Origin of the sequence: Variovorax rhizosphaerae, assembly GCF_037889975.1 — a bacterium.
Lineage (GTDB): Bacteria > Pseudomonadota > Gammaproteobacteria > Burkholderiales > Burkholderiaceae_C > Variovorax > Variovorax rhizosphaerae.
The window spans coordinates 1-57671 of record NZ_JBBKZT010000024.1 but is presented as its reverse complement, the minus strand read 5'-3'; the positions used below and the strand labels follow the sequence as shown (position 1 = coordinate 57671).

Below are 57671 nucleotides of genomic sequence, written 5' to 3'. Positions count from 1 at the left end.
CGCGCCAGCGTCTGGCCCGCGCCGGGCTTCGGCAGACGGTCGAGGCCTGCTTCCACCAAGTGCGAGAGCGCAAGGCCGAGCCCGTGCGCCTCGTGCAGGTTGGCGAGACTTCCGCTCGTGCCGGTGCACGCGATGTGCTTGTCGTGGGGTTGGGGGGAGGCAATGCGCATGGACGGAAAGCCTAGGGCTCGCACCTGCAAGCACCGTCGGCGCACGCGTTCGCACGCTGTAGGAGAAAGAAGCTGAAGCGGCTCCTGCTGTTCATGCCCTGCGGGCCTTCACCTGCTACGGGGACGGCATGGCCTCCTACCAAAAAGACATGTCAACGCTGTCCCCATGACCTCACATCCACCAAAACAACCGGAACAGTTTTCGGCCGCCGTCGGCGCGAATCCTCTTCCTCCATTCACGCGAGACAACTTCATGCGCACCTTGTTTCCGCCTTTCCCGGGCATGCCCGCCATCTCCCCGTTCGCTCAATTCACGCATTGAGCGCCGGCATGATTGGCGTGGTCATCCCGGCTCACAACGAAGAGCATCACATCGGCAATGCCTTGCAAGCCATCGACGCAGCGCGCCGGGATCCTGCCCTGAATGGCGAAGCCGTCGAAGTCATGGTCGTCCTCGACAGTTGCACGGACGGCACCGCGGCGGTGGCCGCACGGCATGGTGCAACCACCTCGATGGTGCTGGCACGCAACGTGGGAACGGCGCGCGCACTGGGCGCCACCGCCATGCTGGCCGCCGGCGCGCGCTGGCTGGCCTTCACCGATGCGGACACCACGGTGTCGCCGACCTGGCTGTCAGCGCAGTTGGCGCTCGACGCGGATGCCGTTTGCGGTTCCATCGGCGTGGCCGACTGGTCGGCCCATGGCGAGCACGCGGCGCTGATCGAAGCGCACTTCCTTGAAACCTACAGCGACCGCGAAGGCCATCGCCACATCCATGGCGCGAACCTGGGCGTGTCGGCAGAGGCCTACCTGCGCGCAGGTGGCTTCCAGGCGCTGGCCTGCAGCGAGGACGTCGACCTCGTGCAGGCCCTGGAGCGCAGCGGCGCACGCATCGCCTGGAGCGCTGCACCGCGCGTGCTGACGAGCGCGCGCAAGGACGCCCGTGCCAAGGGCGGCTTCGGCGATGCCTTGCTGCACGCGGTCGCCGCCCGCCTTGCGGCCCTTCCGGCCGTGAACCCTTCCTGTTGAGCGCGCGCATCCGCGCGCCCTCTTCTTCTGCCACCAATCGGAGCCCACCATGTCACCTTCCAAGCCAGCGCCGCCGTCCGGCCCGCAAACCGCGGCTTCCTCGGCCGCCCGCAACACCGACAGCGCAGCAGCGCAAGCGCCGCCAGGCCAGCCTGCCGACGCGCTGGCCTTGAAAGCCGCGCAGACCCAGGCGCTGGTCGCATCGATGCCCGCCAACGCCAACAAGCCGCTGGAGCATGGCCACGACAACGCACTGAATCCGCCTGTCGGCTTGACCAGCGAGCCCGCCAGCCCCGCGGCCACTGGCAGCACCCTGTCTGAAGAAATCCCCTCCTACAAGACCGGCAGCATGGCCGCACCAGGCATCAACGCCACCATCGAGTCGCTGGACCGCGTGCGCGTCGATTCCAGCGGCCAGCGCCTCACCACCAACCAGGGCGTGCCAATCTCGGACAACCAGAACTCGCTCAAGGCCGGCCTGCGCGGTCCGGCGCTGCTCGAGGACTTCGTGCTGCGCGAAAAGCTCACGCACTTCGACCATGAGCGCATCCCGGAGCGCATCGTGCATGCGCGCGGCTCCGCTGCACACGGCTACTTCGAGTGCTACGACGCCATCCCGCAACTCACCAAGGCGGCACCTTTCAAGGAGGCCGGCAAGATCACCCCGGTGTTCGTGCGCTTCTCCACCGTGGCCGGCGAGCGCGGCTCCAAGGACACGGCGCGCGACGTGCGCGGCTTTGCCGTCAAGTTCTACACCGACGAGGGCAACTGGGACCTGGTCGGCAACAACATCCCGGTGTTCTTCATCCAGGACGCGATGAAGTTCCCCGACCTGGTCCATGCCGTCAAGCCCGAGCCGCACCACGGCATGCCGCAGGCCGGCAGTGCCCACGACACCTTCTGGGATTTCGTCGGCCTCATGCCCGAGTCGACACACATGCTGATGTGGGCGATGTCGGACCGTGCGATCCCACGCAGCTACCGGATGATGCAGGGTTTCGGCGTGCACACCTACCGCCTCGTCAACGCGGCGGGTGAATCGGTGTTCGTGAAGTTCCACTGGAACCCGGTGCTCGGCACGCACTCGCTGGTGTGGGACGAAGCGGTGAAGATCTCCGGCGCCGACCCGGACTTCCACCGCCGCGACCTGTGGGAAGCCATCGAGGCCGGCGCCTTTCCCGAGTGGGAACTCGCGGTGCAGGTCTTCACCGAGGAACAGGCCGAAGCCTTCAGCTTCGACGTGCTCGACGCCACCAAGATCGTGCCGGAAGAACTGGTGCCGCTGAAGCCGATCGGCCGCATGGTGCTCAACCGCAACCCCGACAACTTCTTTGCCGAGACCGAGCAGGTTGCCTTCTGCACCGCGCACGTCGTGCCCGGCATCGATTTCAGCAACGACCCGCTGCTGGCCGGGCGCATCCACTCGTACGTGGACACGCAGATCACGCGCCTGGGCGGGCCGAACTTCCATGAACTGCCGATCAACGCGCCGATCGCGCAAGTGCACAACAACCAGCGCGACGGCATGCACCGGCAGGCCATTCATCGCGGCCGCGTCGCCTACGAGCCCAATTCGCTCGGCGGCGGCTGTCCCTTCCAGGCCGGCGCGCAAGCCGGCTTCGTGACCTTTCCGCAGAAGGTCGAGCAGGACAAGGTGCGCGGCAAGCCCGAGAAGTTTGCCGACCACTACACGCAGGCCACGCTGTTCTTCGAAAGCCAGACGCCGTCGGAGCAGGCGCACATCGCAGCGGCCTTTCGCTTCGAACTCTCCAAGTGCACCGTGCCTGCCGTGCGTGAGCGCATGGTCGCCAGCCTGGTCAACGCCTCACGCGCGCTCGCGAAGCAAGTGGCGGACGGGTTGGGAATGGCGCTGCCCGCCGCATTGCCGAAGGCGCTCGAAACGCCGGTGAAACCGGAGGTCACGCAGTCACCGAACCTGTCGCTGACGGCACGCCCGGGCGACGGGTCCATCGCCACGCGCAAGGTGGCAGTGCTCGTGGCGAACGGCGTCGACGGCGCGGCCATCGCGGCGCTGCAGGCGGCGTTGCTGGCCGCCGGCGCCGTCGGGCGCTTGGTCGGCCCGCGCATCGGCGCGTTCACCACCGCATCGGGCGAGACGATGCAGGCCGATGCATCGATGGAGAACGAACCCGGCTTCCTCTTCGACGGACTCGTGCTGCCGGATGGCGACGCGGGCGTTGCGGTGCTGGCGGCTGACGGCCATACCGGCGAGTTCATCAAGGACCAGTACCGCCACTGCAAGACCATCCTGGCGCTGGGCGCTGGGGGTTCGCTGCTGGCGGACAACAAGGTGCCCGACACCTTGCCTTCGGGCGAGGCAGACCCGGGTCTTGTGTTCGGCGACGGCGAGGATGCTGGGCCTGCCATCGATGCTTTTCTCGCGGCCCTTGGCAAGCATCGGCATCCTGAGCGGGAGACCGATCCGCCGAGCATCTAGAAGCAGCGAGGCGCGCCGCTTGGCCGGTCCTGTTACGACCCGCCAACGCGCGCGTCGAGACCCACTGGTCATGCCACAAGACCATGGGTCACGCGGACGCGAGCCGTACGCGTCGCTTCTCGCGTGTCACGGTGCTACGAGGAATCAACCAATCGTCATCAAGCTGGCATTTCCGCCGGCAGCGGCGGTATTCACGCTCAGTGAGCGCTCGACGACGAGGCTCTCCAACGGGATGTCGCTGACGCCGGGGGCGAATGCCCGCACGCCAACGATCGGGCCGACGCGGATTGCCAACGCCTGGTTCACATCGCGCAGCGAAGAAGCGTCGCCGTGGTGCAGCACGGCATCGAAGCTGACGGTCGGGGCACGCCAGTCCTGCGCGATGGCGATCGATTGCTGCACCTCCTGCGGCAAGGACGCACGCAGTCTCTCGGTGCCTTCCCCAGCCGTCCACACGGCTGTGCTTCCGACCGAAAGCACCGCAGCGAGTTGCACCAGGCGATCCTGTTCGGACTCGGCCAGGCAAAGCACGGCCTCGCGCGGCAGCAGCGTGTAGACATTGCGCTCACCGGTGGGACCCACCAGCGTGCGTGCATGGCCGCTGCGCGACAAGCTTGCGAAGCGCTGGCACTGCCCGGCAAGGTCCACTTGGCCAGCCAGTTGCGCCCATGCCGCCAAGGCGGCGAGCGCCGGGCCCATTTCCAGGGTCGAGGCTTGCGCACTGCCGCTGCCGAGGTCAGCCGTGGCGAGCGCGCGCGCCATCACATCGTCCGGCCGCGAAGAAAGCATGCGATACAGGTACAGCGGCCCGCCGGCCTTCGGGCCGGTGCCGGACAGGCCTTCACCGCCAAAGGGCTGCACGCCCACCACAGCGCCCACCATGTTGCGATTGACGTAGACATTGCCGGCGCGACCGTGCTCCACGACCTGGGCAATCGTCTCGTCGATGCGGGTATGCACACCCAGCGTCAAGCCGTAGCCGGTGCCGTTGATCTGACCGATCAGCGTTCCCAGGTCCCGGCGGCGATAGCGGACAAGATGGAGAACCGGACCGAATACTTCGCGCTGCAGTTCCGACAGGCTGTCCAGTTCGATCAGGGTCGGCACGACGAAGGTTCCGAGCGTCGTGGCCCGGTCGGCTTCCCGAGCCTGGCGGTGCACCTTGCGGCCGCGCTGCTGCATTGCGGCGACGTGTCGCTCGATGCCGGCGCGGGCCTCGGCGTCGATCACGGGCCCTATGTCCACCGCCAACGTGGCGGGGTTGCCGATCCTGCTTTCAGCCATCGCACCCTTGAGCATCTCGATCACACGATCAGCCACATCTTCCTGCACGCAGAGCACGCGCAACGCGGAGCAGCGCTGGCCGGCACTGTCGAAGGCCGACGCCATCACATCGGTGACCACCTGCTCGACCAACGCCGAGGAGTCCACGATCATCGCGTTCTGCCCACCGGTCTCCGCGACCAGCGGGACGGGCTGCCCGTCCGCGCCGAGCCTTGCGGCCAGCGTCTTCTGCAATATGCGTGCGACTTCGGTGGATCCGGTGAACATGACGCCCTGCACGCGCCCATCGCCAACCAGCGCCGCCCCGATCGTTTCACCCCGACCCGGCAGCAACTGCACCGCGGCGTGTGGAATGCCCGCTTGCCATAGCACCCGCACGGCTTCGGCGGCGACCAGCGCAGTCTGCTCGGCCGGCTTTGCCAGCACCGGGTTGCCGGCAGCCAGTGCCGCCGCGACCTGTCCCACGAAGATGGCGAGCGGGAAGTTCCACGGGCTGATGCAGACGACCGGCCCCAGCGGGCGATGGGTTCCGACAGCGAACTCGCTGCGGGCTTGTGCTGCGTAGAAGCGCAGGAAATCCACGGCCTCGCGCACCTCCGCGATGCCGTTGGCGTAGGTCTTGCCGGCTTCGCGCGACAACAGGCCGAGAAGGCGCGGCATGCCCTCCTCCAGCAATTGGGCAGCGCGATCAAGCTGGTCCGCCCGCTCGCTAGGGGCCGTCGCGGCCCACCGGGGCGCCTCACGCTGCGCGCTGTCGAGGGCCGTGTCGACATCCGCCAGCGTGGCCTCCTGGACCTCACCGACGACGTCGCGCAGATCTGCGGGATTGAGAACCGCTGCGGTCACGCGCGCCGAAGACGCTGCCTTCGGCTCGGCGAGCAGGGGCCCGGCAGTCCATGATTCGGCGGCACTCGCCCGGAGCACGTCACGGAGCGCGCGCAAGCTGTCGTCGTTCGACAGGTCGAGCCCCTTCGAGTTGCTTCGGGCCTGCCCGTAGAGTGCTGTCGGCAGGGGAATCAAGGGATGCGGCAGTCCGACACCGCCTTCCGTCGCGGCCATGTGCTCCACGGTGGCGACCGGGTCTTCCACCAGCAGGTCGATGGCGATGGTCGGATCGGCAATCCGGTTCACGAACGAGGTGTTGGCGCCGTTTTCCAGCAGCCGACGCACCAGGTAGGCCAGCAAGGTCTCATGCGTGCCCACTGGCGCGTAGATGCGGCACGGGCGTCCGAGCTTGCCGTTCTCGACCGAGCCGACCACCTGCTCGTACAACGGTTCGCCCATGCCATGGAGGCATTGGAATTCATACTGGCCGGGGACATAGGTGGCCGGGTCGGCCATCTCGTGGATCGCCGCGAGCGTGTGCGCGTTGTGGGTGGCGAACTGCGGGTAGATGGCCTCGGGGGCTGCGAGCAGCTTGCGCGCGCAGGCCAGGTACGACACGTCGGTATAGGCCTTGCGCGTGAACACCGGGTAGCCTTCGAGCCCCTCGACCTGCGCGCGCTTGATCTCGCTGTCCCAGTAGGCGCCCTTGACCAGCCGGATCATCAGGCGGTGATGGCTGCGGCGCGCGAGATCGATGAGGTAGTCGATGACGTAGGGGCAGCGCTTCTGGTAACCCTGGATCACGAAGCCGATGCCGTTCCAGCCGGCCAGCGCCGGCTCGAAGCACAGTTTTTCCAGGAGGTCCAGCGACAGCTCCAGGCGATCGGCTTCTTCGGCATCGATGTTCAGCCCGATGTCGTAGCGCTTGGCGAGGAGCGTGAGTTCGCGCAACACCGGGTACAGCTCGTCCATGACGCGTGCACGCTGCGCGCGTTGGTAGCGCGGATGCAGGGCCGACAGCTTGATGGAGATTCCAGGGCCTTCATACACGCCGCGGCCTGCCGATGCCTTGCCGATCGCATGGATCGCCTGCTCGTACGACGCGCGATATCGGTGAGCGTCCTGAGCCGTCAGCGCGGCTTCACCCAGCATGTCGTAGGAGTAGCGGAAGCCCTCCGCTTCGAGCTTGCGCGCGTGCTCCAGCGCCTGCTTGATGGTCTCTCCGGTGACGAACTGTTCGCCCATCATTCGCATGGCCATGTCGACGCCCTTGCGGATCAGCGGCTCGCCGCCCTTGCCGATCAGGCGCGTGAGCGTGGTCGACAGGCCCGATTCGCTGTGCGTCGCAACCAGCTTGCCCGTCAGCAGCAAGCCCCAGGTGGCGGCATTGACGAAGATCGACGGGCTGCGCCCGGCGTGCGTCTGCCACTGGCCATCGGCGATCTTGTCGCGGATGAGCGCGTTGCGGGTTGCCACATCGGGAATGCGCAACAAGGCTTCGGCCAGGCACATCAAGGCCACGCCTTCCTGCGAGGACAGGGCGTACTCCTGCAGCAGGCCCTGGACCAGCCCGGCCCGCCCCGTCGCGTTCTTGCGGTTGCGAAGCTGGGTCGCGATGCGATGCGCCAGCGCGTGCGCGGCCTCGGCAACCGGCGGTGCCAGGCGTGCGGCCTCCAGCAACGGCGGCACCGCCTCCGGTTCTGCCCGGCGATAGGCCGCGGTGATGCGTGCGCGGAGTTCACTTGCTTCGGCCAGGCCGTCTGCGAATTCAGAAAACGACGGTGTGGGCTGGCTAGAGAGTTGATTGGCGGTCATGACAGTACGTGTTGGAGAATTCGTCAATAATGCCGGCTTCTGGTTCGAATTTTTGTTTGAATTCTTGGGTTTTAGCTGAACAAATCACTAGCGTGTCCGATCGAGCTACCGAACTTGACCGGCTGGACCTGAAGATCCTCAAGCTCCTCCAGGAGGACGGCCGGATCGCGAATCTCAAGCTCGCGGATGCAGTCGGGCTCTCGCCGACGGCAGTGCTTGCCCGTGTGCAACGCCTGACGCGGGACAACTACATCCTGGGCTACGAGGCACGCCTCAATCCACTGAAGCTGGGCGCGGGCATGCTGGTCTTCGTCGAAGTGCTGCTGGACCGGACCACGCCGAACGTGTTCGACGAGTTCAAGGCTGCCGTGCAGGTGCATGCGGCCATCATGGAATGCCACATGGTCGCGGGTGGTTTCGACTACCTGCTCAAGACCCGCAGCGCGGACATGAACGACTACCGGCAGTTCGCCGGCTCCGTGCTGTGGCAGTTGCCGGGCGTGCGCGAGACCCGCACCTACGCCGTGATGGAGGAAGTGAAGAACTCGACCCACCTGCATCTGATCTGAACAGGTCGCGCGGATACGCGTGTCGTGGGTTGGAAGTTCGCAGACAAGACCGCTCGACACTCGCGGGGCTGCCGACAGCGGACGTGCCGGCCGACCAGGGCTTCCGAAAAGCCCGGCAATGTGCACCAATCTGAAAGAATGCGTGCCACCAGGGCCAACTCCAAACCCCGTCTGCACATGCCCGCCACCGCGCCATCGCTGGTCGAGACGCTGACCGAACTCAACCTCGACGACCTGCTCGATTCGATGGGCCTGCTGCGCCTGGGTGGCACGCCTTTGCGCCGCTTGTTCCGGCCTGCGGCGCGGCGCTTCGCCCTGACTGCGCATGAGTTCGACAACCGCGTCGGTGCGCAGGGACTGGCGCAAGGCAGCGCATGGCTCGTGGACCGGATGACGGCGGGCATCGAGACCACGGGCCTGCAACATGTCCCACCGCAAGGCCCGGTCGTCATCCTGGCGAACCACCCCGGCATGACCGATACGGTCGCACTCTTCACCAGCCTCGCGTCGCGACCGGACCTTCGGGTGATTGCCGCCGATCGCCCCTTTCTTCGCGCCTTGCCCAACGTCGCACGACAACTGATCCTGCTGCCCGATGAAGGCGGCGAGCGCATGGCCGTCGTGCGCGCGGCTTCCCGGCATTTGCAAGCGGGTGGCGCCTTGCTGACCTTCCCGGCCGGAGACATCGAGCCCGACCCCGGCGCCTTTGGCTCGCAGCGCGCCTTGGCGTCGTTGCGGAACTGGTCCGGCAGCTACATCCTGTTCGCTCGCCTGGCGCCTGAGACGCGCTTCGTGCCCGCGCTGGTAAGCCATGTGGTGTCTCCCGAGGCACAGCGGCATCCGCTCACCCTGCTGCGCCGCACGGCTCGCGACAAGGAAAAGCTGGCCGTTGCATTGCAAGTGGCACTGCCGCGCTACCGCAACCTTGTGGCCAGGGTCGCGTTCGGCGCTTCCACGGGCGCAAAGCCGGGCGGGGCGCGAGCGGTTGGCGAGTTCATCGCCGGGCAGATGAGCCAACTCATCCTTGCGGACGCGCTGGAGCCTCGCTCGGCCGATACGCCGAGGCCCGTTCACACATCGCCGCGCGATCCAGTCAAGCAATCATGAGTCGCCACGCCTGGGTCTGGTCGTCGCACCTCCTCCCATCGCCCGTGATCTGAATCATGGATCGCATGCCCGCCCGTCGCTCCCACGCTGTCTCCACCGAGGCCCGGTCCTGCTGGGTCACGGCGCCGGGTTGCGCGGAAATCCGCGTCGGCCCCGTGGTCGAGCCAGGGCCCGGCGAGGTCATCGTTCGCGCACTGCACAGCGGCATCAGCCGTGGCACCGAGTTGCTGGTGTACCGAGGACAGGTGCCGCCCAGCGAGTTCGATCGCATGCGGGCGCCGTTCCAGGAAGGCGATTTCCCCGCGCCGGTGAAGTACGGCTATGCCAGCGTCGGCGTGGTCGAACAAGGTCCGGCGGAACTGCTGGACCGCCATGTGTTTTGCCTGCATCCCCACCAGACCCGCTACCGCGTCCCGACCGATGCCGTGCACGTGCTGCCCGAGGGCGTACCGCCGGCGCGTGCGGTGCTGACCGCCAACATGGAAACGGCGGTGAATGCGCTGTGGGATGCGGCGCCGCGCGTCGGCGACCGCATCGCCGTGGTCGGTGGCGGCGTGGTCGGCCTGCTGGTGGCCTGGCTCGCCGCTCGCATGCCGGGGTGCGAGGTCGAATTGATCGACACGCATGCGGGCCGTCGCACGGTGGTCGAGCAACTGGGCGCGCGCTTTGCGAGTCCGGCCGCCGCACGGCCGGATGCAGACATCGTGATCCACGCCAGCGGCAATCCGGACGGCCTCGCGCTGGCGCTGGGGCTCGCCGCCTTTGAAGCCACCGTGCTCGAGATGAGCTGGTATGGATCGCAACCCGTTTCGCTGCGGCTCGGTGAAGCCTTTCATGCGCGGCGCCTGGTGTTGAAGAGCTCGCAGGTGGGCCAAGTGGCAACGGCGCAACGTGCGCGCTGGAGTCATCGGCGCCGGCTCACGCTGGCGTTGCAACTGTTGCGTGAGCCGGTGCTCGATGCGCTCATCACCGACAACGCGCCCTTTGACGAACTGCCGCAGGTCCTGGAGCGACTGGCCCGCGGCGCGCCCGATACGCTGTGCCAGCGCATCGACTATCCCTGAACCTCAACGGAGCAAACCCGCATGTACAGCGTCAACGTCCGCGACCATTTCATGATTGCCCACAGCTTCCGCGGCGAGGTGTTCGGCCCCGCGCAACGGCTGCACGGCGCGACCTACGTGGTCGACCTCGAACTGCGCCGACCCGAGCTCGACGCCGACGGCGTGGTCGTGGACATCGGGCTCGCCACCGAGGCCTTGCGCAAGGTGCTCGGTGAACTCAACTTTCGCAACCTCGACGACGAAGCGGCCTTCACCGGGCGCAACACCACGACCGAATTCATGGCGCGCGTGATCTTCGACCGCGTGGCTTCGCGCATCTCGGCAGGCGACCTCGGCGCGCATGCCAGCGGGCTGACGTCGATGCGGGTCTGCCTGCATGAATCGCACGTGGCCTGGGCCGCCTACGAGCACGCGCTCTGACGGCATGCATTGCAGCTTCCTGATCCCGGGCGACCTGGACACGCACACCGGCGGCTACACCTATGACCGCCACATCATCGAGGAGCTTCGCGCTTCGGGATGGCAGGTGGATGTCCACGCACTCGGCGACGGCTATCCGGCGCCCGATGCCGAGGCGCTGGCCCGTGCAGCGCGCGTGGTCGAGGCATTGCCGGATGGCGCGCTGGTCGTGGTCGATGGCCTGGCCTTCGGCGTACTCGACGAACTGGCGCATCGGCATGCGCAACGGCTGCGATGGGTGGCGCTGGTGCACCACCCGCTCTCGCTGGAGACCGGGCTCGACGCTGACCGGCAGCGCGCGCTATTCGAGAGCGAAAGAAGTGCCTTGGCCGCCGTCCGCGGCGTGATCGTCACCAGCCCCTTCACCGCCCGCGGGCTGGACGCTTTCGGTGTTCCACCTTCCCGCATTGCCACCGTGGTCCCCGGCACCGAACCGGCTCCGCCGGCGCCAGGCAGCGGCGGGGAAGCGCTGTCGCTGCTGTGCGTGGCCACCCTCACGCCGCGCAAGGGCCATGCGGTGCTCGTCGAGGCGCTTGCCGGCCTGCGCGAACAGGCCTGGACGCTCCACTGCGTCGGCAGCGCGACGATGGACGCCGCGTGTGCGACCACGCTGGGCGAAGCGATCGACCAGCACGGATTGCGCGATCGCGTCGTGCTGCATGGCGACAAGGCGGAAGGCGAGTTGGAGAAGTTCTATGCCGCAGCCGATGCCTTCGTCCTCCCTTCCTTCCACGAAGGCTATGGCATGGCGCTGGCCGAGGCGCTGGCGCGGGGCCTGCCGATCATCAGCACACAGGCAGGCGCCATTCCCGACACCGTACCGCGCGCAGCCGGCGAGTTGGTTCCGCCCGGTGACGTGGTCGCGCTGCGCACTGCATTGCGACGACTGATGGAAGACGCGGCATGGCGCACGCAGTTGCGCGCCGGGGCCATGGCCGCACGACAGGCGCTGCCGACCTGGACCCAAAGCGGCGCCCGTTTCGCATCGGCACTGATCGATGCGGCGCAGAGGATGCACACGACATGACCGGCTTCAGCGCCGACTGGCTGGCCTTGCGCGAGCCCTTCGACATGAGCGCCCGCGCAAGCTCCGCCGAAGCCCTGGCACTGCGATCCCTCGCAGGGCGGCTGCGCAACACCGCGGCCCTTCGCGTGATCGACCTGGCCTGCGGCACCGGAGCCAACGTGCGCGTGTTGGCGCCGTTGCTCGGCAGCGCGCAGCAGTGGCTGCTGGTCGACCATGATCCCGCGCTCCTGGCCGCGCTCCCGCAGCACTTCGCCGCGTGGGCGCAAGCGCACGGCCATGCGTGGCAAGCCAAGGCCGAGGGGTGGCGCGTCGAAGGCGCGGACTGGCAAGCCGACATCCTGTTCCGGCGCATCGACCTCGCCACTCGACTGGATGCCCTGCCCTTTCATGCGGCCCATCTCGTGACCGCCTCGGCGCTGCTCGACCTCGTCTCGGCCGATTGGCTCGACACGCTGCTGGGCCATGTCAAGACGGCCCGGTCGGCGCTGCTGCTTGCGCTCACCGTGGTTGGCCTGGTCGAGTGGCATGAAGCCGACGCGGACGATGCCGCCATCCACGCGCTGTTCCGCGCGCACCAACTGGGCGACAAGGGCTTTGGCACTTCGCTGGGCACCGATGCGGTGGACCACCTCGTCGCGCGTCTTGGCGGGTCGGGCTTCAAGGTGATGCAGGCACGCAGCGATTGGCACATCGAGCCATCCCGTCACGCCATGCTGGAAGCCATGATCCAGGGCATGGGCGCAGCGGCGCTGGAACAGGACGCGTCAGCGCAATCGCTCGTGCATGCGTGGACGTCGCGACGCATGGCCGCCATCGACCGAACGTCGCTGCGTGTCGGTCATGTGGACGTGCTGGCCATCCCGTCCGAAGCCGCCGAGGCACGCAAGTCCAGGTCCCACAGCACATCCCCGCCCATCCGGTAGAGCCGGCAGGGCGGCCGCGCGCAGTCGCCCATCGACAGGTCCTGCGGCAGCGACAGTCCCGGTCGCCCATCGCCGATGACCACGGGGGCGATGCTCAGGTGCAGCCGGTCCATGCAGCCTTGCCGCATGAAGTGCGACACGGTCACGCCGCCGCCCTCCACGAACAGGACACGCAAGCCGCGCCCGGCCAGGGCCGCTTGCATCGCGCGCACATCGACGATGCCGTCCGAGCCCGTGAGCCGTGGCACGCCCAGCACCTGGTCTGCGCCCACGCGATCTGCCGCCTCTGCCTCGCGCTCCGCATCGCAGACCAGCAAGGTCGGCGCCGCGTGGTCGGAGAAGACCTTCGACGACGGCGGCACGCGAAGCGATGGGTCGATCACCACGCGCACCGGGTTGTCGCCTTCGACGCGGCGCGTCGTGAGTTGCGGGTTGTCCAGGGCCGCCGTCGCCGCGCCGACGATCACCGCGTCGCTGAGCGCACGCAGGCGATGCAGATGGAGCAGCACCTCGGCGCCGTTGATGTAGTTCGCATCCCCGCCGCGCGTGGCAATGCAGCCATTGAGACTCTGCCCCAGTTGCCCGAGCACCCACGGCGCACTGCCGTGCGTGCGATCGAGCAGGGGCTTGACCAGCGAGAAAAGCTCGCCAGCCTCTGCGCTCCACTCGTCGCCCAGCGTGAATCCTTGCGACGCCTCCCATGTGAGCGCCGGCCCGTCCTGCGGCGCCTTGCCGAGACGACGTTGACGGACGACGTGCAGGCACAGGCGCCACAGCGTCTCGACGTCGAGCGGGGGCAAAGTCTCCGGCTTCATGGGCGGGCGGGGGGGGTCAAAGGCATGGGCAGCTCCAGTCTGTGCGGCCCTCGGCGCTGCCGCTTGTTGCCTATTCTGACGTGATGCCTTGCCGGGTGGCTCGAATGAACACCTGCTCTTGGGGTCTCCTGCGCCAACATGCTCCAAATGCCTACACGGAAGGTATCCCGGCGCAGCCAAGAATCCGGGGCATCGACGAACGACAGCCCCCTTCGCGGGGGCATGCCGTTGCGCCAGCTGGCGATCGCTCGGCAATGACGGGCCCGAAAGCGAGGCGGCGCATCGCGCAACACAGCACACACCCCAGCATGCACCCAACCCATGAATTCAAGTTCTTCCGCGCCGGCGGCGTGGACCAGGTCCTGATCCGCGACGGAACCGATATCGCGAACATCGGCCAACTCGACCAGAAGCTCTGGGTCGCACTCGCCTGCCCGACGCGCGGCGTGGAGTTCGACAGCAGGACGCTCGACTTCATCGACACCGACCAGGACGGCCGCATCCGTCCCCCGGAACTCATCGCGGCATGCGAATGGGCATGCGCGCACTTGCGCGATCCCGACGAGCTCATGGACTGCGTGGACGGCATCACCCTGGACGCCTTCAGCGCGTCGGCACAGGGCGAGTTGCCGCTCAGCGAAGAAGCCCGTCGCGTGCTCGATCATCTGCAAAAGCAGGACGCCAACGTCATCACGCTCGACGACGTCATGCAACGCAGCGACACGCTCGCCGCCATGCGCTTCAACGGCGACGGCATCATCACGCCGGACACCGCGACCGAGGAGCCCGTGCGCCGTACCCTGCAGTGGATCGCCGAGACCCAGGGCAGCGTGAAGGACTGCAACGGCCAGGACGGCATCGACCGGGCGCGCGCTGAAGCCTTCTTTGCCGAAGTCGAGGCCATGCGCCTTTGGCAGGCCGGTGACGACGAAGCGGCCTGCAGCAACGGACACACGCTGCAAGCAGCCGAGGCCGTCGAGGCCGTGCGCGAGAAAGTCGATGACTTCTTCGCGCGATGCCGCGTCGCTGCCTATGACATCCAGTCGGTCGCTGCACTCAATGCCTCGCCCGAGACCTATGAGGCCTTGGGCGCGGAGGAACTCACGCTCGACAACCAGCGCATCGCCGCGCTGCCGCTGGCGACCATCGCGCCGGGGCGCACGCTGCCGCTGCGCACGGGCGTGAACCCCGCGTGGGCGGAGGCACTCGCCAACTTGCAACGCCACGCCGTCGCGCCACTGCTGGGCCAGGCGCACAACGAAATGGACGAGCCTGCGTGGCACGAACTCCTGCGCCGTGTCACTTCCTGCCGCGAATGGCTGGCGGCCAAGCCTGCATCCCCGCTGGCCGAACTGGACAGCGGGACCATCACCGCACTGACCGCCATGCAGGCGCCGGTGCTGGCGCTTATCGATCAGGACGAGGAAGCCGGCCCGCACAACGCACGCCTGCGCGACCTGGAGAAACTGTTGCGCCTCAAGCGCGACCTGCTCGTGCTGCTGGAGAACTTCGTCTCCTTCAAGGCCTTCTACCGCCGCGAGGGCGCCATCTTCCAGGCCGGCACGCTGTACCTCGACAGTCGCAGTTGCGATCTCGTGGTGCGCGTGGACGACATCAAGCAGCATGCGGTGCTCGCTGGCCTGGCCAAGACCTGCCTGGCCTACTGCGAATGCCGGCGCGGCAGCGAGAAGATGAACATCGTCGCGGCCTTCACCGCTGGCGATGTCGACTTCCTCTTCGCCGGCCGCAACGGCGTGTTCTACGACCGCCAGGGACGCGACTGGGACGCGACCATCACACGGCTCATCGAGAACCCGACCAGCGTCGCGCAAGCCTTCTTCTCGCCCTACAAGAAGTTCGTACGGGTGATCGAGGAACAGGTCGCACGGCGCGCCGCCGCCAGCGAAGCCACTGCGCAAGGCACGCTCAGTTCCCTGGCCACCGGGATTGCCAACGTCGACAAGACTGCCGCCGCACCCGGCGCTTCGACCGCGGCGCGCGTACCCGGCCGGGTCGACGTCGGCACGGTGGCGGCGATCGGCGTCGCGATGGGCAGCATCAGCGCCGTGCTGGTGGCCCTGTTCAGCAAGTTCATCGACCTCGGGCAATGGATTCCCATCGCGATGGCTGGCGTGGTCCTCGCCATTTCCGGGCCGAGCATGTTGATCGCCTGGCTCAAGCTGCGCCAGCGCAGCCTGGGGCCGCTGCTGGATGCGAGCGGCTGGGCCATCAACGGCCGGATGAAGGTCAACGTGCGGCTTGGCGCTTCGCTGTCGAAAACCGCGCAGGTTCCGCGACACGCGATTCGCATGCTGCGCGATCCCTTCGCCGAGCGACCAGGGCTGGCCGGTTCGCTCACTGCGCTGGCGCTCGTGTCGGTGGTCGCGGTGGTGGCGGTCTGGAAGCTGGAGTTGCTTCAGTAGCGTGGATGCGCCTGCCCAGGTTGGCGAGGATGCGGAGACGCGTCGTCAGGCGGCGGCAAAGTTTCCACGAAAACAAGAGACATTTCCTGGGGCTGGATATTAGTGGTTACCCTAGTATTGACCCATCCCAACCCCACCAGGAGTTTCCACATGTCCACCCTCTTGCTCTGCCTCGCTTCCGTCGTCGCCATCGCCGTGTCCGGTTACCAGACCTCGAAGGCCATCGACCAACTCAAGCCTTGAACCTAGAAAAAGCAGTTGGATGCGCCCGAGTGCGCCGTGATCGGCGTGCCAGGCAAGGGTGAGCGCTGCGGCTTCGATGGCCCTTGAGGGCCATCGGACAGCGTGAACGGGCTCAGCCTCAGGCTGAGCCGCGCCCTGCAAGGGCGAGAACGCGGCGGGCTCATGCCCGCAAGGCCGAGCAACGCCGCATGGCGCGTCGAGCGCGGTGCAATCGGGTGCATAGCGCTCTCACCCCGGCGGCGAACGCGATCGAAGGCAGAAGTCTCAGGCTCCATGCTGCTTTTCCAAAGGTTGAGCGCGGTCAACTGCTTTTTCTAGGTTCAATCTCACGGGGCTCGACCGCGGGTCACTTGAGCGCGAAAGCCCCCTCCCCGTTCAGTTGCTCCTGCAGGAACTGGACACACACGCGCACCTTGGCCGAATGACTGAGCCGCACCGAACTCGCGGCCCAGATATCGGCGGGCTGATGCCACTCCGGCAAGACCGGTATCAGGCGCCCGGCGCGCAGGTCGTCATGCACGTCCCACCGGCCCTGCAACAAGATCCCGTGGCCGTCCTTGCCCCAACCGCGGACCATCTCCGAATTGTTGGATGACAGGCGCCCGGTGACCTTGACCTTCTCGGTGCCACCGGGGCCGGTCAAGCGCCACACCCCGAAAGCCTGGTTGCGATCCCGCAGCACCAGGCAATCGTGCTGGCTCAATTCGGCGACCTTTTCAGGGGCGCCGCGGCGCTCCAGGTACGCGGGTGCCGCACACAGCACGCGCACGCTCGTGGCGATCCGGGTCGCGACCAGGTGCGGCTCATCCACTTCTCCCACGCGCACGTCCAGGTCGATGTTCTCGCTGATCAGGTCGACGCGGCGATCCACCGCATCGAGCGTGATGTCGAGCGCCGGATAGCGCTTCGCCAGCAGGGACAGCACCGGCGCGATGTGCTTGCGTCCCAGTCGCGCACTGGTCGTCACGCGCAACAGGCCGCGCGGGTCGAGCCGACCGCCGGCGACCGTCTCCCCCATGTGGTCCACGCCCTCGAAGATCTGCTGGGCCGAGGCGTACACGCGCTCGCCGTCATCGGTCACCGTGACGCGCCGCGCGGCGCGATGGAACAGCGTCACGCCGAGGGACTTCTCCAGGATCGCGATGCGCTTGCTCACGAAGGCCGGCGACGTGCCCAGCTCCGTCGCCGTCGCGGCAAAGCTGGCCTTGCGCGCCGCCAGGCAGAACACCCGCAGATCATCCAACTGAAATTTGAGGCTCACGATTCGTGAATCATAGAGCCACGATCCGGCCGTTGTTCATCGATTCGTTCTTCCTTAAATTTGCCTCATCGCCACGGCGACTCCCCCAGAAGATTCGCAATCCATCCGAGACACACAGCCCATGACCGCAGCCCAGTCCCCGCAACCCGCCCCTGCCTCGCGGCCCATTCGCATTGCCGTGGCCGGCGCAGGCTTGATCGGCCGCCGCCACGCGGAACTGGTCCAGCAGAGCGGCGAATGCACGCTCGCGGCCATCGTCGATCCTTCGCCGGCCGCGGCCGCTTTTGCCGATGGCGCGGGCGTGCCGCTCTTCAGGAGCCTGGAAGAGTTGCTGGCACAGGAGGACAAGCCCGATGCCGTGATCCTCGCGACGCCGAACCACCTGCACGTGGCCCATGCGATCGAGTGCATCGACGCCGGCGTGGCGGTCCTGGTCGAGAAGCCCGTAGCGCACACTGTCGAAGAAGCCGAGCGACTGGTGCAGCGTGTCGAACACAGCGGCAGCGACGCACGGGTGCTGGTCGGCCATCATCGCGCCCACAGCCCGATCCTCGCGAAAGCGCGCGAAATCATTCGGCAAGGCCGGCTCGGCAAGATCGTCGCCGTGACCGGCAGCGCCCTCTTCTACAAGCCCGACAACTATTTCGAAGAAGGGGCCTGGCGCACGCAAACGGGCGGCGGTCCGATCCTCATCAACCTGATCCACGAGATCGGCAACCTGCGCTCGCTCTGCGGCGAGATCGTCTCCGTGCAGGCCGCGACCTCCAGCGCCACGCGCGGCTTCGAAGTGGAAGACACAGCGGCGATGCTGCTGCGCTTTGCCAGCGGTGCGCTCGGCACCTTCATCCTGTCCGACGCGGCCGCCAGCGCACGCAGCTGGGAGCAGACTTCGCAGGAGAACAAGGACTACGCCCACGACGCTGACGAGGACTGCTACGGCATCGTCGGCACGCAAGGGTCACTGTCCGTCCCGACGATGCGACTGAAGACTTTTGCGCCGGACCAGAAGCGCTCGTGGTACGAGCCCATGACGGCCTCGGTCGTTGATGGCGAGCGGCTGGATCCGCTCGTCTTGCAACTTCAACATTTCTGCGCGGTGACGCGTGGTGAAGCCGCCCCGCTGGTCGGCGTGCGAGACGGCTTGCAGAACCTGCGTGTGGTCGAGGCGATTGCCGAAGCAGCACGCACAGGCGCAGTCGTCCGGATCCCGACACAAGACTGAACGACACCTCGCACACCGTGCCCTTGCCAGGAGACAAACCATGACCCGACCCATTTCCCTCGCCGCCCTCACCGTTCTCGAACTCACGCCGCCCGAGATGGTGACCTGCGCCTTCGAAGCCGGCTACAGCCACGTCGGCATCCGCCTGCTACCCGCCACGCCGACCGAACCGCAGTACGACATCGTGGGCGACACGCCGATGCTGCGCGAAGTCGAGGCGCGGCTGGCAGACACGGGCATCAAGGTGCTCGACGTGGAGATCTTCCGCATCAAGCCCGATGTGCGCGCCGCCGACTACGAAGCCGCGATCGCCACCGCCGCACGTCTCGGCGCGAGCGAACTGCTGGTGGCGGGCAACGACCCGGACGATGCCCGGCAGATCGAATCCTTCGCGGCCTTCTGCGAGCTGGCCGGCCGCTACGGCCTGGGCGCCGTCCTCGAGTTCATGCCGTGGACCGAAGCGAAGAACCTGACGCAGGCCGCCCGCATCGTCGAACGTTGCGGCAGCAAGAACGCCGGCGTACTGATCGACCCCTTCCACTTCAGCCGGTCGCGCAGCCGCATCGAGGACATCGCCTCGATTCCGCCTTCGCGCCTGCGCTACCTGCAGTTCTGCGACGTGCCGGCCGAGATTCCGCCGACGATGGAAGAGATCCTCCATCAGGCGCGCGCCGAGCGGCTGTTTCCCGGTGACGGCGGCGTGGACTTGGTGGGCCTGCTGCGCGCCCTGCCGCGCGACATTCCGCTGGCCCTCGAGATCCCGACCCACACGCTGGCGCGCACCGTCGGCGCGACCGAGCGCGCACGCCGCGCACGCGCCGCGACCATGCGCGTGCTGGCGCAGCTCGACGCCTGAGCGAACGGCCATGTCCTCCAGCACCCAACAGCCGCGCGGCATCGACTGCGACCTGCTCGTCATCGGCTCTGGCGCTTCCGGCCTTGCAGCTGCGGTGACCGCGGCATTCCACGGCCTGAAAGTCGTGGTCGTGGAAAAGGCGCCCGTGTTCGGCGGCGCCACCGCCTGGTCGGGCGGATGGATGTGGACGCCCGGCAACCCGCTCGCCAAACGCGCCGGCATTCATGAAGACCCGCAGCAGCCACGCACCTACCTGAAGAACGAACTGGGCGACCGCTACGACGCGGCGCGTGTCGATGCCTTCCTCGACAACGCGCCCGAGATGGTCGCGTTCTTCGAACAGAACACCGCGCTTCAGTTCGCCGATGGCAACGCGATTCCCGATGTGCACGGCAAGGTGGCCGGCGCCGGCACCGAAGGCCATCAGGTCATCGCCGCGCCCTACGATGCCCGTGAACTGGGTGCGCTGAACAAGCGCCTGCGCAAGACGATGCGGGAGACGTCGTTCCTCGGCATGCCGATCATGGCGGGCGCGGACCTCGGGGCCTTCCTCAGCATGACGCGCTCGCCGAAGTCCTTCCTCCACGTGACGAAGCGCTTCCTGCGACACCTGCGTGATCTCGCGTTCCATGGGCGTGCCATGCACCTGGTCAACGGCGTTGCGCTGGTCGCGCGGCTCGCAAAATCCGCCGACGACCTGAAGGTGCAGATGATCGAATCTGCACCCGCCAAGCGACTGCTGATGGAGGACGGCGTCGTGCGCGGCGCCGTCGTCACGACGCCCGATGGCGACATCGAGATCCGCGCCGCCAAGGGTGTCGTGCTCGCAGCCGGCGGCTTCCCGAACGACATTGCGCGACGCAAGGCCCTGTTCCCGCGCACACCAACAGGCCAGGAGCACCTCGCGCTGCCGCCCGAAAGCTGCTCGGGCGACGGCATCACACTGGGCGAATCGGCGGGCGGCATGCTCGACACCAGCGTCGCATCGCCGGCCGCCTGGGCACCCGTCTCGCGCGTGCCGCATCCCGACGGCAGCACCGGCCATTTCCCCCACATCATCGAACGCGGCAAGCCGGGGCTGATCGGCGTGCTGTCCAACGGCCAGCGCTTCGTCAACGAGGCGGATGGCTACTACGACTATGTCGCTGCCATGGTGGCGCAGGCGCCGCAGGGCGAGGAAGTGCATTCGTGGCTGGTCTGCGACCACCGCTTCCAGCGGCTCTATGGCCTGGGGTACGCGCGGCCCTTTCCGGTTCCGGTGGGCCGTTTCGTGCGCAATGGCTACCTGAAGCGCGGCGCCACGATCGAAGAACTCGCAACGGCTTGCGGCATCCCGCCCGCCGCGCTGGCCGCAACGGTCCAGCGCTTCAACGAGAACGCCCGCCAGGGCACGGACCCGGACTTCGGACGCGGCTCTACGCCCTACAACCGCAAGATGGGCGACCCCTTGCACAAGGGCCCCAACCCCTGCGTCGCGCCGATCGAGCAAGGCCCCTTCTATGCCGTGAAAGTGCTGCCCGGCAGCTTCGGCACCTTCGCCGGGCTGAAGACCAACGAGCACGCGCAGGTCGTGGGCGCAGAAGGACAACCGATCGTCGGCCTCTATGCAGTGGGCACGGACATGGCGAGCGTCATGGGCGGGTTCTATCCCTCTGGCGGCATCAACCTCGGCCCGGCGATGACCTTCGGCTTCATCGCCGGGCGCCATGCGGCGCGGGGTTGGTGAAGGCGGGGATCGAGCCGGAGTGGGCGTGGCTTGCGTGTGCAGCGTTGCCCCTCGCGGCCGCCCACGGAACCGACTTAGCCTGGCTGGAGCCGCTGGCGCGTCAGGAATGGGCATTCGTTCAGTTTTCCATGACGCTGGCACGTCTCCCGCGACACATGAAAACCGGGACGAGCACAGCGTTACCCCTTCGTGGGTACCCACGGAACCGGCCTTGCCGGACCGCTGGGTGCGCCCCCTTGAGGGGCTGAAGGCCGCGGCCCCAACCTGCCCGCGCAGGCTTGGAGGGCCCACCAGATCAGCCACCTCTGGCGGCCGCCCCGGGCGCCGCAGGCGCATCGGGGTCGGGTTTCATTTCACATGAGTTGCGCCTCGAGCAGGCGCGCCACATGCACCGCTTCGCGCTGTGCACCGTCGGCGATCTGATGGCGGCAACTGGTGCCGTCGGCCACCACGACGGCGTCGGGGTTCTGGCGCACAGCGGGCAACAGGCTGGCCTCGGCCATCTGCATCGAGATCTCGTGATGAGATGCCTCGTAGCCGAAGCTTCCCGCCATGCCGCAGCATGAACTCTCGATCAGCTCCGGCTTGGCACCGGGGATCAACTTGAGTACATCGATGATCGGACTGACCGCACCGAACGCTTTCTGGTGGCAATGGCCATGCAGCAGGATCGGACGGTCGATGGACTTCAGTGCCAACTGGAAGCGGCCGGCCTTCGCCTCACGCGCGATGAATTCCTCGAACAGCAGCGCCTGGGCGGCCACGGTCTTCGCCTTCGCGCCGAAGCCCATGACCAGCGTCTCGTCACGCAGCGTCAGCAGGCACGAGGGCTCGAGCCCGACGATCGCGATGCCCGCATCCGCCAGCGGCACAAGGGCGTCGATCAGTGCGCCGGCCTTGGCCTTGGCCTCCTCCACCATGCCGTTGGCGAGATAGGTGCGGCCGCAGCAGTGATGGCCACCGTCTTTCAGCACCGTGTGCAGCACATAGCCCGCGGCCTTGAGCACGCGCGCGGCGGAAAAGGCGTTCTCGCTTTCGAAGGTGCCGTTGAAGGTGTCGACGAACAGCACGGCCACCTTCCGCCCGTTTCGCGCAGCGGCCAGCGCCTCTTCGCGACTTGCGAACATCGACGCGTCCATCGCACGCCAGAAGGTATCGCTGCGCCACTCCGGCAAGGAACGCTTCGCGGAAAGCCCCAGCAGTTTTTCCCCAAGCCAGCGCGCACCCGGCACCGTGTTGCGCAGGTTCAGCAGCCACGGCACGCGACTGGCCGCATGTGCATAGTCCGGAAGCCGTGCGATCAGCTTGTCCTTGAGCGTGTGCCCGTGCTTCTTCTTGTAGTGGGCCAGGAACTCGATCTTCATCTTCGCCATGTCGACGCCCGTCGGGCAATCTCGCTTGCAGCCCTTGCAGCCGACGCAGAGGTCCATCGTCTGGTGCATGGCCTCGCTCGTGAAGGCGTCCGGGCCAAGCTGCCCGGAGACCGCCAGGCGCAGCGTGTTGGCGCGTCCGCGCGTGACGTGCTGTTCGTCGCGCGTCACGCGGTAACTCGGGCACATCGTGCCCGCGTCGAACTTGCGGCAGTGGCCATTGTTGTTGCACATCTCCACGGCCTTGGCAAAGCCGCCCGTGATGTCGCCGCCGGTGCCGGGTGAGGTCGTCACTTCCGTCACTGGATCAGCCTGCACGTTCCAGTCGGACCAGTCGAGCACGGGCGTGAGCGGGATGCGCTTGTACGGCTTGGGTGCCGTCGCGGGCGAGAAGCGGAACAACGAGGTGTCGTCCATCTTGGGCGGATCGATGATCTTGCCCGGGTTGAAGAGTTTGATGGGGTCGAGCTTCTGCTTGATGGAGCGGAGGGCGTCGTTGAGGGCCGGGCCGAATTGCCATTCGATCCATTCGCCGCGACACAGGCCGTCACCGTGTTCGCCGCTGAACGCGCCCTTGTACTTGCGCACGAGCGCACTCGCTTCCTCGGCAATCGCGCGCATCTTGGCCGCGCCGTCGATGCGCATGTCCAGGATGGGACGCACGTGCAGCGTGCCGACAGACGCGTGCGCGTACCAGGTGCCCCGGCTCCCGTACTTGGCGAAGACTTCCGTGAGACCGTCGGTGTATTCGGCCAGGTGCTCCAGCGGCACGGCGCAGTCCTCGATGAAGCTCACCGGCTTGCCGTCGCCCTTGAGGCTCATCATGATGTTGAGCCCGGCCTTGCGCACGTCCCACAGGTTCTTCTGCGGCGCATCGTCGCGCATCTCGACCACGCTGCCCGGGAGGCCGAGTTCGCCCATCAGGTCCGTCAGGTCCTTCAGTTTGGGCAACAGTGAAGCCTTCTCGCTGCCCGAGAACTCGACCAGCAGGATCGCGGCGGGCCGGCCGATCAGCGCGGTCTCGACGGTGGAGCGGAAGGCCGGGTTGGCAAGACTCAACTCGATCATCGTCCGGTCGACCAGCTCCACCGCGGTGGGGCCGAGCTTCACGATGTGCTGCGCCGAATCCATGGCCGCGTGAAAGCTCGGGAAGTTGACGATGCCCAGCACCTTGGCGCGCGGCAGTTCGGAAAGCTTGAGCGTCAGGCTTCGCGTATAGGCCAGCGTGCCCTCCGCCCCGATCAGCAAGTGCGCGAGGTTGACGCTGCCGTCCGTGGTGTAGGGCTTCTCGCTCTGGTTGTCGAAGATGTCGAGGTTGTAGCCGGCAACGCGCCGCAGCACCTTGGGCCAGTTCGCCTGGAGTTCGCTGCGGTGCTGCACTGCCAGTTGCCGTACGTGCTGCGCGATGTCGCTCGCCCGTGCGCCCAACATCGATACCGGCCCGAAGTCGACGACCTCGCCATCGGACAACCAGGCGCTCGCACCCGCGACGTTGTGCACCATGTTGCCGTAGGCGATGGAGCGCGAGCCGCAGGAGTTGTTGCCCGCCATGCCGCCCAGCGTGGCCTGCGCGCTCGTTGACACATCGACCGGATACCAGAGGCCGTGCGGCTTGAGTTGCGCATTCAGGTGATCGAGCACGATCCCGGGCTCCACCGTGACGGTGCGCTGTTCGAGGTCCAGGTCCAGTACGCGCCGGAAGTGCTTGCTGTTGTCGATGACCAGTGCAGCGCCCGTGGTCTGGCCGCACTGGCTGGTGCCGCCGCCGCGCGCCAGCACCGGCACCTTGAGATCGCGCGCCACGTCGATCGCGGTGGCGATGTCTCGCTCGGTCTTCGGCACCAGCACGCCGACCGGCATGATCTGGTAGATCGACGCATCGGTCGCGTAGCGGCCTCGCGATGCGTCGTCGAAGAGCACCTCGCCCTGCGTCTCGGTCGCGAGGCGCCTCGCCAGCGCCTCGCAGGTTTCGTTCGGGGGCAGGACAGTACCGGCTGGCTGGAGATGGCTTGCAGGCTCGATGCGCATGGATGACCTCAGGGCTTGGCCGCTTTGGACCGTGGATAGATTTCGCCGGCGCGCAGGAGCTCCAGCACGGTGTCGCGCTTGCGATTCAGGTGTTCGACCAGCACCTGGCGCATCGCGACGGGATCGCGCGCGCCGAGGGCTTCGATCATTCGCTCATGCTCAGCCACCGCCGCCGCCCACTTGGCCTCGTTCTGGTTGGTGCGAAAGCGCAGCGACTGGACACGCGCGTTGACCGAGCGGTAGGTGCTCGTCAGCACCGGGTTCCTCGCCGCGTCGTTGATGGCGACGTGGATGCGCGCGTTGATGCGGTAGTAGCCGGAGAGGTCCCGACGCGCAAAGCACGCCAGCATCTCGTAGTGCAGCGCCCGGACTTCCGCGAGTTCCCCGTCGGTCATGCGCTGCACCGCCAGTTCGCCGGACATGCCCTCCAGCGTTGCCAACAGCTCGAAGGTGTTGACCACGTCAGCCTCCGTCAGCTTGACGGCCACCGCGCCACGATTGGGCAGCAGGTCGACCAGCCCTTCCGCCGCCAGCAGCTTGATGGCCTCGCGCAGCGGCGTGCGCGAGACGCGCAATTGGTCGCACAGCTCGCGCTCGTTGAGCTTGGCGCCCGGCGCGATGCGGCCCTCGATGAGCATCGTGCGCAGTCGCGTCGCCACCTGGTCATGCAGCGCCAGACGCGAGATCTCGATTACTTCCGCCATAGGTTTACTTCCTTCATTTGCATTTTGCATGCACTTTTTGCGCCGCACAAGCCTAGGCAATCAGGGATAACCATCATTCACTTTTGCATTTTGAATGCAAAACTGATTGCGAAAGGACGGACACACCATGCTTCAACTCGACTCCCATCCCACCGGCAGGCACTTCCTGCAGATCCCGGGCCCCAGCCCGGTTCCGGACCGCATCCTGCGCGCGATGAGCCTGCCAACCATCGACCATCGCGGCCCCGAATTCGGCGTACTCGGTCGACAGGTGCTGACCGGCATAAAGCAGATCTTCAAGACCGTGCATCCGGTCATCATCTATCCGGCTTCCGGCACCGGCGCCTGGGAGGCCGCCCTGTCGAACACGCTGAGCGCTGGCGACCATGTGCTGATGTTCGAGACCGGGCATTTCGCGTCGCTGTGGCAGAAGATGGCCACGCGCCTGGGCATCTCCACGGAGTTCCTGGCCTATGGCGGCACGGACGCGCATCTGCCCCATGCGCCCGGCTGGCGGCGCGGCGTGCAGGCCGACCTGATCGAAGCCCGCCTGCGCAAGGACACGGAAAAGAAGATCAAGGCCGTGTGCGTGGTGCACAACGAGACCTCGACGGGCGTCACGTCCGACATCGCATCGGTGCGCCGTGCGATCGATGCGGCGGGCCACCCGGCGCTCCTGATGGTCGACAGCATTTCCGGCCTGGCGAGCGCGGATTTCCGCCACGACGAATGGGGTGTGGACGTCACCATCAGCGGGTCGCAGAAAGGGTTGATGCTGCCGCCGGGCATCAGCTTCAACGCCATCTCGCCCCGCGCGCTGGAAGCCATGAAGGTCGCGAAGCTGCCGCGCTCCTTCTGGGCCTGGGACGAGATCGTCGAGATGAACAAGGACGGCTACTGGCCCTACACGCCCAACACCAACCTGCTCTACGGCCTCTCCGAGGCGCTCGACATGATCCTCGGCGAGGGCCTGGACAACGTGTTCGTGCGCCACCAGCGATGGGCCGCCGGCGTGCGCGCCGCCGTCAACGCATGGGGCCTGCCGATCCAGTGCGTTGACCCGGCCGTGTACTCGCCGGTCCTCACCGGCGTCATCACGCCCGAAGGCGTCGACGCGGACGCGATCCGCCGGCTCATCCACCAACGCTTCGACCTGTCGCTGGGCACGGGGCTCGGCAAGCTCAAGGGCCGCATGTTCCGAATGGGCCATCTCGGCGACAGCAACGACCTGACGCTGGTCGCGATGGTCGCCGGTGTCGAGATGGGGCTGAAGCTCTCCGGCGTGAAGCTCGCCGACAGCGGCGTGCAGGCCACGATGGATTACTTCGCCGGCCATCCCGCGCAGGTCGCGCTGCTCCAGAAGGCAGCCTGAGCGTCGACGCGCTCGATCACAACGGAGACAACATGCAACGACGTTCCTTCATCCAGGCCGCGGGAGCCGCTGCGGCAAGCACCCTCGGCATTCCCACGGTCTTCGCGCAGGACTGGCCGTCCGGCCCCGTGCGCATCGTGGTCGGCTTCCCGCCCGGAGGCGGCACGGATGCACTTGCGCGCGTCGTCGCGCAGAAGCTGGCCGTGATGTGGAACCAGACCGTCATCGTCGAGAACAAGGGCGGCGTGGCGGGCGTGCTGGCGGCCGAGTACGTGGCGACGCAGCCGAGCGACGGCAGCACCTTGCTGATGGCCCATATCAACAGCCACGCGCTCGCGCCCAGCCTGCAGCCCAAGCTGCGCTACAACGTGGAGCGCGATTTCGTGCCGATCGTGCTGGTCGGCGTGACGCCCAACCTCCTGATCGCAAGTCCCACGCAGAAAGCCGTGACGGTCAAGGACATCGTCGCCCTGTGCAGCGCCGAGCCCGGCAAGGTGAGCTTCGGTTCGGCGGGCGCGGGTTCTGCGCAGCATCTGGCGCTGGAAATGTTCAAGCTGCAAGCCAAGGTCGATGCGATGCACGTGCCCTACAAGGGCAGCGGGCCGTTGTTGGCCGACCTGATGGGCAGCCAGATCCAGTACAGCTTCGAGACCATGACCGCGGCCACCCCGCACGTGAAGAGCGGCAAGGTCATCGGCGTTGCGCAGACGCGGCTCAAGCGTGCGAAGGGCCATCCCGGCATTCCGACGATGCAGGAGCAGGGGTTCGACGGCTTCGAGGCCACCACCTGGTATGGCCTGGCCGGGCCCGGCAAGCTGCCGGCCGGCATCGCCGACAAGATCAATCGCGACGTCAACACCGTGTTGGCGATGCCGGATGTGCAGGAGCGGCTCGACACCTATGGCGCCGAGGATGGTGGCGGCTCGCGCGAGAAGTTCGCAAAGTTCATTTCGAGCGAGATCGAGAAGTGGGCACGTGTCGTCAAGGACGGCAAGGTGAGGGTGGACGCATGACGGATCTGGCGGCATCGCTTGCAACGGCGTGGCGGGAGGGGCGTGCCCTCGATGCGACGGCCTGGCGCAACGACTTGGGCGACGCGGCGCAGGCCTATGAAGTGCAGGAACATGTCGCGAGGGCGATGGGCTGGTTCGACACGGCCGTGCCCAGACACTGGAAGTCCGGCGGGCCTTCTCGCGAGGTCGTCCTCACGCATGCGCCGCTGCCACCGGACGGTGTGCGCGCCAGCCCCGCGGACTATCGCGACATGCACTTCAATGCGCCGGGCATCGAATCCGAGATCGCCCTGCGTCTTGGCGAAGCCGTGACGCCGGAGCGCGCTGCGGCGCTCACGCCGGAGACTGCAAGGACATTGATCGATGCGATGACCGTCTCGATCGAGATCGTCGACTCGCGATGGAGAGATCCAGCGAGCGCCTCGGCACTGCTGCGGCTTGCTGACCAGCAGTCGCATGGTGCGCTGGTGTTGGGCGACTGGGTGCCCTATGTCGCACGCGACTGGGCCGCCCAGGCTTGCGAAACACGCATCGGTGGCGCGGCGGCCGATGTGCGCGTCGGCACGCACTCGATGGGCGATCCGGCCTGGCTGCTGCCCACCTGGCTGCGTCATGCGACGCGCAACGGTGCGATCGTTCCGGCAGGAACCATCGTCACCACCGGCTCGTGGGTCGGGGTGTTGCCAGTGCGCAAGGGCGATACGGTGGTCGTCGAGTTTCCAGGCATCGGGCGAGCCGAAGCCCAGCTCTGAGGACTGGGCCGGCACGCAACGGCCCTGGAAAAATCGGGCTTGGATTTGCGCGGGCGTTGCAGGGCTGAGTTCGCGTGATCATGGGAGTGAGCGCCTCAAAGGGCGTCGGGCCGCTTCCGCATCCCGGCTGCGGTGCACTGGAACCGTCTGCATGTCCCTCTTCGCGGATGGCAACCGTCCAGGCGTGGACCTCCGCGGGTACGACGCCAAAGGTCAGCCCGACGTTGCCGGTCACCCTGCGATAGTGCGAGACGGGTCGGCACGTGAATCCCCGCCACGATTCACAGCATCTGCCATCAGCGCACGACCTGGTCTTCGGGCACCGCACGGTTGTTCGATTGCTTCTCCAGGGGCACCGAGAAGATGACATTTCGAACGGCAGTGCCGGTCGTCAAGAACTCCTGGGCCAAGCCATCAACCTGAAGGCGACCGTTCAAGGCGTCGGGTATGCCTGAGATTTTTCTGTCGTCGGTCCACACCGCACCTCCTCCATTCGGAGTATGTCCCGTCACGCGGCGGGTGCGATGATCGATTCAAGTCAGTGCCGCAAGGTTTTGCTTGCGCCCCGCAAGACGGATCCAGGAGGGACACCCAATGGACGTACGGTCAAGAGGCTCACGCCATCCAGGCGCTGAAGCCATGAACGCAGCGGCGCGGCCGCGAGACATCATCCTTTTCTGCGATGGAACCAACAACACGCTGACCGGGGGCAAGAACGACACGAACGTTCTCAAGTTGTACCAGCACATGCGCGCCACCCGCAACCCTGACCAGATCCTGTACTACGACCCAGGCGTCGGCTCGCCAGATGGTCTTCCCGGCGTCGGTCTGGATGTCTTGTCGCGCAAGTGGGAACGCATTTCCGGCCTTGCATCCGGCCACGGCGTCTACGAGAACATCCGCGAAGGCTATGCGTTCCTGATGGCCCACTGGCAGCCGGGCGACAGGATCTGGCTCTTCGGCTTTTCACGCGGCGCTTTCACGGCGCGGGCCATCTCTGGCATGGTCAATCTCTTCGGATTGATCGAAGCGCGCCATGTGTCGATCCTGGACACGCTGATGCGCGTGTATTTCTCTCCCCCTCCCCCGAAAGAAGGCGAGCGTATCAAGGGCATGAGGCGTTGGCGCAAGGCACTGGGCCTGAAGCCTGACCGACCGGATCGCGTCACGCGCAACGCCGTCGCCGAACAGATCCAGACCGAGTTCACCAGCGATGCCGGCGCTTGCGCCACGGTGCACTTCGTCGGCGTGTGGGATACGGTCGAGTCCGTCGGATTCCCGCTCCTGGGCTCGGTGACCATCACCAGTACAACCTCGACCAACGGCAAGCGGATTTCGCATGTCAGGCATGCCCTCTCGCTGGACGAGCATCGCATGACATTCATGCCGCGGCTCTATGAGCAGGTCAACACAGGTTATTTCCCGGTCGCCCGAAAGGAAGACGGCACCGAGGGATCCGTCCGGCAAATCTGGTTCAAAGGGGTGCACAGCGACGTCGGCGGCGGCTACGCGACGTGCGAGGCGGGCCTCTCGAACATCACCCTCGCATGGATGGTCGACGAAGCCATTCCATGCGGCCTGCGCTGCGAGCCTTGCGTGGCGCAAGCCGATGTGTTGGCTCATGACATGACCTACGCGGTGCCCTGGTGGGCCCTGGCTGGCCTGTGTGTTCGGGACGTTCCTGAACTGACAAGGAAAATCCGCGAGCCGCAGGTCGAGCATTCTTCCGTTGCGGGTGTGGGCGCGCATGGCGCATCCATCTGGCAGGAGCGTCGCTCCAGGCTGCCTGTGGGGGTCGCAACGCTTGGCGCTGCCTTGGCCGTGGCCTGGCAGGCCTGGCTGCTGGGGAGCCTGTCACGTGTCTGCGAACTCGCGGTGGCCCAGCTTCAGTTTCTCTGGGTCCTGCTTGTTCCGTCCATGCCAGGTTTGGCTGCCCGGTTGGGGGACGCGCGCATTGGATCGGCGATTGCCGTCGACTTGCTCCTCATCGCCTGCTACGCCTATGTTCTTGCCCGTGCGTTCGCGTGGGCGTTTCATCGACTGGCCGGACCGAACCATGTGGACCAGCGCGCGCCATGGTGGCAACTATTGGGCGTGGCGCCTCTCGTCTGCGTGTTGGCGGATCTGTTCGAGAACGCGCTGACCTTGTGGGTCATGGGCTGGTCGGCGCCGGAATTTTCGTTTCCACAGCAGCTTGTGCTGACCGTGCTCGGCCTGGCGTCTGCAAGCAAGTTCGTGGCGGGCGGTTTATCGATCCTGTTCGTCGCTGCAGCGCTTGTTTGGGGGCCTCGCCGTTCGCGCGTCAGGCATCGCAGCGCTGTCGACGCTGCCGCATTTGCGACGACGGTGAAAAGCCCACGATGAGCTGAGGCCGAGGCGCCCTGCCCTGCAACCACGCCGCCCGGCGAAACCGGAAATGCAGGCAAGCGCAGACGCCGGGAATCACGACCAGCGCCACCGGATGGCCGTCGCGCCATTTCCGTTCTGGCATGTGCCTGAAGTTCACTCCCCGGATAGGCACCCAGCGGCAGGGCCTTGAGACCGCGCAGCGCCATCACCTGCACCGCCGGGTAGTGGCCGGCCAGCTTCTTGAGCAGCGCGTCCATGCAGGCAAAGAACGCGCAGGCCAGCAGCATCGCAGCGATGTCCGGCAGGGATCCGGACGGGTGCATCAAGCCCTCTTGGCGTTCAAGGCGGGTTGACGACGCCTTGGAAGCGCCCATGCCGCCGCGCCGGCAATCCACCGCAGCGGCGCGATCAGGAGCGTCAAGCCTCGCAGCGCGGGAAGGATGAGCAGCATCACCACAAGTGAGACGACCCACCAGCCAAGCAAGATCGCTTGCCAGGCCACGAATCCGAGGAACTTTCCGATTGCGCCGAACCCACCGCTGAGGAGGCTGGGGTGTCGCGCGACGAGGTAGGCGGATGCCAACCTGGCGTCGAATGCCGCCACCCGCGCGCCGACCTGCTCGCCCATCAGGACGCCGTGCCCCATCAACGTCGTGCGGCGACTGACGACCGCGGCGTCTTCTACTGCCTTGCCCGCCACCGCGCCCTTGCCAAGAAACGCCACCGCCCTGGTCACACCAAGGACCGGAACAAGGTCGACCCCCGCCCAAGCGAAGTCGGCCAAGAGCATGTCTTCGCCTCTGCGGTATTTGGATTCCAGCTCGGTGACACTACCCGTGAAGAGCTTCTTGAGGCTTTCGAGCACACGGTCCGTCTGCACGCGCTGCAATTGGTTCTTCTCGTCGAAGACGAACTGCCCCAGGAAGTGATAGCCGTCCACGCGGATGGTCTCGATCGCGGCAATGCCTCGAAACCGAGGCCGGTCGACCAGTCTCTGCGCATCTTCTGGCGTCGACGCCTTCTTTCCGAACAGCTTGGTGAGCGTTTCCCAGGTCATCAACAACTTCCACTTGGCCCAAAGCGTTGCGATGTCGTTGACCATGAAGTAGTCGACGACCGGTACGACGCCCTCGCCGTACCCGCGCAGGACTTCCTGGAACGGCCGCTCCGCGCCGAAGGCCTCGAGCACCCTGCGCGCACTGTCTCGATGCTTCAGCAACGCAAGCTCCAGCTTGAGTGTCAATTCGCGATCGCCGGCTGAATCCGCGAAGAGTCGCATCAACGCCGGTGATTCCCGGCTTGCGTCGTAGGGGGCATTGGATGAACTGCGCGCCATCACGATGTCGGCCAAATTCTCTTCATAGCTGCCGGTACCGGTCCACGCGGTGACACCTGCGGCCAAGGCCAGGGCCACGCATCCCAGCGCGCACCAGCGCACGATGCGCGAAGCGGGTTGCGCCTCGCCTGAAACACGGCCACTGCGCGAAACGGTCGGGTTGACGTTCATTGCTTCTTGAGGTTCTTGATGAAGTAGAAGATTCGGACAAAGACTGTCAGGCCTATCGCCGGATTGATCGCATCTTTCAGCGGCGCGTGGTCCACGAACACCAGCAGCATGAGGCAGATCGTGAACTGGACGACAAAGGACCAGCACCAGGATGAGAGTTGCCCGCGCGGAAGGGCGGCCAAGACTGCTTGGGCGACATGCTGGCTCGCTGCCAGCCCGCAAACGATCACGAAGATTTGAAGCATCCAGGCTCCTGGGGTGGGGATGCCTGCCAGCTTAGATTTGCACCGCGACGAAATACGTCGCGCATGCGTGTCCGACGGACCGGTGTCGAATGCCGGCTCAATCCGCATAGCGCTTCGAGGCCGCAGCCAGCAACTTGCCAATCTCGGTGCGCAACTCCGAGGGCGCGAGCACCTCGATGTCACCGCTCTTCGAAAGAATCCACCACCTGAGCTTCCAGCTGTAGGGAAGCGTTGCCCTCAACACGTAGCCTCCCTCGGCGGGCTCGAGCTGCTGATCGGCGTCGAGCCTGGCGTCCGCCATCACGGCGCCAAGTTGCCGCGAGATCCAGGCCCTGAAGCGAATACGTCGCCCGTCTCCGAACTGCAAGCCTCCTTCGTCGATATACGCCTGCAAGGAGAATCCCGAAGGAGACTTCGCTGGCACATGGAGCCGACGCGCCGCGCGGACGCGATGCATGGCATACAGTCGCGGCGCCACATGTCGAAATGCGGTGGCGACCAGGTACGTCGCAGGGCCGCATAGCACCAGCCCCAGCGGGTGGAGTGCCTGGACTTTCGGGGCGTCAGCCTCGGGCCGGAGATAGTCGACTTCCACCTGCTCGCTCGCCAGCAGGGCCTCCTGGACGACACGCAGCGCAGCCGCATCGATGGGGGCCGGAATGACCGTCAAGCCGGTGTTGACGACGGCAACCTTGCCGGGCCAATCGCCGATGGGGTTGCTCGCTTTCTGCACGGCCAGCTTGGCAGCTGCCAGTTCGAAAGCCGGCTTCAGTTGAAGCCTGACCGCGTCCGGAAGGATGGGCTGCAGGTAGCGCTCGAGGAGATGCAAGGACAGCGCATCCGTGATCGACAAGCCGAGCAGTCCGAAAGCGCCACCCTTCATCCAGTGCCAATCGTAGGGTGCCGAGAGGCCATGGGTGATCGGGAACATGCTGGCAAGCGCTTCAAGATCGCGCTCGATCGTCCGTTTGGTGACTTCATACCCAGCACCGACGAGCTGCGCCTTTAGATCGGCCGCACTTTTGCCCGGTGCGCTCGACGGGATGCATTTCAGGAGTTCCCACTGCCGGGCGATGGCGTTGCGAGGCGAATCAGCCGGCATCGAAGAATTTGAGGTATTGCTGTGTCATTCCCCGAGGCTAACAAGGCAGCTACCAGATGACGATTCCTGTCCCGCTTGCTGGGCAAGCCCTTCGCCCCGGTCAAAGCAACTCGTTGAACACATGAAAGAACCCGTCCTTGCAGCGATGCCCAAAGCCACGCCGGGCCCACTGCGCCGCATCGAGTTCGACGGCGTGCTGCATGTCGAGCCGAAACAACTCCTCCAACCGGAGCGCCATCGCGGCATCCTTGATACCCAGCGTGATCTCGTCGTTGGTCTCCAGCGACCGGTCATCGAAGTTGCTCGAGCCAATCGCGCACCACACGCCGTCCACCGTCATCACCTTCTGGTGAAGCAGGCAGTCCTGGTACTCGAAGATGCGGACGCCCCCTTCCAGCAGCAGGTGGAAGTTGTGATGGGCGGCATGCTGGACCATCGGCATGTCCGACGCTTCCGCTGACGGCACCATCACCCGCACGTCCACCCCGCGGCGTGCCGTTGCGCACAGCGCCTTGATCGCCTCGTCGTCCGGCAGGAAATAGGGGTTCTGGATCCAGAGGCGTTGGCGCGCCATGCAGATCACGAGGTGATGCAGGATCTTCACGGCCGGCGGCGAGCCCTCGGCCTTGACGCTCGCCACGTGAACGGCCACGTCGCCGGCGCGCTCCAGTCGCGGAAAGTACGCCTCGCCCAGGAACAGCTCGCCGGAGTCTTCCACCCAGTTCTCGGCGAAGACGGATTGCACGGCGTGCACAGCAGGCCCCTCCAGCCGCACGCCCAGGTCGCGGACGTCGTCGCATTTTTCCGGGGACTGGCACATCCAGCCGTCCACGATGCAATGACCACCGACGAATGCAATCCGACCATCGAGCACGACCAGCTTGCGGTGGTCGCGGTCATTGAAGACACCGATGTTGCGGATATGGCGAGGGTGATGAAAGTAGAAGCGGCAACCGGCTTCCCGCAAGCGGCGCGGCGTCTCGTCGCTCATGGCCTTGCCACCGTCTGCGTCCACCAGCACGCGGACCGCCACCCCCGCCCGGCTGCGCTCGATCAGCGCATCGGCAAGACGGGTGCCGAGCCGGCCTTCCTTCCAGAGGAATGTCTCGAAGTGCACGGAGTGTCGGGCCTCGCCGATGGCTTTGAACATGGCCTCGAAGAAGGCGTTGTCGACCAGCAGCTCGACAGAATTTCCATCGTGGACTGAAGCTTGTGTGAGGCCGGCGATCGAGGGGAGCAGCTCACCGATCGGAGCGTCACATTGGATCTCCAGCTTGGGATCGCGGTGCCGGCGGATCGACCAGATCACGAAGCCGAGGATCACGATCAGGACCAGCAGCACCAGGGCGAGCGCGGTCGGCCACGAGGCGTATTTCAGGACATTGCCAGGCACGGGCGCCCTCCAGAGTTGGGTGGGTAATGTTAGTGGCAGAGTTACATTTTTCGACAATTTCCGTGCAGACCCACCCGGTTTGCAGCGCCCGAACTGAACTCAAGCCGCGGGCACGGCCTGTGCGACGGTCGCAGAGTGCTCCGCGCTGGCGGGCAAACCGGTGTGCACTCGCCGTGCCTTGGCGCCGCCAATCACTCCACCGCCGAAGGCTTCTTCACCCCCCGCTTCGCAGCGGCATGGTAGATGCGCATCAGCGGCGTTGCGGATGCGCCATGGAGCAGGACCGAGGCGGCAACGGCCAGAAGCACCGCATGGGCAATGTCGAGGTTCGAAGCCACGGACTCGCTGTGGTTCGTGGCATAGGCAAGGTAGTAGACCGACCCCACGCCCCGGATGCCGAACCACGCGGCAAGGCGCCGCTGCGAGGTACTCCATCGGCTGCGCCATGTCGTGGCGTAGACCGCCAATGGCCGTGCGACAGCCAACAGGAAAACCGCGAGCAGCACGTTGCGCCAGGTCAGCATGCTGGTCGTCAGCAGGCATCCGATCACCAGCATGGCGGCAAGCTCGACGAACTTCTCCAGTTCCCTGGCAAAGCCGAGCACCCCGCGTGTCATGGCATCGACTGTTTTCACTTGCGTCGCGGTCTTCTCCCTGCTGTCGGTAGCGGATCCCGCGACGATGGCCGCCGACGGCATGGCGCCGAGCACTTGTTCGGCCTCGGCCTTCACGGCGCGCTCGACATTGCGCATGCTCAGTCCCGCGACGAACACGGCCAGGAAGCCATAGACGCCGGCGCGCAACGCGATACCGTAGGTCAGCGCGATGAGCCCGAGCGCAAGAAAGCTCTCCATGTCGAGCGCTTGCTGCTTCGCACTTTGCAGGAACAGGGTCAGGCGTGTGAATGCAGCGCCGCACATCCAGCCCAATGCGAGGCCGCCCGTGACGGCCCACAGCACGTCGACGCCGAACCAGCGCCAGCCACCGGCACCAAGTTCGTGGCTCCCCATGAGCCCCAGCGCCAGGATGACGAACGGGAACGCCGTGCCGTCATTGAGGCCGCCCTCCGCGGTCAGGCCAAAGCGCAGTTCGTCCGTGTCCTTCTCGTGCCTGACCTGGACGTCCGATGCCAGGACAGGATCGGTCGGGGCGAGGATCGCGGCCACCAGCAAGGCACCCGGCAGGGACCACTGCAATGCCATGCCGAAGCCCGTCATCAACACGATGGTGATGAGCATGGTCACCGAGGCCAGCAGCACGGGCAATCGCCAGCTTGCAAACTCCGTCCTGATCTGCAGCCGCAGCCCCACCGCGAACAACGACACCAACACCGCCACCTCGCTGATCGCTTCCACCAGGCCTGCGTCGTGCGTCAGGCTGATCTGCAGCCAGCCCAGGCACGCAGGGCCCACGAGGCATCCAATGGCCATGTAGAGCGCCGCGGCGCTGATCGGCAGTGTCTTCACGAGCGTTCCCGAAAGCGCCATCAGCATGAGCAAGGCGCCGATCAGCAAGGCCCAGGTCGCAAGTGTCATGGGGAAGGTCGAAAAGGGAGCTGGCGGAAGCGGCGCGCCGAGCCCCGCGAACGTGGATGAATGGACGATGCGCCCTGTCGAACCATGTCGATGAGGAAGTCCGCCCGGCGCACGGTGGGCGAATTCCTACCCCGGTGCCCGGCCACGTCGTGGCGCATCGTTGCGCGACTACATACTTGTTTTCCTCTTGAGGACCACGACCTTCTCCGACCCGCCTTGCGTCGCCAGGTTCGCGACGCGCGGCCAGGTAACGATGCCGGTCGCCACGTCCAATGCCACCGCCGTGTGAGACGTGTACGTCCCTTCCTGTGTTTCAGGGCCACGCAGTGCCGCCGCGCGACGCAGCACGTTGACGGGGATGTAGGGATTGACGCGAAGCGCCTGGCGCACCGCGTTGATCAATGGCATGGTCATGCTCTTCGCGGTCATGGTGATGGCATCGGTGCCCACGCAAAGGCTGGCCCCGCCAAACACCCAGGCGGTCCACGGGCCCGGCAACACAGGACAAGCCTGGCGCAGGATCTCCGTCGTGTAGCGACGCACATTCGCGCGTTGCAGGCCCAGTTCTCCAGCGAAGTGCGCAACGACCCCGCGCTGGTGACGTGGCCCATACAACACCAGCCCGACACAACTGCCGAAGCTGCTCGAAGTCAGCACGCCCGCGCCATCGGCCATGACCCAGGTGCAAGTGCCTTCGAAATAGGGAGCATCCAGGCCAACATGTCTTTCGAGCATGGTTATCTTTCAGGATGATGGGCGTCTGAATCTAGGAGCTTTTGGGTCAGGTGACCAGCCCTTGGCCGGGTGCCGCCATTGGACGACGTACCTTCCCGTCGCTATGCTGGCGCAGGCTCGAGGCGTGCCGACTGCGCCCAGGCACACGTCCGAGAAGCCGGCAACACAGGGCTCGGAGGTCATGAACATGAAGGCGGCCGGCTTGCAGCGTCGGCTGATGGCCATCCTGGCCGCCGACGCGGCAGGTTACTCGCGCCTGATGGGCATCGACGAGCGCCGGACGCTCGCTGCGCTGGATGCTGCGCGCGGTTTTTTTCGCGATGCGACCCGTGCCCACGGGGGACGCGTGGTCGATACGGCGGGCGACTCCGTGCTGGCCGTCTTCGGCACGGCTGCCGGCGCGGTGGAAGCCGCGCTTGCGGTGCAGCGTCAAGTCGCTTCCGCATGCGCCGGTTCGAGCGAAGACAGCCGCTTGCTGTTTCGCATCGGCATCCACCTCTGCGACCTGCTTGAAAAGCCCGACGGCACGGTCTACGGCAATGGCGTCAATGTCGCCGCGCGGCTCCAGGCCCTGGCGCTGCCCGGCGAGATCGCGGTGTCCGCGGCGGCGCAGGGAGCGATCGGCCACCGGCTCGACATTCATTTCGAAGACCTGGGCCGGCACGCCGTCAAGAACATCGCCGAGCCGATCCACGCCTTCGCGCTGCGTCCCGGCAGGCCCCGCTTGAGGCTCGCGGACTTCAGCTTCGATCCGGACAGTGGAGCGCTTCGCGGTGCCGATGGCCGCGTGATCCCGATGAGCAGCGATGCGGGCGCAGTGCTGAGATTGCTTGCCGCAAGGCCGGGGCGCCCCGTGACCAAGAAGGAACTGCTCCAAGCGCTCTGGCCGGACCGAAGCGTCGCGGACGATGCCTTGGCGCGTGCGGTCGGCGACGCACGCGATGTGCTCGGCGCCGCGGGCTTCGACGTGCTCAAGACCCTCCCCGGCCAGGGCTACATGCTGTTCGCAGGCGCCGAGAGTGCGCCTGCCGGCCCGATGGCGGCGCCCGCGCGCTTGCCGGCGCCGCCCGCCCATCTGTTCGGCCGTGAGTCCGACCTTGCAGCGGTCGATGCCTTGCTCTCGCAGCATCGCCTGGTCACGGTCGTCGGTGCAGGCGGAGTCGGGAAGACGGCCGTCGCGCTGGCGACCGCGCATGCGCAGCACACCGCCTTTCGCGACGGCGTGGCGTGGGTCGAACTCGCCCCGCTGGATGATGCGGCCAACCTGCCTTCGACCATTGCTACGGCCCTTGGACTGCCTTTCGGCGGCGGCACGGACGCCCTCCCCGGCCTGCTGTCCGCACTCGCGCCGCTGCAATGCGTGATCGTGCTGGACAACGCCGAGCACCTCATCGATGCCGTGGCGCACCTGGCCGTGGCGATCGTGAGAGCGGCCCGGCAAGTGCGCCTCCTCGCCACCAGCCAGGCACCGTTGAAGGTCGAGTCGGAGCGGGTGTATCGGCTTGGTGGCCTGGCACTGCCTTCTCCGGCCGACACCCCGTCCGACACACGACGCGCGCCGGCGATCGCGATGTTCATCGATCACGCCAGGGCAGCGGATGCACGCCTCGAGATTGCCGATGCCGACCTCAGGGCGATCGCAAGCATCTGCGCACGGCTCGACGCCATGCCGCTGGCCATTCGATTGGCCGCCTCGCGCATGACGATGTTCGGACTCAAGGGACTGGAAGCCCGTCTGGCCCAGCGCTTTTCGATGCTCGCGGGCAACCATCGCGAAACGCCGGCGCGCCAGCAGACCTTGCATGCAGCGCTCGACTGGAGCGTCGGGCTCTTGTCAGCGAGCGAGGCACGCATCTTTCGCATGCTTGGCATCTTCGTCGGCGGGTTCACGCTTGAAACGGCCCAGGCGATTTGCGCGGACACGCCGGGCAGCGAGTGGCTGGTGCTCGACACGGTGCAAGCCCTCACCGAACGCTCGCTGCTTCAATGCGACGCAGGCGACCCGCCGCGCTGGCGCTTGCCCGAGAGCGCCCGCGAATATGCGCTTGAAATGCTCGACGCCGCGGGCGAACGCAGCAAGGTCGCGCATGCCCACGCCCTTGCCCTCGCGACTGCATTCGAGCGCGCCGAACCGATGCAGGCCGCGCTGGGCGATGCCGACTGGCTCGCCACGTGGGCGCCCGACCTGGACAACTTGCGCGCGGCCCTCGACTGGTCGACCGCGCACGACGCATCGCTTGCAGTACGACTGGTCGGGTCAGCGCTGGCGCTCTTCAGCATGCTCGCGCTCTCGCAGGAATTGCGGCGTCGTGCGCGGGTCCTCGAAGCAGCGAGCGAGCAGGTTGACCGACGCGCGGCCGGACGCTACTGGTTCGCACGGGCGCACCTGCAGATGAACTTCGGCGATGACGTGATGCATGAATGCGCGGCACGCGCCGAGTCGATCTTCCGCGGGTTGAAGGACGACGCCTGGCTCTACCAGGCGCTGTGCCTGCGCGCGATGGCGTCCTCGGATTCATTGGATGCGGTGGATGCGTTGATCCACGAAATCGATGCCATCGAGCGGCACGACTGGCCTGCGCGCTGGCGGCTGCCCCGGTTCCTGCTCGGATTCAGCGTCGCCATGAAGCGTCGCCACCACGCCGACGCGCTGGCTGCCGCCGAGCGAGGGCTACAACTCGCAAGGTCTTGCGGTGCGATGGCGTGGGCCGGTCATTTCATGAACCAGATCGCGGTTGCGCAGATCGGCTTGGGGCGCTACAGCGACGCCTTGCGCACTTGTGCAGAAGGCCTTTCCGAAGCCGACATCCAGAGTCCCGGCGCGATCGTCGTGCTGACCGGCACGATGGCCAATTGCCTGCTGAAACTCGGCAGGAATGCCGAAGCACGACAGGCACTCATGCGCCTGTTTGAGCTGTGTCGTTCGATCGAATGGCGCAGCTTCGAATTCTTCAGTCACATCTACTACGCGCTGGCCTTCAATGAGCGGCGCTTCGAGGCGGCGGCGCGCCTCCTCGGGTACGCCACCGCCGCGCAGAACCGCAGTTGGCGAGGTTTCGATCTGGCGGCCTACCGCAGCCGACACTGCGCGCAGCTTGCGACGTGGCTGGAGGGGGACGCCATCGAAGTCCTGATCGACCAGGGCACAGGGCTTGCGCCGGAGGAAGTGTGTGCGCTGACGCTGCAGGAGGTTGGCGCCTGCGTGGGTGATGAGTCATAGCCTTTGGAGGTGGACATGGATGCTCTCGAAGCCATTCACGCGCGGCGCTCGATCCGCGCCTACAAGGACTTGCCCCTGCGTCGCGAGTTGATCGAGGAATTGCTGTGGGCGGCAGTCCAGGCCCCGACGCCTCCGGTCAGCGGGCAAGCGCCCTGGAAGCTGTGCGTGCTCGAAGGTGCCGAGCGATTGGCCGGCTACGGGCAGCGGGCCAAGGAGTACGCCCGCACGCACCAACCTGCGGGACAGCACTGGGAGTGGTCGGAGCGACCCGAGTTCGAAGTGTTCTGGGGCGCTCCTGCGCTGGTCCTGATCTGCGCGCAGATGGGCAATCCGGAGACGCCGTACGACTGTTGTCGGGCGGGACAGAACCTGCTCGTGGCGGCGCAGGCGCTGGATGTCGGCTCATGCTGGGTTGGCGCGCCGATTCCCTGGCTGCGGAGCCCGGGCGTGGGCCAGGAGCTTGGCATTCCGGATGGCTATGAACCGGAGGTCGCCATCGTGCTTGGGCATCCGGCGCAGGTTCCTCCCGGGCAGCCGCGGCCGAGGCCGGAGATCACGTGGCTCGCGCCGAGGTCTCTTCCTTGAGGCGGGGCGCCAACGAGGGTGGCGTAGCTTCGCGAAGGGAAAGTCCAGACTGGTTGCGGCTCTTCGATCCTTCTAGTGGAACGGCCGCGGTAGCTGGGCACCGACTTTGCATCTGGCCGATGTACGAGCACTCTTCCGCAAACCATGGTCTGGCGAGCTTTCAGGCACTGGTTGCAACCCTCGCCTTTTCGCGGAGCGCCAACAGCGGCCCGCTCAGTTCCCTCTCGACCTCCTGGATGCTGGTAGCGGTGGTCACACTGGCGTTGAGGATGTAAACCTGACCCGCGGGCAGCAAAAGTGGCGTTGCGACGGCAATCACTTCCGCCTGCCAGGAAGCCACGCAGTAGCCTCTCTGTTCAACGCTGTGCGACGCAGCCTCGATCTCTTTCTTCAGTCGATTCCAGTCCCCCATTCGCCGCGCCCGAAACTGGGCGAACAGGGCGTGTCGTTCGGCTTCCGGCGCAACTGCCAGCCAGGCCCTTCCGAGCGACGTGAGTTCCATGGGCACGCGCTGGCCCGCCACCACGTTCCTGAGTGCGACGCGGCGGTTGTAGCGAACAGATTCGAGGTAGACCATCTCGTCCCGATCCGACACCGCCAGGCCGACGTTGATTCGCATCTTCTCGGCGAGCGCCCGCATCAGCGGGGCGACTGCGTTCAAGACCGGCGAACCCGCGCGCATGGCGTGCGCGAGGCTCAACACAGGTGCTGCAAGCCGGTAAGCCCGCTGGCTGCGGTCGTGCTCGAGCAGTCCTGTTTCGACGAGCGTCTGCGCGAGCCTGCTGACAGTCGCGCGCGACAGGCCCGTCCGCTCGGAAATCTCGCCGTTGCCGAGCAAGTCGGCGCCCGGTCGAAAAGCCCTCAGGATCTCGACCCCCCGTACCAATGATCTGTTGAGCAGTGGCTCTTCGTGATGCTTGCGTCGGGCCTGGTTGTCTGAAGTGGGCGGCATAGGGGAAGGGCTGGAACAGTCGGGACTGCACCGTAGCACTGATTTCCATCAGTTGGAAATAGGGGGATGCGCGCCAAGAACTGTTTGCCTAAGCTCGACCTGTCGATGAGAAGAAGCCGCTGTCGCCATCGAAATCACTTCGCAACTCTTCCCGTAACCCGGAGACAAAATCCATGCAAAGCCTCTTGCCCCTTGCCCGCGCAAGGTTCGCTACCTTTCTGGCCTGTGCCTGCGCAGCCACCTTGCTCATCGCCGCGCCCGCAAGTGCTGCCTTTCCCGACAAGCCCGTCAAGATCGTGGTGCCCTTCGCGCCCGGCGGCGGCACCGATCTCGTGGCGCGCACCATGGGCATCAGCATGTCCCAGGAACTGGGCCAGCCGGTGATCATCGACAACAAGCCAGGCGCAGGAACCATCATCGGAACCGACGCAGTCGCAAAGAGTGCGCCCGACGGCTACACGCTGGTGATGGCGACTGTCGCGCACGTCGTCAACCCGAGCCTCCAGTCCAAGCTGCCTTACAACTACGAGAAGGGCTTTGCGCCGGTGATCCTCGTGGGTGTTTCGCCCAACGTGCTCGTCGTGCGCGCTGACAGCCCCTTCAAATCGGTGGGCGACGTCATTGCCGCCGCCAAGGCCAACCCCGGCAAGGTTTCATTCGCTTCGCAAGGGGCCGGCACTTCCGCGCATCTTGCCGGCGAACTCTTCAAGAACCTGACGAAGACCAACATGACGCACATCCCGTATCGCGGTGCAGGTCCGGCGATCACGGACTTGCTGGGTGGACAGGTGGATGTGATGTTCGCCACGGCAGCGGCAGTCGGCAACTTCATCGAGAACGGAAAGTTGCGCGCTCTTGCCGTGACAACGGCAACGCGCTCCCCGTCGCATGCACTTGCCAAGGTCCCGACGATCGCCGAGAGCGGTGTCCCCGGCTATGTGGCCGACAGTTGGTATGGGCTTTACGCGCCCGCTGGAACGCCCGCCGATGTGATCGCAAAGCTGAACGCCGCAGCGAAGAAGTCCATCCAGACAGACGCTTTCAGGAAGCGCGTGGAGGGCGAAGGCCTCGTGATCAACGGCGGCTCGCCTGAGGACTTCGACAAGTATGCAAAGGGCGAGGAGGCGCGCTGGCGCAAGGTGGTCAAGGAAAACAACATCACGACCGACTGAACGAACAGAACGAACAGGACCCCCATGAACTCCCAACTGATTCAACTCGAAGTTGTCGACGGTATCGCCACGCTGTGGTTGAACCGTCCCGAAAAGCGCAATGCCATGAGCGACGACATGCGCTCCGAATTCATCGCAGCGCTCGAGCATGTGACGTACGACAAGAGCATCCGCGCACTGGTGCTCACCGGTCGCGGCAAGGGCTTCTGCGCAGGCGGCGACGTGGCTGGCATGGAGCGGCGCATGCAGGCGCCGGCCGGAGAGGTCGGCTTCAACGGGTGGAGTCGCCAGCAGCGTGTGCACCACACGCAGTCGCTGCTGCACACCATGCCCAAGCCCACCATTGCCGCCGTCAACGGTGCGGCATCCGGCCTCGGGGCCGACACGGCGCTGGCGTGTGATTTCATCATCGCTTCGGATGCCGCCAGCTTCACCTGGTCGTACATCAACCGCGGAATCATTCCCGACGGTGGCGGCATGTACTTTCTTCCGCGCCGCGTGGGCCTGCCCAAGGCCAAGGAACTGATCTTCAGTGGTCGCAAGGTCGAGGTGGACGAAGCCCTGCGCCTGGGAATCGCCGATCGAAAGTCGGACGCCGACAGCCTCGTCGCGGATGCACAGCGTTGGGCGGCGGAAATGAGCAGGGGCTCTGCCACCGCGCTCGCGCTGGGCAAGACCATCCTCAACCAGAGCTTCGAGCTTTCAGCGCACCAGGTGTTCGCCCAGGGAAGCCAGGCGCAAGGCATCTGCTACACGAGCACCGAGCATCGCGAGTCGGTGATGGCGTTCCTGGCCAAGAGCAACACGAAGAAGGAGTCAGCGCAATGAACAACATGATCGACATCCATGCAGTGACGGAGATGAACGCCATTGCCAGGCTCATCCAACCCCGCAGCGTCGCCGTGATCGGTGCCTCTGCCGATGCTGCCAAGACGGCGGGCCGCCCGATTGCCTACCTGCAGAAGCACGGGTTCACGGGGGACATCTACCCTGTCAATCCGCGTGTCGCCACCATCAACGGATTGAAGTGCTACCCGGACATCGCCTCCCTCCCCGGCAACCCCGATGTGGGCATCGTGCTGCTCGGCGCCGAACGCGCCCATCAAGCGGTACGCGACCTCGCGGCACGTGGGACAGCCGCTGCGATCGTTCTTGCGAGTGGCTACACCGAGACCGGGGAGCAAGGCGCGCGTCGCCAGCAACAGCTCATCGAGGCAGCCGGCGACATGCGCATCCTCGGCCCCAACACGATCGGCCTGGTCAACCTGACCGACAACATCGTGCTGTCGGCCAGCGGTGCGCTGGAGATGGACCACTTTCCAGTGGGCGGCATCGGCGTGGTGTCGCAGAGCGGCGGCATCCTGGGCTCGCTGCTCTCGCGTGCTGCGGCGCGCGGTATCGGGCTGTCCAAGCTGATCTCGACCAGCAATGAGGTCGACCTGGAGTTGTCCGATTTCATCGACCACCTGGTCGATGACGAAGCGACCAAAGTGATCGCGCTCTACATCGAAACTGTCCGCAACCCTGAGAAGTTCCGTGCGGCTGCGCTGAAGGCAGCACATGCGGGCAAGCCGGTGGTTGCTTTCAAGATCGGGCGGTCCGAAGCAGGCGCGAAGGCGGCCGTGTCGCACACGGGTGCCATGGCCGGCGCCGACAGCATGTACGACGCCTTGTTCCGGCAGGTGGGAGTGATTCGCGCGCAGAGCTTTGGCGACCTGCTCGACATCCCCGTGGCGCTGGCCACGGGCCGCAAGCTTCGCGGCACGCGCGTGGCCATCCTCACGTCCACCGGCGGCGCCGGCACCCTGGTGTCGGACGACCTGGGCATGCAAGGATTCGAGACGCCCGCGCCCGATGCCGCAACGGCTGAAGCACTGCGCGCACTGCAGACGGGCGACCACGCCGTGCTGGACCGCAACCCCATCGACGTGACCCTGGCCGGCCTGCAGCCAGACCTGTTGCGAGGTGCCATCAATGTTCTGCTCAAGAGCCCGAGCTATGACGCGCTCGCGATCATCGTGGGTTCGTCCAGCCTGGCCATGCCAGAACTGATGGCCAGCGCGATCGAAGACTGCCTGCCCAACTCCGACAAGCCGGTGATCGCCTACGTGAGCCCGCACGCCCCCCAAGTCGGTGCGCTGCTGACGCAGCACGGGGTGCCCGCCTTCGCCGACGCGGAAAGCTGTACAGCGGCGTTGAACGCGATGCTTCGGGTCGGCCGCTGGCAAGCACCCGCAACCACCAGCGCGGCGCAAGAGGTCGTGACCATCGATGACCTGCCCACCGGTTCGCTGGACGAAGCCCAGGCCAAGCAACTGTTCACCCGCTTCGGCGTGCCCTGCGCGCGCGAGGTGGAAGTGACGACATCGGCACAAGCGGAAGCTGCAGCGCGCGAACTGGGCGGCCGCGTCGTCCTGAAGATCCTCTCGGCCGAGATCACGCACAAGAGCGACGTGGGCGGGGTCGCCGTCAATCTCACTGCTGAAACCGTGGGTGCACGCCTGCAGGCAATGGCCTCCGAAGTCGAGACCAAGGCCGGCGTGCGACCAGATCGCTTCCTCGTGCAGGAAATGGTGGGCGGTGGAACGGAGCTGATCCTCGGTGTTCACCATGACGTGCTGGGCACGGCGATCCTGCTGGGCATGGGCGGCGTGACCGCCGAGCTCTTCAAGGACACCACGATGCGTCTGCTGCCTTCGCAAGGGGGCTTGAGCCGCGAAGAAGCGCTCGGCATGGCGAAGGACCTGAAGACCTGGCCGCTGCTCGACGGATTCCGGGGTCGGCCGAAAGCGGACGTCGAAGCACTGGCAAGCACCATCGTGGCTTTCTCGCAGATGGCAGCGCAGTTGGGGGATCGCCTCGTCGAGGCCGAGATCAACCCGGTCTTCGTGCTGCCCGATGGGCAAGGCGTGCGCGCAGCCGACGGCGTCGTCGTCCTGGCTGCATAGCGGGGCGACGGCGATGGACAACGTCGCGAAACTCAAGCGCCTCGCGCAGCGGCACACGGTGGATACCCGCCGTGGCGAGCGAATCGTGTGGCGCCGCTTCGGCGACGGGCCACCCCTGATGCTGCTGCACGGTGGGCACGGGAGCTGGCTGCACTGGGCGCGCAACATCCAAGCGTTGTCCCGAGCGCATGCGGTGTGGGTTCCCGACATGCCGGGATATGGTGATTCGGCAACGCCTGCCGAGCCAACGCTGGCGTCGATCGTGTGCGCCCTCGAGGACACGTTGGGGCAACTCGTTGGAAGCGACACCTCGGTCCACCTGGTCGGTTTCTCGTTTGGAGGCCTGGTGGCCGCCAACCTTGCGCGTAACCGTGCGAAGGTGTCCTCGCTGCCGCTCTTGGGACCCGCCGGGCATGGAGGCAATCGGCGGCCACGGGCGGAGCTGAAAAGCTGGCGCGCTGCCCACGAACAGCACGACCACGCTGCGCTTGGCGCAGCCATGCGCCACAACCTGTGGACCCACATGCTTCACGACGCAGCGAGTGTGGACGACACGGCGCTGCACATTCATACCCAAGCCTGCTTGCGCGCACGCTTTCGCAGCAAACCCATCTCGCGTGCCGGTGATCTTCCGGGCTTGCTCGCAGGCTACAGCGGCCCGTTGCTGCTGGCCTGGGGCGAGCACGATGTGACCGCGGAGCCGTCCCGGGCGGTGCAAGTGCTGGCGCATGGACGCAGGGATTGCCGAACCTGCATCGTTCCCGGCGCCGGCCACTGGGTGCAATACGAAGCAGCTGCGGAGACAAATGCCTTGCTGCTGCATTGGCTGGAATCAGCCGAACAACGCCATCAGGAAAATTGAGATGCACGCCACAGAAATATTTGCCCGCTACGCAGCCGACTTCCAATCGAAGCCGTTGCCTGCGGAAGTCATCCACCACGCAAAGCGCGCGGTCATCGACTGGTATGCCTCGCTGTTCCCCGGCCTCGACGCGGCGCCTGTGCGGCAACTCGAAGAGACCGTGGCCGACGATCTGGACCACGGACGTGCCTTCCTGGCGCGCGGGCGCCTGGCCACGGCGCGCGCCGCTGCGCTCATGAACGGAACGGCCGCGCATGCAGCCGAAGTGGATGACAGCTTTCGCGACGCCATGTACCACCCCGGCGCTGCCACCATTGCCGCGGCCTTGGCAGCGGGACAGGATGTCGGGGCCAGCGGCATGCAGTTTCTGCGTGGCGTGGTGCTTGGCTACGAGGTCTCCACGCGCATCGGCGTCGTCATGGGTCGCCCGCACTACAAGTTCTGGCACAGCACCGGCACGGTGGGCAGCTTCGGCGCCGCCGCCGCCGCGGGGGGACTGATGGCGCTCGACGAAGCCGCCTTCGCTCATGCGCTTGCAACAGCTGCCACCTTCACGGCGGGGCTGCAGCAGGCCTTCCGGATGGATTCCATGTCCAAGCCGCTGCATGCCGGGCGCGCTGCCGAGGCTGGCGTCCTTGCGGCCCAATTGGCGAGAAGAGGCGTCACAGGATCGCTCGACGTACTCGACGGCGAAGCGGGCCTGGGCCGCGCCATGAGCAACGGGCCGGACTGGTCGCAGGTCGGCGCGACGCTCGGGCAGGACTTTCACATCACCCGCCTGACTTTCAAGAACCACATTGGCTGCGGGCACACCTTCGCGGCCATCGACGGCGCGTTGGAACTGAAGGAACGGCACCGCATCGAGGCGGACGACATTGCACATGTGCACGTCGCGACCTACCGCCCGGCACTCGACATCGCTTGCTATACGAGGCCCACCACCGCCAACGAAGCGCGCTTCAGCCTGACCTACGTGGTCGCCACGGCGCTGGCCCACGGCAGCGTGCGCCTGGCCGCCTACGAGCCGACGCGGCTGGAGGACCCGGTGACCCGGTCACTGATGGAACGCATCAGCGTCGCTGTGGACCCTGATCTCGATGCCGCATTCCCGGGCCAGCGCGCCGCGCGCGTCGTGATCGAGCTGCGCGACGGCCGCCGTCTCGAACACTTGCAGCCCAACCGCAAGGGCGATCCGGAGCAGGCGTTGACGGATCGCGAACTTGAAGGCAAGTACATGGAGTTGGTGTCGCCGGTGATCGGCCAGGAGCGCGCCAAGGCACTTCTGGCGAAGATCTGGGCGCTGGACCAAAGCGCCACGCTGCCGGTCGCTTGAGAGTCACCAGGACCGGCGTACGCTCGGGCCACCCCCGCGGGGGTTGAGTCGAGATTGCAAAGCCGCATCGACTCAAGAGAGCCCCCAGGGCCGGGCTGCGCCCAGCCCGCCCCCCACGAGGGTTGAGTCGAGGTGGCAAAGCACATCGACGCAAGAGCCGCCATCTGGACGCAGCGCGCTTCGCGCGTCTGCGAATGATTGCAAGGGCGGCATTGGTCAATGCATGGCCCGCACAATGGGGCCGAGGCACTGGCGACGGGCATGGTCGCCAAGCGGCAGCCCGTCAATCCGTGGTGATGCGGCCTTCGGTCACGACTTTGCGCCAGCGCTGCTCTTCGGATCGCATGAATTGCGTCATTTCCTGCGGCGTGTTGACGGCCACCGTCAGTCCCTCATGCTTCAGCCGGGCGCGATAGTCGGGCGCCTCCGCGGCCTTGCGTATGGCAGCGTTCAGGCGGGCCAGGACTGCAGCTGGCGTGCCACCCGGTGCAAAGACGCCGTACCAGACCTCTGCTTCGTAGCCGGGAAGCGTCTCGGAGACTGCGGGGACGTCCTTGTACGCCGGTGATCGCGTCTTGGATGTCACGGCAATCGCTCGCATCTTTCCCGTCTCGACGAACTTGCTCACGCCGCCGGCAGTCCCGAAAAGCATATCCACCTGGCCTCCCAGCAAATCGGTGTATGCCGGCCCGGCGCCTCGATAGGGCACGTGCGTCACATCAATCTTCGCCATGCTCTTGAGAAGTTCCGCCGCGAGATGCACCGCCGATCCGTTGCCCGAGGATGCGTAGTTCAACTTGCCCGGCTTTTCCCTGGCGGCCTTGATGATGTCCTGAAGCGTCCTGTAAGGGCTGTCTGCGCGCACCACCACGACGTTGGGGCCGTGGCATATCAGCGCGACCTCAGCGAACCCCTTTTGTGTGTCATACGGGAGGTTCTTGACCAGCGAAGCATTGATGGCGATCGCCGAGGTGGTCATGAGGAGGGTGTGGCCGTCCGGGGGTGACTTGGACACGAGATCCGAGCCGATCACGGTGCCCCCGCCTGCCTTGTTGTCGATGATGATGGGCTGCCCCAGTTCCTTGGACATGGCTTGCGCCAGCGCGCGGCCGACGACGTCGGTGCCACCGCCCGGCGCGTATGGGACGACGATCCGAATGGGACGCGACGGATATTGATCTGCTGCAAACGACAGGCGGCAGGCGGCGATTGCGCAGCCCGCCCCGGCAAGACGAAGCAGCGAGCGACGAGGGATGTTGATGCTTTTCATGCGGTTTTCCAATGGTTGTGAGTTGCCAGCGAGAAACGCCGGCGATCGATCCGGATGCGGGCGTTGGGCGGGTGGCTCAGCGCGACCCGAACGGCGCCTTGTCGAACATGGTTCGCCGCGTGTTTCGGAACGCTGGCCGTACACGCGAACTCCAGGGCGTCGCGCGCACGGCGAGCCAGGCCGGACTGCCCAGGATGTCGGCGCTCACGAGGTCGTAGCAGGCGTAATACTTTGGAGAGCCCGTAGCGTCGACATACCGGGCTGCGCGCACAGTGCCTGGCACGGATGCGAGCCCCGGGAGATGCTCTTGTGCGTACCACGCATTGAGGTCTTCCTCGAACTCGGGAAGAACGTCGGTCTCCACCACGTAGTGGTTCATGGCGATGTGGCCCGCGGAGGCGCCGGCAAGCTCCTGCACGCAACTCAGTCGAAGCCAGTCCTCTTGAAATCCGGCGATGGCGCCCGATGGCAGCATGCTTCCTGATGCGTACAGGTAGCGCATCGCGCCATCCAAGGCTCGCCACGCTCGGACTGCCGACGCTTGTGACTGGATCGGATCGGCGACGCCACCCAATGCCTCAGCCGTTTCGTGGTGCTTGAGAAGCCATAGGTCTTGCATCACTGGCTCCGCGTTCAATGGGCGACGTTGAGCGCGACCAGGAGCCGCGACACCATGTTGTATGCCGCGATGGTGGCCACCACTTCGACCACACCCTTGGCATCGAACTGCGCCTGCATCTGAGCCATGAGTTCGTCAGGCACGACGACCTGACGCGTCATGGCGTCGGTCAGTTCAAGCACAAGCCGTTCAAGCGGCGCAAAGATGTCCGATAGCAGCCCCTGCCTCACGGCCTCGATCTTTTCGTCGCTGACCCCCGCCTTCTGGGCATGGGGCACGTGCGCGTCGTATTCGAAGCTGGCACCGTTGAGTACCGCGACGCGAAGAATCATCAACTCGCGCAGGTCGGCAGGCACACCGGTCTGGTTGCGAACAGCCGTGAGCATGCGCTCCCAGCCAGACGCGATCGGTCCGCTGTTGAGCAACACCTGGTACAGCAGCGACACGCGCCCGCGCTCGGCCATGATTCGCGCTTCGACTTCTGCCAGCTCTGCCCGGGTACCGGGTTGGACGAGGGGCACGCGGATGTTTGCTGTGGTCATCAATCGGCCTTGATGTTCTTGGCGCGGATCAGCTTGGCCCACTTCTCGGTGTCGCGCTTCTGGATCGCGGCCAACTCCTGGGGCGTGGAAGGCGCGGGCTCGGTGCCGGCCTTGAGCAGCTTGTCGCGCACGGCCGGAGTGGCGAGGGTGTTGCGCAGCGCCTTGTTCAGCGCCTCGATCACCTCCGGTGGCGTCTTCGCGGGCGCATAGAGCGCATACCAGTTGTTGGTGTCCACGCCCTTGATACCCTGCTCCTCCAGGGTCTTGACGTCCGGCAACGACGGGTGGCGCTTGCTGGACGCAACGCCAAGTGCCTTGAGGCGCCCGCCCTGAAGATGGCCGAGCAAGCCGGGCACGTCGCCGAAGAAGCCGCTGATCTGTCCACCCATCAGGTCGGTGATGGCGGGGGCAGCCCCTTTGTAGGGCACATGCAAGAGCTTGGCGCCACTCGAATCCGAAAGCTGTTCGATCGCCAGGTGCGGAATGCTTCCTGTCCCGGACGAACCCATCGCCGTGGGCTCGGTGCGTTTCCTGGTTGCCGACACGAACTCGGCGGCGTCCTTGGCTGGGTTGCTTTGCTGGGTGACCAGCAACTCGACGTTGTTGACGACGAGCGAGACGGGTGCGAAGTCGCGCTGCATGTCGTACGGAAGCTTGTCGTAAAGCGATGAGTTGATCGCCGCGGCGCCAACGCTGGTGAACCAGAGCGTGCTGCCATCCGGCGCCGACTTCATGACGTCAACCGCACCTATCGCCCCATTGGCGCCCGGTTTGTTGTCGATGATGACGGTGCGCCCTAGCTCCTTGCCAAGCTGTTCGGACAGCGTCCGCGCCACGGAATCCACGGGTCCGCCCGAAGTGAAGGAAACGACGATTCGCGTGGTCTTTGGTTGTGCGTTGACTGCGGGCGCCAGCGCAAGCGCGAGCGCGGCGGTGAGCAAGAGGTGCTTGATCATTGATGTCTCCAACTTCTTGTAGTGATCGGCGTTCAGTCGCAGCGCGCGGTCATCCCGCCGTCGACCACCAATTCGGTCCCCGTGATGAAGCGGGCCTCGTCGCTCGCCAGGAACAACACAGCGCTCGCGGTATCCCGGCCATCGCCCATGAAGCCGAGCGGAATGCGCTTCTGGCGCTGCGCCAGCAATGCGTCCACGTCGCCGCCCGAGCGTTGCTTGGCAAGGCGCGTTTCAACCATTGGCGTATGCAATTGGCCTGGCACTACGCTGTTGACGCGCACCCCCTTGGCCGCATGCTGCACAGCAATCACCCGCGACATCTGGATCACGCCGGCTTTGGTGGCGGCATAGGCGACCTGGGCGCTGCCCGTCCAACGCATGCCGGACGTCGAAGAGATGTTGACGATGGAACCGGCTCCCTTCGCGAGCATCGTCGGCAGCACATGCTTGCACGTCAGGAACACGCTCTTGAGGTTGATGTCGATCTGGGAATCCCACGCCTCCTCGGCCAACTCCACCGGTCCACCGGCGGCAGAACCGCCCACGTTATTGATGAGGATGTCGATCGTGCCGTAGGCGTCCAGGCAGGCCGCGGCCATTGCGGCCACGCTTTCGCTGCTCGTCACGTCGCACACCCAGGGCGTGATGGATGCACGCGCGTCGCCCGCCAACTCGAGGGTTTCGTCAAGCCGTGCGCGATCCCGGTCGACCGCCAGCACCTTGGCGCCCTCTTCAGCCAGACGGACCGCAATGGCACGGCCATTGCCCCAGCCGGCGCCGACGCATCCGGCGCCGGTCACGATGGCCACTTTGTTGTTGAATCGAAGGCTCATGTTCTGTCTCCAAATTGATATAGACGTTCGGGGTTGCTGACGAGAAGCGCGTGGCGCGCGGCTTGCGTCGGTGCGATCTCGGCAATGAGGTCCACAAGCTGTTGCTCGTCGGGCAAGGGGCCTACGTGGTTGGGATGTGGCCAGTCGTTGCCCCAGACCACGCGATCACCGAATTCCGTGACGAGCGTGCGGGCAAAGGGCTGTGCGTCTGCGTAGGGCGGGCCGAGCCGGGTGATGCGGTCCATGCCGCTGACCTTGACCCAGAAGCGCTCCTCGGACATCAAGCGCAGCAGCGCCTGGAAGTCCGGCTGGGCGACGCCCCGCGACGCATCGATCCGGCCGATGTGGTCGATGACAACCGGCGTCGGGGATTGACGCAATGCAGGCGCAAGGTTGGTGAGAAGTGCCGGGTCGCCGTGAATCTGCAGATGCCAGCCCAACGGCGCAAAGCGGCTCGCCAATGACAGGACGTCCTCGATTGGCGTGTGCCGCCCCAGATGCCCCATGAAGTTGAACCTGACGCCGCGAAATCCTGCGGCGTTCAGCCGCTCCAACTCTACGCTGGGGGTATCTGTCGGGAGAAGTGCAATGGCGCGGTACGTTGATGGCCGTGATGCGACAGCGTCTTCGGTGGCACGGTTATCGAAGCCGTGACAGGCCGACTGCACCACGACGCAGCGTTCGAGTCCGAGCCGGTCGTTCAACGCGCAGAGGTCTTCCTTCGGCGCGTCTTCCTTGGGGACGAACGTGGCGTCCGAGGCATACGGAAAGCGCGTTCGCGGCCCGAAGACGTGGCAGTGGGCATTGCAGGCCCCAGGTGGGAGGGTTGATGTCATGGCGTCAGTTTCCCAACCGGGGGCTCAAAGGGTAAGGACATCACTCCTATATCAGCTATGCTGAACGGCTATGGAGCTTCGCCAACTTCTGTACTTCGTGACCGTGGTCGATTCGGGCAGTTTCAGTCGCGGGGCGGTGGCGCTGGATCTCGCGCAGCCGAGTCTCAGCAGGCAGATTGCGCTGCTCGAAGCCGATCTGGGGCAACGCCTGCTGGTGAGAACCGGGCGCGGCGTCAACACCACGGACGCGGGGGAAGCATTGCTCGTCCACGCGAGGGCGATGCTGGACATCTCACGCCGCGCCCGGGACGAATTGCGGGAGATGGACGAAAGTCCGGGCGGACGCATCGTCGTGGGCATGCCGCCCCGCGTCGCGTTGGGCCTGAGCACGCCGCTCATCCAGCGGTTCAGGGAAAAGTTCCCGCGGGCGGTGATCACCGTGCTCGAGGGCCTGAGCGTGGCCTTGCGAGAGTCTCTCATCGCAGGGCGGCTGGATCTGGCACTGCTCTTCGATCCGGCGCCGACACCCCAGCTTGCGTTCCAGCCCTTGATGCGGGAGAAGCTCTGGCTGGTGGCACCGCCCAAGAGCAAGCTTCCGGCGAAGGTCGGGTTGTCCGCGCTTGCCAACTACCCGATGGTGTTGCCGAGTGCGCCGAATGCGATTCGCCACTTGCTCGACTCCGTGCTGGGCCCGCGCCAGATACAGCTTCAGGTACTTGCCGAAGTCGGCGCGGTCCGTACCGTGCTCGGGTTGGTCGCTACCGGAGTGGGGTGCACGATCCTTCCGGAAAGCGCGTTGGGCACCGCCGGTGACGATCCTTTGCCATGTGCCCCGATCGGGCCGCCGAGTATCTGGAATGCCTTGGTTCTTGCGACGCCGATGGCGCGCCCCGCGACCCGACTTACCCGTGGCACAGCACAACTGCTCCAGGAACTCGACTTCAGGCATAGCTATCAGGCATAGCTGATATAGGGCTCAGGCAGTTACCGATCGAGCCTGCCCGGCTGAGACTCTCGGCCATGCCCAATCAAGAAACTTCGAACAGCGCCCGAGCGGGAGCGCGCCTGAACAAGCTGGTGTCGTATTGCGCGGCGAACGCCAGCGCGACCATCGAGATCGAATTCAACGACGAAGGAGCAGGCCCCGTGATCTGCATCCTGCCGTCGCTCGCACGATCCGGCCGGGACTACGACGTCGTTGCCGCGCTCCTTGTTGACGAAGGCTTTCGCGTGCTGCGCCCTGAACCGCGGGGCGTCGGCCGCAGCCGCGGGTCGATGGAGAACCTGGACCTCCATGATTTCGCTCGCGACGTGGCGGCCGTGCTCGACCACGAAGCAACAGGGCCGATCGTCGTCGTCGGACATGCATGGGGCAGCCAGCCGGCGCGCACCTTGGCGGCGGATCGTCCCGACCTCGTGTGCGGCATCGTCATGGCGGCGGCCTCAGCGGGCAAGCTTCCTCCAGGCTCGACGGAAAAGCCGTACAGCCGGTTGCGCGACGCCATCGACGGAGCCGGTGACCTGTCCCTGTCGAACGAGCAACGCACCGAGTGCCTCCGCAAGGCCTTCTTCGCGCCAGGGCACGACCCGAGCGTGTGGCTCGACGGCTGGTTTCCCGCGGCGCATGACGCACAGGGCCGAGCGCGCGCAGTGACGCCTGTGGACGACTATTTCTCAGGGGGCGCGAGCGTGCCGATCCTCGACCTGCAGGCCGAGCATGACGCCGTGGTCATTCCCAATGTGATGAAGCCCATGTTGGGCGACCGGGTAACGGTTCAAACCATCCGGGATGCAGGTCACGCGATGGCCCCGGAACAACCCCGGGCGATGAGCGATGCCATCGCTGCGTTTGCACGTTCTGCCTATTGCCTTCGCACCAAGGTCACGCCCGACCAGAAACGGTGATTCGATGCTGCCGAACGCCGTTCCCGGCCCGCGCTCAATCTGAAGCTGCCTACCAATCCAAATAAGTCCCGGAGACATTCAATGCTCAAGAAAATCCGCTCGTTGTCGAAGTTCGCGCTGCTGGGAATCGCCATTGCGAGCGCCCAGATCTGCAGCGCCGATGACTATCCCAACAAGCCCATCAAGATGGTGATCCCCTATACACCGGGGGGCTCGATCGACAACATCGGTCGCATGGTTGCGGACCAGTTGCAACGGCAGTTGGGACAGCCGATCATCATCGAGAACACCCCTGGCGCCTCGGGGGTGCTCGGCTCGCTGAATGTCAAGAAGGCCAAGGCCGACGGGTACACGCTTCTTTTCAATGCGTCGAGCCAGGTCTACTTGCCGCTTGTCCTGTCCAAGAAGAGCTACGACGCCGAGAAGGACTTCACGCCGATCGGGCAGATCGGCTATGTGCCGTTGGTCGTTGCCGTCAACAACGACATCCCGGCAAGGAATCTGGGTGAGTTTGCGACGCTGGTCAAGGCAAATCCCAACAAGTACACATGGGCGACCTCTGGCCTCGGAACGACGAGCCATCTGAGTGAAGAGATGCTCAATCGTGCGTTGAAGCTCAAGATGGAGATCGTTGCGTACAAGGGAGCGGTGCCGCAGTTGACCGATGTTGTTGGCGGGCATGTGTCCGCCGCCGCCTCGCCAATGCCCGGCGTCCGCTCGTTCGTGCAGGCCGGTCGCTTGCGGGCGCTGGCTGTCACGAGCAAGACGCGGGTGCCCAACATGCCTGATGTCCCGACCGTCTCAGAGAGCGGGGTTCCGGGTTTCGAACTGCTTTCCTGGTATGGCATCTGGGGGCCGGCCGATATGCCGGCCGCGGTCACCAACCGGCTGAACGCTGAAATTGCAAAGGCGGTCGAATCACCTGCGCTCAAAGCCAAGTTCGATGAGCTGTCATTCATCGCGAACAAGTCGAATCCCGAACAGTTTCGACAACTCATCCGAGAGGATCTGGTGAAGATTGGCAAGGCGGTCAAGGAAGCCAGTATCCAGATCGACTTCTAGAGGGCGCCGCCATAGAAGTCATGATCGATCAAGGCGCAAGGCTTGCCCCGGAGGAGGTCTGCGCGCTGACGCTGCAGGAGATCCGGCGTCTGCGTGAGCGGTGAATCACAACTTTCGGAGGCGGACATGGATGCACTTGAAGCCGTTCGCGCGCGGCGCTCAATTCGCCCATACAAGCAGTTTCCCCTGCGTCGCGACTTGATGGCATTCCGAAAGGCTATGACCCGGAGGTCGCCATCGTGCTTGGGCATCCGGCGCAGGTTCCTCCCGGGCAGCCGCGGCCGAGGCCGGAGATCATGTGGCTTGCCTCCGGGGGCTGATTCCTGAGGTTGGGCACGGCTCGTGAGATCAGCAGTCCCGCGCCTTCTAGTCGAGCTGAACGCCACTGCGCTTGACCGCCTCGCCCCAGTGGGCGTACTCGCTCCGAATGAAAGCGGTTGCTTCCGCCGGGCTCTTGCTGAACCTCGGGACGGCACCGATCTGCCGCATTCGCGCATCGACCTCAGGCGTCTGCATGACCTTGTTCATCGCCGTGAACGTGCTCGCCACCAACTGGCCGTTCGTGCCGGCAGGATAGACGAGCATCAGCCAAGTGACCGCGCTGAAGTCCTTGAAGCCTTGCTCCGCGATGGTCGGCACGTTGGGCATCGTGCTCAGCCGCGTGCTCGTGCCAACGCCCAGCGCCTTGAGTCGACCGGATTGGACAAAAGGCTGCACTGCCGCTGCCGTCTCCAAAGCCAGCGACACCTGCCCCGCAACCACGTCCGTCAGGCCGGGGCCGCTGCCCTTGTATGGCACATGCAGGATGTCGATGCCCGCACGGCGCTTGAAGTCTTCCATGGCGAGGTGCGAGACCGTGCCGTTGCCCGACGACGCATTCGTCAGCTTGCCCGGATTCTCCTTGGCGTAGCGCACCAGTTGCTCCAGGTTGCTAAAGGGCATCGAGGGATTGCACACCAGCACAAAGGGAAGGTCGCCGAGCAATCCCACCGCCTCGAAATCCTTCAATGAGTCGTAGGGCACGGACTTGTACATGTGCGGATTGGTCGCGACGGCGGACATGTGCGTCAGCATCATGACGCTTTGTGCTGGTCAAGTTTTTTCAGACACTGCGATAGGTTGTTTGATTGCCAATTGCTGCTCGAAGGCATTGGGCGGCAAGTTGCCCAGTTTGGAGTGCAGGCGCACGCTGTTG

Annotated in this window: 46 protein-coding genes and 1 pseudogene (1 of these 47 running past the window's edge); 26 read left to right on the top strand and 21 right to left on the bottom strand. The window is 65.8% G+C overall.

The window, feature by feature from the left end; translation table 11 throughout:
• A protein-coding gene (locus WKW82_RS33355; RefSeq protein ID WP_340347245.1) for an acyl-CoA dehydrogenase crosses the window boundary here: on the bottom strand, nt 1-170 show its start. 871 nt of this gene lie to the left of the window's left edge; only the first 170 of its 1041 coding nucleotides appear in the window; its start codon is at nt 168-170; its stop codon lies beyond the left edge, outside the window.
• 330 nt (nt 171-500) lie between these two features.
• On the opposite strand from WKW82_RS33355, the gene WKW82_RS33350 reads away from it, so the two are divergent.
• Nucleotides 501-1199, top strand: a complete 699-nt coding sequence (locus WKW82_RS33350) for a glycosyltransferase family 2 protein (protein ID WP_340347244.1) — start codon at nt 501-503, stop codon at nt 1197-1199.
• 49 nt (nt 1200-1248) lie between these two features.
• The gene (locus WKW82_RS33345) at nt 1249-3657 is read left to right on the top strand and encodes a catalase (protein ID WP_340347242.1); all 2409 of its coding nucleotides are present in this window, start codon (nt 1249-1251) and stop codon (nt 3655-3657) included.
• A 144-nt stretch (nt 3658-3801) separates the two neighbouring features.
• On the opposite strand, the pseudogene putA reads toward WKW82_RS33345, so the two are convergent.
• A pseudogene (gene putA, locus WKW82_RS33340) lies at nt 3802-7617 on the bottom strand (trifunctional transcriptional regulator/proline dehydrogenase/L-glutamate gamma-semialdehyde dehydrogenase); the annotation flags it as partial.
• A gap of 56 nt (nt 7618-7673) precedes the next feature.
• Here putA and WKW82_RS33335 point away from each other — a divergent pair.
• The 6 genes from WKW82_RS33335 (at nt 7674) to WKW82_RS33310 (ending at nt 12730) form a co-directional block, all read left to right on the top strand.
• Nucleotides 7674-8150 carry an Lrp/AsnC ligand binding domain-containing protein gene (locus WKW82_RS33335; protein WP_340347239.1) on the top strand — a complete coding sequence of 159 codons (477 nt, stop codon included), beginning with the start codon at nt 7674-7676 and terminating at the stop codon, nt 8148-8150.
• Between the two features lie 177 nt (nt 8151-8327).
• The gene (locus WKW82_RS33330) at nt 8328-9257 is read left to right on the top strand and encodes a 1-acyl-sn-glycerol-3-phosphate acyltransferase (RefSeq protein ID WP_340347237.1); all 930 of its coding nucleotides are present in this window, start codon (nt 8328-8330) and stop codon (nt 9255-9257) included.
• 56 nt (nt 9258-9313) lie between these two features.
• Nucleotides 9314-10321 (top strand): zinc-dependent alcohol dehydrogenase, encoded by a 1008-nt coding sequence (locus WKW82_RS33325; protein ID WP_340347235.1) that lies wholly within the window; start codon nt 9314-9316, stop codon nt 10319-10321.
• Nucleotides 10322-10342: 21 nt separating this feature from the next.
• On the top strand, nt 10343-10741 hold the full coding sequence (locus WKW82_RS33320; RefSeq protein ID WP_340347233.1) for a 6-pyruvoyl trahydropterin synthase family protein: 399 nt from the start codon (nt 10343-10345) through the stop codon (nt 10739-10741).
• Nucleotides 10742-10745: 4 nt separating this feature from the next.
• Nucleotides 10746-11807 carry a glycosyltransferase family 4 protein gene (locus WKW82_RS33315; RefSeq protein WP_340347231.1) on the top strand — a complete coding sequence of 354 codons (1062 nt, stop codon included), beginning with the start codon at nt 10746-10748 and terminating at the stop codon, nt 11805-11807.
• Entirely contained in the window at nt 11804-12730 is a 927-nt protein-coding gene (locus tag WKW82_RS33310; protein WP_340347230.1) for a class I SAM-dependent methyltransferase, read from the top strand. The genes WKW82_RS33315 and WKW82_RS33310 overlap by 4 nt, the downstream gene beginning before the upstream one ends.
• On the opposite strand, the gene WKW82_RS33305 is transcribed toward WKW82_RS33310, so the two are convergent.
• Nucleotides 12646-13545 carry a RibD family protein gene (locus tag WKW82_RS33305; protein ID WP_340347229.1) on the bottom strand — a complete coding sequence of 300 codons (900 nt, stop codon included), beginning with the start codon at nt 13543-13545 and terminating at the stop codon, nt 12646-12648. The genes WKW82_RS33310 and WKW82_RS33305 overlap by 85 nt on opposite strands.
• Nucleotides 13546-13853: 308 nt before the next feature.
• Between WKW82_RS33305 and WKW82_RS33300 the strand changes: the two genes are divergently transcribed.
• Complete coding sequence (locus WKW82_RS33300) at nt 13854-15968, top strand: hypothetical protein (protein WP_340347228.1); 2115 nt, start codon at nt 13854-13856, stop codon at nt 15966-15968.
• Between the two features lie 589 nt (nt 15969-16557).
• On the opposite strand, the gene WKW82_RS33295 is transcribed toward WKW82_RS33300, so the two are convergent.
• A complete protein-coding gene (locus tag WKW82_RS33295; RefSeq protein WP_340347226.1) occupies nt 16558-17472 on the bottom strand; it encodes a LysR family transcriptional regulator in 915 nt (304 codons plus the stop codon).
• A 121-nt stretch (nt 17473-17593) separates the two neighbouring features.
• On the opposite strand from WKW82_RS33295, the gene WKW82_RS33290 reads away from it, so the two are divergent.
• Genes WKW82_RS33290 through WKW82_RS33280 form a run of 3 tightly spaced genes read left to right on the top strand, consistent with a single transcriptional unit; the run spans nt 17594 to nt 21276 of the window.
• Entirely contained in the window at nt 17594-18694 is a 1101-nt protein-coding gene (locus WKW82_RS33290; protein ID WP_340347225.1) for a Gfo/Idh/MocA family protein, read from the top strand.
• A gap of 40 nt (nt 18695-18734) precedes the next feature.
• A complete protein-coding gene (locus tag WKW82_RS33285) occupies nt 18735-19550 on the top strand; it encodes a sugar phosphate isomerase/epimerase family protein (protein WP_340347223.1) in 816 nt (271 codons plus the stop codon).
• Between the two features lie 10 nt (nt 19551-19560).
• The gene (locus tag WKW82_RS33280; RefSeq protein WP_340347222.1) at nt 19561-21276 is read left to right on the top strand and encodes an FAD-dependent oxidoreductase; all 1716 of its coding nucleotides are present in this window, start codon (nt 19561-19563) and stop codon (nt 21274-21276) included.
• 353 nt (nt 21277-21629) lie between these two features.
• Here the strand turns inward: WKW82_RS33280 and WKW82_RS33275 are convergent, their stop codons facing one another.
• Together WKW82_RS33275 and WKW82_RS33270 are read right to left on the bottom strand one after the other, a co-directional pair.
• Nucleotides 21630-24674, bottom strand: coding sequence for an FAD-binding and (Fe-S)-binding domain-containing protein (locus WKW82_RS33275; protein WP_340347221.1), 3045 nt, complete (start codon nt 24672-24674; stop codon nt 21630-21632).
• An 8-nt stretch (nt 24675-24682) separates the two neighbouring features.
• The gene (locus WKW82_RS33270; RefSeq protein WP_340347219.1) at nt 24683-25378 is read right to left on the bottom strand and encodes a GntR family transcriptional regulator; all 696 of its coding nucleotides are present in this window, start codon (nt 25376-25378) and stop codon (nt 24683-24685) included.
• A gap of 127 nt (nt 25379-25505) precedes the next feature.
• Here WKW82_RS33270 and WKW82_RS33265 point away from each other — a divergent pair, with 127 nt between their 5' ends.
• From WKW82_RS33265 to WKW82_RS33255, 3 genes are read left to right on the top strand one after another with little or no spacing between them, the layout of a single operon-like run.
• The gene (locus WKW82_RS33265; protein ID WP_340347217.1) at nt 25506-26750 is read left to right on the top strand and encodes a pyridoxal-phosphate-dependent aminotransferase family protein; all 1245 of its coding nucleotides are present in this window, start codon (nt 25506-25508) and stop codon (nt 26748-26750) included.
• A gap of 32 nt (nt 26751-26782) precedes the next feature.
• Nucleotides 26783-27763: a Bug family tripartite tricarboxylate transporter substrate binding protein gene (locus WKW82_RS33260; RefSeq protein ID WP_340347215.1), complete on the top strand. Its 981-nt coding sequence runs from the start codon at nt 26783-26785 to the stop codon at nt 27761-27763.
• Nucleotides 27760-28515 carry a fumarylacetoacetate hydrolase family protein gene (locus tag WKW82_RS33255; protein WP_340347213.1) on the top strand — a complete coding sequence of 252 codons (756 nt, stop codon included), beginning with the start codon at nt 27760-27762 and terminating at the stop codon, nt 28513-28515. The genes WKW82_RS33260 and WKW82_RS33255 overlap by 4 nt, the downstream gene beginning before the upstream one ends.
• A gap of 296 nt (nt 28516-28811) precedes the next feature.
• On the opposite strand, the gene WKW82_RS33250 is transcribed toward WKW82_RS33255, so the two are convergent.
• Entirely contained in the window at nt 28812-28994 is a 183-nt protein-coding gene (locus WKW82_RS33250; protein ID WP_340347212.1) for a hypothetical protein, read from the bottom strand.
• A gap of 160 nt (nt 28995-29154) precedes the next feature.
• Here WKW82_RS33250 and WKW82_RS33245 point away from each other — a divergent pair, with 160 nt between their 5' ends.
• Nucleotides 29155-30879 carry a DUF2235 domain-containing protein gene (locus WKW82_RS33245; protein ID WP_340347210.1) on the top strand — a complete coding sequence of 575 codons (1725 nt, stop codon included), beginning with the start codon at nt 29155-29157 and terminating at the stop codon, nt 30877-30879.
• A 307-nt stretch (nt 30880-31186) separates the two neighbouring features.
• Here WKW82_RS33245 and WKW82_RS33240 read toward each other — a convergent pair whose 3' ends face one another.
• The 6 genes from WKW82_RS33240 to WKW82_RS33215 form a co-directional block, all read right to left on the bottom strand.
• Nucleotides 31187-32371, bottom strand: a complete 1185-nt coding sequence (locus WKW82_RS33240) for a hypothetical protein (protein WP_340347208.1) — start codon at nt 32369-32371, stop codon at nt 31187-31189.
• Nucleotides 32368-32616, bottom strand: a complete 249-nt coding sequence (locus tag WKW82_RS33235) for a hypothetical protein (protein WP_340347206.1) — start codon at nt 32614-32616, stop codon at nt 32368-32370. Before WKW82_RS33235 ends, WKW82_RS33240 begins: the two co-directional genes overlap by 4 nt.
• Before the next feature lie 97 nt (nt 32617-32713).
• On the bottom strand, nt 32714-33547 hold the full coding sequence (locus tag WKW82_RS33230; protein WP_340347204.1) for a helix-turn-helix transcriptional regulator: 834 nt from the start codon (nt 33545-33547) through the stop codon (nt 32714-32716).
• A 271-nt stretch (nt 33548-33818) separates the two neighbouring features.
• Entirely contained in the window at nt 33819-35168 is a 1350-nt protein-coding gene (locus WKW82_RS33225) for a phospholipase D-like domain-containing protein (RefSeq protein WP_340347202.1), read from the bottom strand.
• Between the two features lie 134 nt (nt 35169-35302).
• Nucleotides 35303-36646 carry a cation:proton antiporter gene (locus WKW82_RS33220; RefSeq protein ID WP_340347200.1) on the bottom strand — a complete coding sequence of 448 codons (1344 nt, stop codon included), beginning with the start codon at nt 36644-36646 and terminating at the stop codon, nt 35303-35305.
• 168 nt (nt 36647-36814) lie between these two features.
• Nucleotides 36815-37381, bottom strand: coding sequence for a hypothetical protein (locus WKW82_RS33215; protein ID WP_340347199.1), 567 nt, complete (start codon nt 37379-37381; stop codon nt 36815-36817).
• Nucleotides 37382-37562: 181 nt separating this feature from the next.
• Between WKW82_RS33215 and WKW82_RS33210 the strand changes: the two genes are divergently transcribed.
• Together WKW82_RS33210 and WKW82_RS33205 are read left to right on the top strand one after the other, a co-directional pair.
• Nucleotides 37563-40601, top strand: coding sequence for a winged helix-turn-helix domain-containing protein (locus tag WKW82_RS33210; RefSeq protein WP_340347198.1), 3039 nt, complete (start codon nt 37563-37565; stop codon nt 40599-40601).
• A gap of 15 nt (nt 40602-40616) precedes the next feature.
• Nucleotides 40617-41186, top strand: coding sequence for a nitroreductase family protein (locus WKW82_RS33205; protein ID WP_340347196.1), 570 nt, complete (start codon nt 40617-40619; stop codon nt 41184-41186).
• Between the two features lie 160 nt (nt 41187-41346).
• Here WKW82_RS33205 and WKW82_RS33200 read toward each other — a convergent pair whose 3' ends face one another.
• Complete coding sequence (locus WKW82_RS33200) at nt 41347-42138, bottom strand: IclR family transcriptional regulator (protein ID WP_340347195.1); 792 nt, start codon at nt 42136-42138, stop codon at nt 41347-41349.
• 173 nt (nt 42139-42311) lie between these two features.
• Here WKW82_RS33200 and WKW82_RS33195 point away from each other — a divergent pair, with 173 nt between their 5' ends.
• Genes WKW82_RS33195 through WKW82_RS33175 form a run of 5 tightly spaced genes read left to right on the top strand, consistent with a single transcriptional unit; the run spans nt 42312 to nt 48453 of the window.
• Nucleotides 42312-43310 carry a Bug family tripartite tricarboxylate transporter substrate binding protein gene (locus WKW82_RS33195; protein ID WP_340347193.1) on the top strand — a complete coding sequence of 333 codons (999 nt, stop codon included), beginning with the start codon at nt 42312-42314 and terminating at the stop codon, nt 43308-43310.
• A gap of 24 nt (nt 43311-43334) precedes the next feature.
• On the top strand, nt 43335-44138 hold the full coding sequence (locus WKW82_RS33190) for an enoyl-CoA hydratase/isomerase family protein (protein ID WP_340347192.1): 804 nt from the start codon (nt 43335-43337) through the stop codon (nt 44136-44138).
• A 32-nt stretch (nt 44139-44170) separates the two neighbouring features.
• Nucleotides 44171-46258, top strand: a complete 2088-nt coding sequence (locus WKW82_RS33185; protein ID WP_340347298.1) for an acetate--CoA ligase family protein — start codon at nt 44171-44173, stop codon at nt 46256-46258.
• A 13-nt stretch (nt 46259-46271) separates the two neighbouring features.
• A complete protein-coding gene (locus WKW82_RS33180) occupies nt 46272-47120 on the top strand; it encodes an alpha/beta fold hydrolase (RefSeq protein ID WP_340347191.1) in 849 nt (282 codons plus the stop codon).
• 1 nt (nt 47121) lies between these two features.
• On the top strand, nt 47122-48453 hold the full coding sequence (locus WKW82_RS33175; protein WP_340347190.1) for an MmgE/PrpD family protein: 1332 nt from the start codon (nt 47122-47124) through the stop codon (nt 48451-48453).
• A 283-nt stretch (nt 48454-48736) separates the two neighbouring features.
• Here WKW82_RS33175 and WKW82_RS33170 read toward each other — a convergent pair whose 3' ends face one another.
• From WKW82_RS33170 to WKW82_RS33145, 6 genes are all read right to left on the bottom strand, one after another.
• Nucleotides 48737-49723, bottom strand: a complete 987-nt coding sequence (locus WKW82_RS33170) for a tripartite tricarboxylate transporter substrate binding protein (protein ID WP_340347189.1) — start codon at nt 49721-49723, stop codon at nt 48737-48739.
• A gap of 76 nt (nt 49724-49799) precedes the next feature.
• Nucleotides 49800-50342, bottom strand: a complete 543-nt coding sequence (locus WKW82_RS33165) for a hypothetical protein (protein WP_340347188.1) — start codon at nt 50340-50342, stop codon at nt 49800-49802.
• Nucleotides 50343-50356: 14 nt separating this feature from the next.
• The gene (locus WKW82_RS33160) at nt 50357-50884 is read right to left on the bottom strand and encodes a carboxymuconolactone decarboxylase family protein (protein ID WP_340347187.1); all 528 of its coding nucleotides are present in this window, start codon (nt 50882-50884) and stop codon (nt 50357-50359) included.
• Nucleotides 50884-51840 (bottom strand): Bug family tripartite tricarboxylate transporter substrate binding protein, encoded by a 957-nt coding sequence (locus WKW82_RS33155; protein WP_340347186.1) that lies wholly within the window; start codon nt 51838-51840, stop codon nt 50884-50886. Before WKW82_RS33155 ends, WKW82_RS33160 begins: the two co-directional genes overlap by 1 nt.
• A gap of 32 nt (nt 51841-51872) precedes the next feature.
• Nucleotides 51873-52673 (bottom strand): SDR family NAD(P)-dependent oxidoreductase, encoded by an 801-nt coding sequence (locus WKW82_RS33150; RefSeq protein WP_340347184.1) that lies wholly within the window; start codon nt 52671-52673, stop codon nt 51873-51875.
• Nucleotides 52670-53509 carry an amidohydrolase family protein gene (locus WKW82_RS33145; protein WP_340347182.1) on the bottom strand — a complete coding sequence of 280 codons (840 nt, stop codon included), beginning with the start codon at nt 53507-53509 and terminating at the stop codon, nt 52670-52672. The genes WKW82_RS33150 and WKW82_RS33145 overlap by 4 nt, the downstream gene beginning before the upstream one ends.
• 70 nt (nt 53510-53579) lie before the next feature.
• On the opposite strand from WKW82_RS33145, the gene WKW82_RS33140 reads away from it, so the two are divergent.
• The 3 genes from WKW82_RS33140 (at nt 53580) to WKW82_RS33130 (ending at nt 56476) form a co-directional block, all read left to right on the top strand.
• Nucleotides 53580-54473, top strand: coding sequence for a LysR substrate-binding domain-containing protein (locus WKW82_RS33140; RefSeq protein ID WP_340347181.1), 894 nt, complete (start codon nt 53580-53582; stop codon nt 54471-54473).
• A 182-nt stretch (nt 54474-54655) separates the two neighbouring features.
• Nucleotides 54656-55414, top strand: a complete 759-nt coding sequence (locus WKW82_RS33135; RefSeq protein WP_340347180.1) for an alpha/beta fold hydrolase — start codon at nt 54656-54658, stop codon at nt 55412-55414.
• A gap of 81 nt (nt 55415-55495) precedes the next feature.
• Nucleotides 55496-56476, top strand: a complete 981-nt coding sequence (locus WKW82_RS33130) for a Bug family tripartite tricarboxylate transporter substrate binding protein (protein ID WP_340347179.1) — start codon at nt 55496-55498, stop codon at nt 56474-56476.
• A gap of 366 nt (nt 56477-56842) precedes the next feature.
• Here WKW82_RS33130 and WKW82_RS33125 read toward each other — a convergent pair whose 3' ends face one another.
• Nucleotides 56843-57553, bottom strand: a complete 711-nt coding sequence (locus WKW82_RS33125) for a Bug family tripartite tricarboxylate transporter substrate binding protein (RefSeq protein WP_340347178.1) — start codon at nt 57551-57553, stop codon at nt 56843-56845.
• Nucleotides 57554-57671: the final 118 nt, after the last annotated feature.

Excerpts from the sequence above, each read along its gene's own strand:
- WKW82_RS33350 (WP_340347244.1), top strand. The coding sequence starts at position 501 with ATGATTGGCGTGGTCATCCCGGCTCACAACGAAGAGCATCACATCGGC.
- WKW82_RS33345 (WP_340347242.1), top strand. The coding sequence starts at position 1,249 with ATGTCACCTTCCAAGCCAGCGCCGCCGTCCGGCCCGCAAACCGCGGCT.
- WKW82_RS33330 (WP_340347237.1), top strand. The coding sequence starts at position 8,328 with ATGCCCGCCACCGCGCCATCGCTGGTCGAGACGCTGACCGAACTCAAC.
- WKW82_RS33325 (WP_340347235.1), top strand. The coding sequence starts at position 9,314 with ATGGATCGCATGCCCGCCCGTCGCTCCCACGCTGTCTCCACCGAGGCC.
- WKW82_RS33320 (WP_340347233.1), top strand. The coding sequence starts at position 10,343 with ATGTACAGCGTCAACGTCCGCGACCATTTCATGATTGCCCACAGCTTC.
- WKW82_RS33315 (WP_340347231.1), top strand. The coding sequence starts at position 10,746 with ATGCATTGCAGCTTCCTGATCCCGGGCGACCTGGACACGCACACCGGC.
- WKW82_RS33310 (WP_340347230.1), top strand. The coding sequence starts at position 11,804 with ATGACCGGCTTCAGCGCCGACTGGCTGGCCTTGCGCGAGCCCTTCGAC.
- WKW82_RS33305 (WP_340347229.1), bottom strand. The coding sequence starts at position 13,545 with ATGAAGCCGGAGACTTTGCCCCCGCTCGACGTCGAGACGCTGTGGCGC.
- WKW82_RS33300 (WP_340347228.1), top strand. The coding sequence starts at position 13,854 with ATGCACCCAACCCATGAATTCAAGTTCTTCCGCGCCGGCGGCGTGGAC.
- WKW82_RS33290 (WP_340347225.1), top strand. The coding sequence starts at position 17,594 with ATGACCGCAGCCCAGTCCCCGCAACCCGCCCCTGCCTCGCGGCCCATT.
- WKW82_RS33285 (WP_340347223.1), top strand. The coding sequence starts at position 18,735 with ATGACCCGACCCATTTCCCTCGCCGCCCTCACCGTTCTCGAACTCACG.
- WKW82_RS33280 (WP_340347222.1), top strand. The coding sequence starts at position 19,561 with ATGTCCTCCAGCACCCAACAGCCGCGCGGCATCGACTGCGACCTGCTC.
- WKW82_RS33275 (WP_340347221.1), bottom strand. The coding sequence starts at position 24,674 with ATGCGCATCGAGCCTGCAAGCCATCTCCAGCCAGCCGGTACTGTCCTG.
- WKW82_RS33270 (WP_340347219.1), bottom strand. The coding sequence starts at position 25,378 with ATGGCGGAAGTAATCGAGATCTCGCGTCTGGCGCTGCATGACCAGGTG.
- WKW82_RS33265 (WP_340347217.1), top strand. The coding sequence starts at position 25,506 with ATGCTTCAACTCGACTCCCATCCCACCGGCAGGCACTTCCTGCAGATC.
- WKW82_RS33260 (WP_340347215.1), top strand. The coding sequence starts at position 26,783 with ATGCAACGACGTTCCTTCATCCAGGCCGCGGGAGCCGCTGCGGCAAGC.
- WKW82_RS33255 (WP_340347213.1), top strand. The coding sequence starts at position 27,760 with ATGACGGATCTGGCGGCATCGCTTGCAACGGCGTGGCGGGAGGGGCGT.
- WKW82_RS33245 (WP_340347210.1), top strand. The coding sequence starts at position 29,155 with ATGAACGCAGCGGCGCGGCCGCGAGACATCATCCTTTTCTGCGATGGA.
- WKW82_RS33240 (WP_340347208.1), bottom strand. The coding sequence starts at position 32,371 with ATGAACGTCAACCCGACCGTTTCGCGCAGTGGCCGTGTTTCAGGCGAG.
- WKW82_RS33235 (WP_340347206.1), bottom strand. The coding sequence starts at position 32,616 with ATGCTTCAAATCTTCGTGATCGTTTGCGGGCTGGCAGCGAGCCAGCAT.
- WKW82_RS33230 (WP_340347204.1), bottom strand. The coding sequence starts at position 33,547 with ATGTTCCCGATCACCCATGGCCTCTCGGCACCCTACGATTGGCACTGG.
- WKW82_RS33220 (WP_340347200.1), bottom strand. The coding sequence starts at position 36,646 with ATGACACTTGCGACCTGGGCCTTGCTGATCGGCGCCTTGCTCATGCTG.
- WKW82_RS33215 (WP_340347199.1), bottom strand. The coding sequence starts at position 37,381 with ATGCTCGAAAGACATGTTGGCCTGGATGCTCCCTATTTCGAAGGCACT.
- WKW82_RS33210 (WP_340347198.1), top strand. The coding sequence starts at position 37,563 with ATGAACATGAAGGCGGCCGGCTTGCAGCGTCGGCTGATGGCCATCCTG.
- WKW82_RS33205 (WP_340347196.1), top strand. The coding sequence starts at position 40,617 with ATGGATGCTCTCGAAGCCATTCACGCGCGGCGCTCGATCCGCGCCTAC.
- WKW82_RS33200 (WP_340347195.1), bottom strand. The coding sequence starts at position 42,138 with ATGCCGCCCACTTCAGACAACCAGGCCCGACGCAAGCATCACGAAGAG.
- WKW82_RS33195 (WP_340347193.1), top strand. The coding sequence starts at position 42,312 with ATGCAAAGCCTCTTGCCCCTTGCCCGCGCAAGGTTCGCTACCTTTCTG.
- WKW82_RS33190 (WP_340347192.1), top strand. The coding sequence starts at position 43,335 with ATGAACTCCCAACTGATTCAACTCGAAGTTGTCGACGGTATCGCCACG.
- WKW82_RS33185 (WP_340347298.1), top strand. The coding sequence starts at position 44,171 with ATGAACGCCATTGCCAGGCTCATCCAACCCCGCAGCGTCGCCGTGATC.
- WKW82_RS33180 (WP_340347191.1), top strand. The coding sequence starts at position 46,272 with ATGGACAACGTCGCGAAACTCAAGCGCCTCGCGCAGCGGCACACGGTG.
- WKW82_RS33175 (WP_340347190.1), top strand. The coding sequence starts at position 47,122 with ATGCACGCCACAGAAATATTTGCCCGCTACGCAGCCGACTTCCAATCG.
- WKW82_RS33170 (WP_340347189.1), bottom strand. The coding sequence starts at position 49,723 with ATGAAAAGCATCAACATCCCTCGTCGCTCGCTGCTTCGTCTTGCCGGG.
- WKW82_RS33165 (WP_340347188.1), bottom strand. The coding sequence starts at position 50,342 with ATGCAAGACCTATGGCTTCTCAAGCACCACGAAACGGCTGAGGCATTG.
- WKW82_RS33160 (WP_340347187.1), bottom strand. The coding sequence starts at position 50,884 with ATGACCACAGCAAACATCCGCGTGCCCCTCGTCCAACCCGGTACCCGG.
- WKW82_RS33155 (WP_340347186.1), bottom strand. The coding sequence starts at position 51,840 with ATGATCAAGCACCTCTTGCTCACCGCCGCGCTCGCGCTTGCGCTGGCG.
- WKW82_RS33150 (WP_340347184.1), bottom strand. The coding sequence starts at position 52,673 with ATGAGCCTTCGATTCAACAACAAAGTGGCCATCGTGACCGGCGCCGGA.
- WKW82_RS33145 (WP_340347182.1), bottom strand. The coding sequence starts at position 53,509 with ATGACATCAACCCTCCCACCTGGGGCCTGCAATGCCCACTGCCACGTC.
- WKW82_RS33140 (WP_340347181.1), top strand. The coding sequence starts at position 53,580 with ATGGAGCTTCGCCAACTTCTGTACTTCGTGACCGTGGTCGATTCGGGC.
- WKW82_RS33130 (WP_340347179.1), top strand. The coding sequence starts at position 55,496 with ATGCTCAAGAAAATCCGCTCGTTGTCGAAGTTCGCGCTGCTGGGAATC.
- WKW82_RS33125 (WP_340347178.1), bottom strand. The coding sequence starts at position 57,553 with ATGATGCTGACGCACATGTCCGCCGTCGCGACCAATCCGCACATGTAC.